The organism is Pseudomonas sp. A25(2017) (assembly GCF_002001065.1).
Taxonomy (GTDB): Bacteria; Pseudomonadota; Gammaproteobacteria; order Pseudomonadales; family Pseudomonadaceae; genus Aquipseudomonas; species Aquipseudomonas kilonensis.
Map to the genome: position 1 here is coordinate 1 of NZ_MUOA01000028.1, position 52,196 is coordinate 52,196.

A 52,196-nucleotide genomic window follows, 5' to 3' on the forward strand; every position below is an offset into this window, starting at 1 on the left:
CGGCGGCCCACGGAGCAATGCCGGAGTGAGGGCACACCGAGCCTAAGCGAGGTGCCGAGTGGTGGGGCATATAGCGTTTTGCTTACTTTTGCGCTTCTCAAAAGTGAGCCGCTGTAAGAGCGGAACCCTAAGCCGCCGTTACCGCAGCAACGGATATACACACCCCCCCATCCCAAAAAACCCCAAAAAAAACGGCGCTTCCAATTTCTGAAGAAGCACCGTTTTTGAGTGACCAACACTACCCACAAGGCGGGTCTCTTTCATTCCCGCAAGAATCAGAACTCCGGGGTGTACTTCACCGAGAACATCAAGTTCCGCGGATCACCGAAGTTATTGTTGCCATCGAGCTGGTTGTAAGCGGACGTTATGTACGTCTTGTCAAACAGGTTGTTGGCATTGAGCGCCAAAGCGATTTCCGGCGTCAGCTGGTAGCCGATACGGGCATTCCACACGGTATAACCCGGTATGTCGGTCTTTTCTTGGTAAACCAGTGTGTGGCTTTGGGTGGTAAAGCCCAGGCCAGCGCTGACGCGACTCCAATCGCCGGTCAGTTGATAGTTACCCCACACCCGCAGCATGTGTTTCGGCGTCCAGCTACTGAAGACAACACCTTCCTTCCCCGGCTCCTCCAGGTACTTGGTGGTGTTGTAGGTGTAGCCCGCGAACAACTGCAGATTGTCTACCACTTCACCACTGATTTCGGCATCGAAACCCTGGCTGCGCACTTTCCCCGAGGCAGCCGAGCAATACCCGCCCTCACATACCATCCCTCCGGCGGTGTCTTCGATAGCACGGTTCTCGTGATCGTAACGGAAGATGGCCAGGGAGGTATTGACCCGACCGTCCATCAGCTCACCCTTGAGGCCGACTTCGTAGTTGGTGCCAACGATGGGCTTGAGCACCGAACCGCTGGTATCGACCTCGGTCTGGGGCTGGAACACATCAGTGTAGCTGGCGTACACCGCCCACTCACGGCTCAGGTCATAGATGATACCGCCGTAGGGCGTGACCACTCCGGTTTCAGTTCCGGTGCTTGCCGTGTATGGGGTAATACCGGCTGAGTCCTCGGTTCTCGATTTGTAGCTGAAGTCATACCAGCTGACCCGGGAACCCAGCACCAGCGTCAGATCATCGATAGGCTTCACGCGCCAGGTGCCGTAGACACCCTTCTGGCGGATATCGTACTTACTGAGGACGCCCCGCCCGAGCGGGGCGTTGATCAGGCTCTCGTAGCTGATGTCCGGACGATCATTGTTCAGATCGAAGATGAAGTCGCTGGTATTGTTGAATGTTCGGGCGTAGCGATCATCCGTCTCCAACTGCGAGAAGTTGCCGCCGAGCATGACTTCCTGTTCCATCGACAAGGCTTCGAACTTGCCGGTCAGGTTCATGTCCAGACCAGACTTCGTGGACTGGAAATCAGTCACGAAGTCGGCATATTGCACGCCACTGCCATCAGGGTTGAGACCGCCAAGCCTTTGCACTCGCTGGTTTTTCGCCCGGTTATCTTCGGTCATGTACACGGCACCCACCTTGAACGCCCAGTCCTCGTTGAACCGATGCTCCAGGTCGGTGTAGTAGGTGGTGACATCGATTTCCGAACGGTTCCAACGCGCACCCGTGTAGGTCGAACGCGACACGTCCGGCATCGAACCGTTGGCGTAGCGTGGCAGGCCACGGATGTTGCCGCGCGATTCGCCATTCGATTGGCTGACCGCGAAGCCCAGGGTGGTGTCTTCGCTCAGGTCGACGTCCAACGCACCGTACAGCGAGTGGGTCTTGTTCCACGCATAGTCGACAAACGAGTTGCTCTGGTCTTCATCGATGACGACGCGGCCGCGGATGTTGCCGGCCTGGTTCAGCGGGCCGCCAGCGTCCAATTGCAGACCGTAGTGATCCCAGGAACCGGCCTTGCCGGTCAGGGTAACGGTCGGTGCATGCTGGCCACGCTTGCGCACCAGGTTGACGGCGCCACCGAGGCTGCCAGTGCCTTGCAGCAGGCCGGCCGCGCCGCGCATGATTTCCAGGCGGTCGAAGAAGATCAGGTCCTGTGTCGCCCAGTTGCCCAGCGAATAATTGTTACGCAGGATCGGCACACCATCGTATTGCCAATCGTCGATCTGGAAACCGCGTGACGACAGGATCATGCCTTGGCCGACGCCCTGCAGGCCGACGATGCCGGTGGTCTGGTTGACGGCGTCCTTGAGGCTGACCAGGTTCTGGTCATCCATCTGCTTGCGCGTCATCACGGTGATCGACTGGGGAATTTCCTTGAGGGTGTGGGTGCCCTTGCCGAGGGTCACGGCCTTGCTGGTGTAGGAATGACTGCCTTCGGTTGTCGCGTCCAACGCTTGTGCACTGATGGTGGTCGCACCCAGCTCAAGGCCTCCCGTGGCAGGGCTGCGCATCAGCATCAGGGTATTGCCCTCGAGGCTGTAGCCCACGCCTGTGCCCTTGAGCAATTCGGCGATGGCCGCCTGCGGGCTCATTGTGCCGCTGACGCGGGTGCTTTTCAGCCCGGCCATGTCGCCAGCGTTGTAGATCACTTGCTGGTTGGTCTGCTGACCGAACGCTTGCAGTGCCTGCGGCAGCGGTTGCGCAGGAATGTTGATGCTGACGTCTTCTGCCATCACCTGAGCGCTGAGGGGCAGTACGCAGACCAACCCCAGACCGGCCAACACCCGCCGCGAGCGCAGGCCGCGGGACATGACGAGTGCCCTGAACAGAGGTTTCAACTCATGAATGGATGACATCGTGCTCTCTATTATTGGTCGAAGTAAAAGTCCATGGGCCTAAGGGCCCGCCGCTCGCCAGCACCTGTGAACCCGAACGGTCGATTGCCTCAGGGCAATGTGTCAGTGCGTGGCCGACCCGATTTGCCCACATACCTAAGTAGGACGCAGCATCTGCCAAAACCGGAATGACTTTACTTATCATTCGCGAAAAAGATAAAAAAGGCCGGCTCTGTTAGGCGCCGGCCTTTTTAATCCTGGATTCCATGTACACAGCCAATACCAGGGTTGCGAACACAACTGTGGCGAGGGAGCTTGCTCCCGCTGGGCCGGTCCGACGCTTCGGGCGAAGCGGCCCCAAGATTTTGCGGTCGCTGCGCAACCGAGCGGGAGCAAGCTCCCTCGCCACAATAATGTGTGTCAGGCAGCTCCTCGCTAAATCCTCTTCCCATCCAATCGTTCTACAGGTGGGCGCGCTCCAACCCGGCGTGCCGCCGTCCCCAGCCCATGCGGTGAATGCCCCGCGATGGCGTTCGCCCTTTCATCTAGCAGGAAACCTCCATGAGCCAACCAAAACGCGGGGTGATCAATGAATTATTCACCCTGCTCAAACCCTTCCGGCTGATTGTCATCGGCGCCATCCTGCTGGGCATGGTCGGTGGCCTCAGCGTGACCGTGCTGCTGGCGACCATCAACAAGGTGCTGCATGCCGAAAGCGGGCTGAGCCACACCGTGGTGGGGGTGTTCGCCGGGTTGTGCCTGCTGGCCCTGATCAGTTCCATCTGTTCCGACATCGGCACCAACTACGTCGGCCAGAAGATCATCGCCAAGCTGCGCAAGGAACTGGGGGAAAAAGTCCTGTCGGCGCCCATCCAGCAGATCGAACGCTACCGCAGCCATCGCCTGATCCCGGTGCTGACCCACGACGTCGACACCATCAGCGACTTCGCCTTCGCCTTCGCCCCGCTCGCCATTTCCCTGACCGTCACCCTCGGTTGCATGGGTTACCTGGCGATGCTGTCGTGGCCGATGTTCCTGATGATGGTCGTGGCAATCATCATCGGCACCGTGGTGCAGTACATCGCCCGCGGTCGTGGGATCAAGGGCTTCATGGAGGCTCGCGATTCCGAGGACGAATTGCAGAAGCACTACAACGCCATCGCCGAAGGCGCCAAGGAGCTGCGCATCCATCGCCCCCGTCGGCACCGCATGTTCGTCTCGGGCATCGAGCACACCGCCAACAAGATCTGCGACACGCAGATCCGCTCGGTGAACATTTTCGTGATCGCCAAGACCTTCGGCTCGATGCTGTTCTTCGTGGTGATCGGCCTGGCCCTGGCCCTGCAGTCGCTGTGGCCGAGCGCCGACAAAGCGGTGATGAGCGGTTTCGTGCTGGTGTTGCTGTACATGAAAGGCCCGCTGGAACACCTGATCGGCACCCTGCCCATCGTCAGTCGTGCGCAGATCGCCTTCCGCCGCATCGCCGAATTGTCGGAACAGTTTTCATCCCCGGAACCGCACTTGCTACTCAACGACCAGGGCCAGCCGAAAACGCCGGTGCAGACGCTGGAACTGAGCAATGTGGCCTACAGCTTCCCGGCGGTGGAAGGCGCCACGCCGTTCCGCCTGGGGCCGGTGAACCTGAAGATCAACCAGGGCGACATCGTCTTCATCGTCGGTGAAAACGGCTGTGGCAAGACCACGCTGATCAAGCTGCTGTTGGGCCTCTACGCGCCGCAGCAAGGGGAAATCCGTCTCAACGACCACGCCGTGACGGCCGTGACCCGCGATGACTATCGCCAGTTGTTCACGACGATTTTTGCCGACTACTACCTGTTCGACGACATCGTCCAGGGCGACACCCATATCCCGGACGACGCCAACCAATACCTGCAACGCCTGGAGATCGCCCACAAGGTCAGCGTGCGCGACGGCGCCTTCACCACCACCGACCTGTCCACCGGCCAGCGCAAGCGCCTGGCGCTGGTCAATGCATGGCTGGAAGAGCGTCCGGTGCTGGTCTTCGACGAATGGGCCGCCGACCAGGACCCGACCTTCCGGCGGATTTTCTACACGGAGTTGCTGCCGGATCTCAAGCGCCTGGGCAAGACCATCATCGTGATTTCCCACGACGATCGTTACTTCGACGTGGCCGACCAATTGGTGCGCATGGAAGCCGGCCGCGTCATCACCGAACTGCAACCCGCGTAAATAATCACGATTCTCATTCTGGTTTTTCTGGGGTGGTGCGTCCTAATTAAGAATTGATCACAACTACACCCTATTAAAACTAAAACCTGCAAGAGTGAAACACATGCCAGCAACTCCGGGGATTCCACGTTTTACCAAGGCACTGATCATGCGCCGCCTGTTGCAACCAGGCTTCAGCGCCACCGCGTTCAGCCTGGCACTGGCCATGCCGTTCAGCGCGCAGGTCCAGGCACAGGAAGTCGATCTGAACATTGCGGCGCAGTCGCTGGCGAGTGCCCTGCAGGCGTTGAGCAATCAAACGAACATGCAAGTGCTCTACAGCGCCGATGATGTCCAGGGCCTGCGCAGCCAGCCGGTCAGTGGCCGGTTGTCGCCGGCGCAAGCGTTGTCGCAGATGCTGGTGGGGACCGGCGTCATGTTCACTATCCAGGGCAACACGGCCAGCGTGCGCGCCAGGACGGCGGGGGATTCGCTGGAACTGGGCGCCACCACCATCACCGGTAAATCTGCGGAATCGGCCTACGGCCCGGTGGACGGCTACGTCGCCACCCGCAGCGCCACCGGCACCAAGACCGACACACCGATCCTGGAGATCCCGCAGACCATCAACGTGGTCACCGCCGACCAGATCGCCGTCCAGGGCGCACGCAACCTGACCCAGGCCTTGCGCTACACGCCGGGCCTGGACACCAGCGGCTTCACCGACCGCAACACCATCGCCGATGAAATCACCAGCCGCGGGTTCGCGCCGACACAGCTGTACCTCGACGGTGCCTACCTGCCCTATGCCGGCAGCCTGGGCGGCGCGCCGCAAATCGATCCGTATACCCTGGAGCGCATCGAAGTGCTCAAAGGCCCCTCATCGGTGCTGTACGGACAGAACCAGCCCGGCGGCTTGATCAACATGGTCTCCAAGCGACCGACCACTGAACAGCGCAGCCAGATCAAACTGGGCGCGGGCAGCTACGACCGGGTCAACGGCGCGTTCGACACCAGCGGCCCAATCGACGATCAAAAGGAATTCAGCTACCGCGTCATCGGCGTGGCGAAAAAAGGCAACCAACAAGTCGATCACACCCACAGCGAACGCATGCTGCTGGCGCCAAGCCTGACCTGGGCACCCAACGAAGACACTTCGTTGACGGTGCTGGCGCAGATCCAGCGCGACGACGGCCTGGAGGACTATCAAGCCCTGCCGATGATCGGCTCCCTGAAGCGCGGCCCCAACGGCCAGCGGATCGACCGGGACTTTTTTTCCGGCGACACGCGGTGGAACGACTACAAGCGTGAGCAGTTCGTTCTCGGCTACGACTTCAGCCACAACCTCACCGATGACCTGACGTTCCGCTCCACGGCTCGTTACACCGATGTGCGTGACCAGTATCGGGGCTTCTACCTGCGTGGTTTCGTTGGGAATGACCAGACCCAGGCCACTCGCAACAAACTCGACTGGCAGCAGCACAACACCGCCTACACCGTCGATAACAACCTGGAATACAAATTCAACACCGGCGCCCTCGAGCACACCACCCTGGCGGGCGTGGACTATCGCCATTTCAACCGTAAATACAAGGGTTACAACATCACAGGTGCGCCAATCGACCTGTACGGCAATAACAACAACTACGACACCAGCGACGTGACCCCGACGCTGGACACCCAATGGGACAACACCGTTCGCCAGACCGGCGTCTACCTGCAAGACCAGATCAAGCTGGACAAGTGGATCCTGACCGTGGGTGGCCGCCAGGACTGGGCCGAAGTGGACAACAAGGACCTGCTGGCAGGTACTGTTTCCTCACTGCGTGACAACAAGTTCACCGGCCGGATCGGCCTGACCTATGTCACCGATTTCGGCCTGGCGCCCTACATCAGCTACTCGGAATCCTTCCTGCCGACCACGGGCACGGACGCTAGCGGCAATGCCTTCAAGCCGACCGAGGGTGAACAATATGAAGTGGGTGTGAAGTACCAGCCGTTCGACAAAACGATGATTACCGCCTCGGTGTTCCAGATCAAACAGAAGAACCTGGTCACCGGCGACCCTGCCGATCCCCAGAATTCGATCCAGTCGGGCCAGGTACGTTCACGGGGTGTCGAGCTGGAAGTCAAATCCACCGTCGACAACATCGAAGTCATGGCCGCCGCCACTTACCTCGACTCGTTCTACACCAAGGACAACTACGGCAACGAGGACAACCGCAGCGAGCAACAGGCGCCGTTCTCCGCCACACTGTGGGCCAACTACCACTTCACCCAGGCCACCCTCAATGGCTTGACCTTCGGCGCAGGCGCCCGCCACACCGGCCGCAAGCCGGGCGACGCGGCCAACTCGTTCGACGTCCCAGCCTACACCGTGTTCGACACCACCATCAGCTATGACATGGGCAAGGCCACCTCGAGCCTGCGTGGCGTCACCACCAGCCTGAACGTGCAGAACGTCTTCGACCGCGAATACGTGTCCAACTGCAACTACTCGTTCGGCTGCTACTACGGCCAGGAACGCGTGGCCTCGCTGGACGTGACCTACGATTTCTAAGCAACACCGCACACAAAAAAACCGGGCCTGGCCCGGTTTTTTTGTGCCTACCAATACGGTACATGGGCAATACCCTGTGGGAGCGAGCCTGTTCGCGATGCGGTGTTTCAGTCACTTCAGATGCCGGCTGCCCCACCGCTTTCGCGAGCAGGCTCGCTCCCACAAGGGATTTGTGGCGTATGCAAATCCTCAGACCACCCAAACACAACTGTGGGAGGGCTGTGGCGTGTGCACATCCTGAGACCACCCCCACAGGGAATGGTGGGCCCTCAGGCGGTCAGTGCAATCCGCAGCACCTGGCTCAACTGCCCATACACCTCGTCAATCTCCGGCACCACGCTCTGCAAGCGCAGGTAGTCGTGGATCAGGCCGGTGTATTCGATCAGTTCCACGCTCACCCCCTGCGCCTGCAAACGCCGGGCGTAGGCGCGGCCTTCGTCGAGCAGCGGGTCATGGCCGGCCAGGGCGATCAGGGCCGGAGCCAGGCCTGGGTAACCGGGCGCCAGCAGGGGCGAGAAACGCCAGTCCAGGCGATCGGTGGGCTCATTGGCGTAGTGCCGGTAGAACCACTCGAGGGTTTCGCTCTCCAGCAGATAACCTTCGCCGAACAACTCGGTGGACGGGCTGCTGGTGGACGCATCGGTCACCGGGTAGCAGAGCAATTGAAAGCACGGCTTGACCGCCAGCAAGGCGGGTTCCAAGGCCGATTGCAGCGCCAGCACCGTCGCCAGGGTCGCGCCGACGCTGTCGCCGCCGAACGCCACGCGGCTCAGGTCCAGGCCTTCGGCGCCTGCCTTTCGGGCCAGCCAGTCGAGGGCGTCGGCGCCGTCGTTCAGCGGGGTCGGGAAGGTGTGTTCCGGGGCCAGGCGATAGCCCACCGACAACACCGCGCAGGGTGTCCGGGCACAGAATTCGCGGCAGACGCCGTCGTGGGAGTCCAGGCTGCCGACCACATAACCACCGCCGTGAAAGTACACCAGCACCGGCAGCGCCTGGGTCGAAGCCGTGGCGGGACGGTACAGCCGCAGCGCCAGCGTCGCGCCGTCACGGGTCGTGAATGAGTGCGCGGCGCACTGCACATCCGCCGGAGCGTTCCAGCGCAATTGTACCGTGGTGCGCTCGAACGCCTCACGGGCCTGGGCCGGCGTCGACAGGTAAAACGGCCCGGGACCCTCGGCCTGGCTTTCTTCGGCCAGGTCGAGGAAGGCATTGAGTTCCGGATGCAGAGACATCGCAGGGGTTCCTTATGAAAAAAAAAACAGTACCGGGCAGCCCGATGACGCCCTGTAGGAGCTGCCGAAGGCTGCGATCTTTTGACTTTTGCTTGGGACTCAAGCGCCAGCGGAAAGATCGCAGCCTCGTTGCACTCGTCAGCTCCTACGCCGCCTGCGCCACGCAGTGCTCGATCAACGCTTCCAGTTCCTCCTGGTACGCACGCATCAAGCCCTCGACAGTCTCGGCACGGTAGCGGCGGGTGCTGAAGATGCAACGCAGCGCCAGGCGCCCGTCGTACACCTGCCCCACCACTTCCAGCCAGTTGCCCAGCGCGGCATGGGGGCTGTAGCAACTGCCGTAGCTTTCCGCCGCCGGCACCAGCAATGCCTTGTCGTCGAAGCTCTGGTCGAACTGCCCCAGGTAGTTGAACGTCACCCGTGCCTGAGGCGCACGCCCCAAGGTGGCGGCCATTGGCTCGCCGCTCATGTAGCGCAACACGCCGTAACCCAAGCCCTTGTTCGGCACCGCGGCCAATTGCCGTTGCACCGCCCGCACCGACGTGCCGATATCCGCTTCAGGGTTCGGGGCCAGGCGCACCGGGAACATGCTGGTGAACCAGCCCAGGCTGCGGCTCAGGTCGATGTCCTTGACCAGGTCCTCGCGACCATGCCCCTCCAACTGGATCAGCACCGAAGGCTGCTGGCTCCAACGGCACAACACCCGACTCAGCGCCGCCAGCAACACGTCATTGATCTGCGTCTGGTAGACCGCCGGCACTTGTTTAAGCAACTGCTGGGTGTGCTGTTCCGACAGGCTCATGTGCGCGACCGACTGGTACTGCACCTGGTTCTTGCCCCGCAAGTTGTCACACGGCAACTCGCTGCCCGGTTGGTCGATCTGTTCCAGCCACCAGGCTTTTTCCTGCGCCGGATAATCCAGCGCATAGGCTTGCAGGCCCTCGGCCCAGGCCCGGTAGCTGCTGGTGCGAATCGGCAGGTTCGGCGCCTGGCCTTCACTGTAGGCCGTATAAGCCGTCTGCAAATCCTGCAGCAGCAAACGCCACGACACCGTGTCGATGACCAGGTGATGAATGACCATCAGCACGCGAACTTCACCGTTGCCCAAGGTCACCTGTGCCGTACGCCACACCGGGCCGTTGTGCAGATCGAGGCTGCGTTGCACCTGTTCGGCGTACAACTCCAGCTCGGCTTCATCGGCCACGCTGTGCTGCCACAACAAGGGTTCGTTGGCCCACTGCGCCTGCATTTCTGCCAACGCCTGGTAATGCTGCAGATGACGCCCGCCAACTTCGCTGAAGCGCAGGCGCAAGGCGTCGTGCTGCTGCATCATGCCGCGCAATGCCAATTCCAGTGCCGTCAGGTTCAACCCCTGGCGGGCCCGCAGCATCAGTGCCTGGTTGTAGTGATGGGGTTCGTTCATGCGCTGGTCGAACCACCACTGCTGGATCGGAATCAGGTTGAACTGCCCTTCGGCGGCCACCTGGGTCACATCCTCGGCCGTCACGGCGAGCGTATTCGAACGCTGGTCGAAAATCGCCTCGATGGTCTGGCCGCGCATCAGGTCCCGCAGCTTGAGCTCCATCTTCAGCTCGCCATGGTTGCGCACCCGCGAGACCACTTGCAGGCTGAGGATCGAGTCACCGCCCAACTCGAAGAAATTGTCGGTGATGCCCACCCGCTCGACTTGCAACACATCAGCCCAGACCTCGGCCAACAGTTGCTCATCGCGGTTGCGCCCCGGCACATACTCGGCGCCCTTGAACTCCGGCTCCGGCAGGGCCTGGCGATCGAGCTTACCGTTTGGCGTGACCGGCAACGCCTCCAGGCAGATAACCTGGGCCGGCACCATGTAGTCCGGCAATTGCACCCGCAGTTCAGCCTTGAGCCGATCGCCGATGGCCACACCGTCGGGGGTGACCACGTAGCCGATCAGTTGCTTGCCCGAGGCGCTGTCGCGGGCGATCACCAACGCATCGCTGACATCGTCCAGTTGCCGCAGGCTGGCCTCGACTTCCCCCAGTTCGATGCGGAAGCCCCGCACCTTGATCTGGTGGTCGATACGCCCGACGTAATCGAGCACGCCGTCGGCGCGCTGGCGCACCAGGTCGCCGCTGCGGTACAGGCGATCGCCCGGCTGGCCGAATGGGTCCGGCACGAAGCGCTCGGCACTCAGGTCCGGGCGACGATGATAACCACGGGCGATGCCCGCGCCACCGATGTACAACTCGCCGGCGATGCCCGGTGGCAATGGGTTGAGGTGGTCGTCGAGCACATACAAGGCGCGCTCGCCCACCGCACGCCCGATCGGCGCGTAGGCGGCCTCGCAACGTTCGCTGGCCGGCACCTTCCACAGCATGGGGGTGACCACGGTTTCCGTCGGGCCGTAGCCGTTGGTGAAGAATTGCGGACGCAGCGCTGCCTTCACCTGCTCGAAGGTCTGGTCCGGCACCGCATCGCCACCGAAGCAGTACACCCGCACTGGCGGTGGCGCCAGTGGGCTGTTGGCGGCGTATTCGGCCAGTTGCTTGAGGTAGGCCGGCGGGAAGCAGGCGATGGTAATGCCATGGCGGTGCAAGGCGTCGAAGGTCTGCTCCGGTGTCCACAGCGCGCCGTCGCGAATCACCAGGGTGCCGCCGCGCAGCAACGTGCTCAACCAGCGTTCATGGGCGCCGTCGAAGGCGAACGACATGAAATGCAGCTCACGAGTGCGCTCGTCCATGTCATACAGCCCGGCGATGGCCTGGCAGTGCATGCTCATCGGCCCGTGCGCCACGGCGACGCCTTTGGGTCGACCGGTGGAACCCGAGGTGTAGATCAGGTAGGCCAGGTTGCCGCCGAGCAAACCGCTACGCGGCGGCTCATCGCTGTAGCCACGGCTGTCGAAACCGTCGATGGCCAGGCGCGCCAAACCGTCGAGATCCGGCAAGCGCCCCTGTACCCGGCTGTGGGTCAGCAACAGCGCCATGGCCGAATCTTCGATCATGAACGCCAGGCGCTCGGGTGGGTAATCGATGTCCAGCGGCACATACGCCGAGCCGCTTTTCATCACTGCCAGCAGCGCCACGACCATGTCCACCGAACGCTCCAGGGCCACGCCGACCACCACTTCCGGGCCGGCGCCGAGTTCGATCAAGCGGTGGGCCAGGCGGTTGGCCCGGCGCTCCAGTTCGCCATAGTCCAGCGCGTCGTCGCCACACACCAGCGCCGTGGCCTGCGGACGCGACTGGGCATGGCGGCCAATCAGTTCCGGCAACAGCTGCGGCTGATAGTCGCCGTTTGGCGCCGCGCTCCATTGTTCGAAGGCCTGCCACTCTTGCACCGACAAACGTTGCAGATTGCCCAGGCGCGCGTGGGGTGCATGGATCATCGCTTCCAGGGTGTCTTCCATGGTCCGGCGGATGCGTTCCACCGCTTCGACGCTGAAGGCGTTGCGCAGGAACAGGTACTCAATGGACAGCGTTTCGCCCAGGTTGACCGCCAGGTCCATCGGGAAGTTGGTCACGTCATGATTGCGCGACTCGCCAAAGCTCAGGCCGGTGTCCTGCTGGTCGCCCAGGCGTTCGTCGATGGGGTAGTTCTCGAATACGATGATGCTGTCGAACAAGCCCTGCCCGCCCAGACCCGACCAGCGCTGGAGGTCCGCCAGCGGCGCATGGGAATGCTCACGAAGGTCGAGGTTGTAGGCCTGCAACTGTTGCAGCCATTGATCCAGTGGCTGCTCGGGGTCCAGGGTCTGGATCACCGGCAAGGTGTTGATGAACAGGCCGAGAATGTTGTCGGCGTTGACCAGCCCCGCCGGACGCCCGGCGACGGTGGCGCCGAAGACCACGGTGTCCTGCCCGGTAAAGCGTTGCAGCAACAGCAACCACGCCCCTTGGATCAAGGTATTCGGGGTGATCTGCAAGGCGCGGCAAGCCTGTTGCAGGCGAGCGGTCTGCGTCGCGTCCCAGCGCGAATACAGCGCCTCGTGCCCCGGCAATGCCTCGACATGTCGTGGGAACATCGCCTGGTTGAGGGAGGTTGCCTGCTCCAGGGCGTCGAGGCGGCTGCGCCAGAAGCGTTCCAGCGCACCCTGGTCCTGGCGTTGCAGCCATTCGATGAACTCGCGGTAGCGACCGTTGCGGCTGGGCACCTGCCCGTGGGCGTAGAACTGCAACACTTCACCGAACAACCGCGAACTGCTCCAGCCGTCCATGAGGATGTGGTGGCAGGTCCAGATCATCTGGTAGCGATCATCTTCCAGGCGCAGCAACAGCACCCGTTGCAGGGGCGCGCGGCTCAAGTCGAAACCGGCCAGGTAATCGGCAGTCGCCCGGGCGCTGATCGCCTGCTCGCTGATGTCCTGTCCACGCCAGTCTTCGACCTGCAACGGCAACTCAACCTGGCGATGGACGATTTGCACCGGCACGCTCAAGCCATCCTGCCAGTGGAAACTGGTGCGCAGGATGTCCTCGCGCTCGATCACCGAAGTCCAGGCCCGGGCGAAACGCTGCGTGTCCAGGCCAAGCACCGGCAGGCAGATCTGGTTGATGTACAAGCCGGTGCTGTCATCGGCCAGGGTATGGAACAGCATGCCGTCCTGCATCGGCGACAGCGGATAGATGTCCTCCACCTGCGCCACCGGCACCGGCAGGCCGTTGAGTTGCGCCTGGCTCAGGCGCGCCAGCGGGAAGTCGGAAGGTGTCAGGCCCAAGTGCCCGTCGGTGCAGCAATGGTCGATCAGTTGCTGCAACGCCACCGCGTAGGCATCGGCCAACTGCTGCAGCGTGGCCTCGTCGAAGACATCGCCACTGAAGGTCCAATCGAGGGACAACTGGCCATTGAAGATCCGACCATCGATGGTCAGCCAGTTGCCCAGCGCCACATCATCGCCATGCCCTGCGCCACTGCCCTCCTCACTCGGCACGAACAGCGCCTGCTCATCGAAGCTCTGGTCGAATTGCCCCAGGTAGTTGAAGGTGATGCGCGCTGGCGGCAGTTTTGCCAACCGCTGTTGGACCGCTTCGGCACCGAGGTAACGCAGCACGCCATAGCCCAAGCCCTTGTTCGGCACTGCGCGCAGTTGTTCCTTGACCCGCTTGATCGACTCGGCAGGATCGCTCGCCGGCGTCAGCAACACCGGGAACAGGCTGGTGAACCAACCGACGGTGCGGCTCAGGTCGATGCCCTCGAACAGTTCTTCGCGGCCATGGCCTTCGAGTTGCACCAGGCAGGCCGGTTGCCCGGTCCATTGGCAGACCACTTGCGCCAGTGCGCTGAGCAGCAAATCGTTGACCTGGGTGCGATAGGCCGTCGGCGCTTGCTTGAGCAAACGCTGGGTCTGGTTGGCATCCAGGCGCGTGCTCACCGAACGACCATGGGCCGCGGCCTGGCTGCCCTCGGGACGGGCCCGTGGCAACGGCGGCAAGGGCTGGTCCAGTTGCCCGACCCAGTAATCCAGTTCCTTGTTCAGGGTTTCGCTGTGGGCGTAGTCCTGCAACCGGGCGGCCCAGGCCTTGAACGCCGTGGACTTGCCCGGCAAGGCCGGCGCCTGGTTCGCCCGCAGTTGGCGATAGACGTTTTGCAGGTCTTCCAGCAGCACCCGCCACGACACGCCGTCCATGACCAGGTGATGAATCGCCAGGTGCAGGCGCGAACTGCCGTCCTGCACCGCGATCAGGCTGCAACGCAGCAACGGGCCGTGTTGCAGGTCGAGACTGCGTTGCGCCTGGTCGGCGATGGCAATGATCCCGGCGGCGTCCTGCGCGGTGCGCTGCCAAATCTCCAGGGGCTGCTCATCCATGGCCTGATGGCTGGCGTGCCAACGGCCATCGTCGGCCTGGGTGAACCGCAGGCGCAGGGCATCGTGATGGGCCACCACGTGAGCGAGGGCCTGTTGCAGGTGCGCGATGTCCAGCGGTTCGCGCGGGGTCAGCAGGACCGATTGGTTCCAGTGGTCGCGGTGCGGGATATCGCTGGCGAAGAACCCGTGCTGCATCGGCACCAGCGGGCTGTCGCCGGTGACCGGCTCCTGGTCGATCAGCGCTCCATCGGCCGCCGTGGCGACCCGCGCCAGGGCCTGGATGTTCTGGTGCAGGAACAGGTCCTTGGGGGTCAGGCCGATGCCTTGGGCACGTGCCCGGCTGACCACTTGGATCGAGTTGATCGAGTCGCCGCCCAGGGCGAAGAAGTTGTCGGCGGTGCCCACCCGCTCGACGCCGAGCACCCCTTGCCAGATCTGCACCAGCGTCCGCTCGATGGCGTTGACCGGTGCGGTGAACGCCTCCTGGCGCTCGGCCAGGTCCGGCGCCGGCAGCGCCTTGCGGTCGAGCTTGCCGTTCGGGCTCAGTGGCATGTGTTCCAGGCGGGTCAGGTGCGTCGGCACCATGTGTTCCGGCAGGCTCAGGCGCAAATGGGCCAGGAGCGCTTCACGCAATTGCGTCCAATCGCCGATTGCCTCGGCCTGGGCGACCACGTAGCCGCTCAGCACCTTGCCACTGCGGCTGTCCTGGGCCACCACCACCGCTTCGCGCACCGCCCCGTGTTCGAGCAAGCGTGCTTCGATTTCCCCCAACTCGATACGGAACCCGCGGACCTTCACCTGATGGTCGATCCGACCGATGTAGTCGATCACCCCGTCCGGGCGATAGCGCGCCAGGTCGCCGGTGCGGTACAGCCGCTCGCCGGCCACGAACGGGCTGGCGACGAAACGCTCGGCCGTCAGTTCGGGACGACGGTGATATCCGCGGGCCAGGCCCTGGCCGCTGAGGTACAGCTCGCCGTTGACGCCGCTCGGTACCGGGTTCAGCTCATCGTCGAGGATGTAGGTCATCAGGTTGGCAATCGGCTCGCCAATCGGCACCGCATCGCGCCCTTCGTCACGGCAGGTCCAATGGGTCACGTCGATGGCCGCTTCGGTCGGACCGTAGAGGTTATACAACCGGGCATTGGGCAACTTGGCGAACACCTGTTGCTGGGCATCCACCGGCAGGGCTTCGCCGCTGCAGACGATGCGAGTCAGGCTGGTGCAACGGCTGACGTTGGCGTCGAGCACGAACGCTTGCAACATCGACGGCACGAAATGCAGGGTGGTGATGGTTTCCCGTTCGATCAGGCTGACCAGTTTTTGCGGGTCACGATGATCGCCCGGTGCCGCGACGACCAGGCGCACGCCGGTCATCAACGGCCAGAAGAACTCCCAGACCGACACGTCGAAACTGAACGGCGTCTTCTGCAGGACGCTGTCACCGGCCCCCAGGCCATAGGCCTGTTGCATCCAGCACAAGCGGTTGGTCAGCGCGCCATGGCTGTTGCCAGCGCCCTTGGGCTTGCCGGTGGAACCGGAGGTGTAGATCACGTAAGCGAGGTGTTCCGCATCCAACCGCGTCACGGGCGTCTCGCAGCTATAGCCGTCGAGCCAGTCGCCCTCCTGGTCCAATACCAGCGTGTTAACGCAAATTCCTGTGGGGTCGAGCCTGTGGGAGCAAAGCTTGCTCGCGATAGCATCGGCACACCCACCATCACAATTGACTGAACTACCGCCATCGCGAGCAAGCTTTGCTCCCACAGGCTCGCTCCCACAGGGTGCCGAGAATTGATTGAGCAATGAGCTCTGGGTCAGCAGCAGCTCGATGCCGCTGTCCTCGATCATGTAGGCCAGGCGTTCTGGCGGGTAGTCCGGGTCCAGCGGCACGTAGGCGCCACCGGCCTTGAGGATCGCCAGCAGGCCAACGACCATTTCCACGCTGCGCTGCACCGAGATGCCCACCAGCACATCCGGGCCGACGCCGCGGGCGATCAAGGCGTGGGCCAACGGGTTGGCGCGGGCGTTGAGCTGGGCATAGCTCAGCGACTGCCCTTCGAATACCAGCGCCTCGGCGTGGGGGTCACGCTCGACCTGGGCTTCGATCAACTGATGCACCGGGAGATGGTTCGGGTAATCGGCGTAGGTACGGTTCCAGTCCTCGACGATCAAGCGCCGCTGCGCCCCGTCCAGCATCGGCAGTTCGGCGATGCGCTGCGTCGGGTTGGCGACGATGGCGCGCAACAGGTTCAGCCAGTGCTCGCCGAGGCGGGCGATGGTGCTCGGTTCGAACAAGTCGCTGGCATAGGTCAGCGCGGCGCTGAGGCCATCGGCGTATTCAAAAGTGTCCAGGGTCAGGTCGAATTGCGCAGTGCCTGAGTCCCAGGTCAGTGGCTCCAGGCTCAGGCCCGGCAACGCCGACAGGTCCCGGCGGGCATCGCTGGCATGGTTGAACATCACCTGGAATAACGGCGTGTGGCTCAGGTTGCGCGCTGGCTCGAGCCGTTCCACCAATTGTTCGAACGGCAGGTCCTGGTGGGCCTGGGCGCCGAGGGCGCGTTGCTTGACCTGATCGAGCAACTGGTCGAACCGCAGGTTGCCGTCGATGTCGGCCTTGAGCACCTGGGTGTTGACGAAGAAGCCCAGCAGGCGCTCGGTTTCCACCCGGTTGCGGTTGGCGATCGGCACGCCGACGCGGATGTCGTCCTGGCCGCTGTAGCGGTGCAGCAAGGTCTGGAAGCCGGCGAGCAAGAGCATGAACAGCGTGCTGTTGTGCTGCTGGGCCAGGCGCTTGAGGCCGTCGGCCAGGGCCGGTTCGAGGGCGATGGGCAGCCGGGCGCCACGGTAGCTTTGCTGGGCCGGGCGCGGATGGTCGGTCGGCAGTTCGAGAATCGGTTGCTCGCCGCCCAACTGCGCGATCCAGTAGTCGAGTTGACGCTGCTGCTCCCCCGCCGCCAGCCAATGCCGCTGCCAGTGGCCGTAGTCGGCGTACTGGATCGGCAGCGGCGCCAGTTCCACCGCCTGGCCCTGGCTGAAACCTGCGTACAACTGCAGCAGGTCGTCGACCATGATCTGCATCGACCAGGCATCGGAGACAATGTGGTGCTGGGTCAGGATCAGTACATGGTCATCAGCCCCCAATTGCAGCCACTTGACCCGCAGCAACGGACCGCGCTGCAAATCGAACAGTTGCCGGGTTTCGGCTTCGATCAGGCTACGCAAGGCCTGTTCATCGATCCCGGCCTCGACCGATTCGATCGCCAGGGCCAGCGGTGCCGGTTCGTCGATCACTTGCAGGGGGCGCTCGTTATCGAGCACGAAGCGGGTCCGCAGGCTCTCGTGACGTGCCACCAGTGCATCGAAGCTCCGTTGCAACGCGCCACGGTCGAGGGCTCCGCGCAAACGCAGCGCTGCGGGAATGTGATAGGCGCTGCTGGTGGGTTCCAGTTGCCAGAGGAACCACTGCCGTTGCTGGGCGAACGAGAGCGCCAGCGGCTGGTCGCGAGCAATGCGTGGGATGCTCACTTCATCGTGCGCCGATGCCGTGCCCATGGCCTCGACAAACGCCCGCAGGCTGTGATGGGCGAACAACAGGCGCAACGGCACTTGGATACTCAGTTGTTGGCGGATCCGTGAGATCACCTGGGTCGCCAGCAAGGAGTGGCCACCCAGTTCGAAGAAATTGTCGTCCAGGCCGACCCGCTGGACCTTGAGGATATCGGCCCAGATCGTCGCCACCGCCTGCTGCGTGGGCGTCTGCGGCGCGACATAGGTTTTCTGCCACTGGCTGGCATCGGGCTTGGGCAACTGCTTGCGATCCAGCTTGCCGTTGGGCGTCAGCGGGAAGCGCGGCAACAGCACCACGTGGGACGGCACCATGTAGTCGGGCAGGTTGACCTTGAGCCGTGCGCTGAGGCTGTCGCGCAGGCCGCTCTGGGCGGCGGCGTCCAGGTCATTCAGTTCGGCGACTGGAACGATGTACGCCACCAACGCCTGGCCGCCTGGCGCGTCCTGGGCCAGCACCGCCGCTTCGCGCACGCTGTCCTGTTCCAGCAGGCGCGCCTCGATCTCTCCCAACTCGATGCGAAAACCGCGGATCTTCACTTGATGGTCGATGCGCCCGAGGTATTCGAGGAGGCCGTCGGCACGCTGGCGCGCCAGGTCACCGGTGCGATACAGACGCTCGCCGGCGACAAACGGATGGGGCACGAAACGTTCGGCGGTCAGCGCCGGGCGCTGGAAATAACCACGGGCCAAGCCTTCGCCGCCGATCAGCAATTCCCCGGCCACGCCATAAGGCACCGGCATCAGGTCGGCACCGACAATGTACAGCGTGGTGTTGTCGATGGGCCCGCCGAGCCACGGTTGCGCGGCCTGGGTTTGCAACGGGTGCAAGGCCGACCAGATGGTGGTTTCCGTCGGGCCATAGAGGTTCCACACTTCACCGCCGAGGGCGAGCATGCGCACGGCCAGTTCCCGGGGCAACGCCTCGCCACCGCACAGGCATTTGCAGCCACGCAGACCCTGGGCGTTTTCATTGTCCAGCAACATGCGCCAGGTCGACGGCGTAGCTTGCAGCACATTGACCTGCTCGGCCGCGATCAATGCCAACACCGCGTACGGGTCCTGGGCGACGTGCTGGCCGGTCAGCACGATGCAGGCGCCGACCATCAGCGGCACGTAGATCTCCAGGCCGAAAATATCGAACGAGAACGTGGTCAGCGACAACGCCCGGTCCTGGGCCGTCATGCCCGGTGCCTTGGCCATGCTCGCGACGAAGTTGGTCAGCGCGCCGTGGCGCACCATTACGCCCTTGGGCTTGCCGGTGGAGCCGGAGGTGTAGATCGCGTAGGCCAGGTGCTCCGCATCCAGGCGCGTCGCCGGCGCCTCGCAGCTATAGCCGTCGAGCCAGTCACCCTCCTGGTCCAACACCAATGTCTTAACGCCAACCCCGGCCCCTGTGGGAGCGAGCCCGTGGGAGCAAAGCTTGCTCGCGATAGCGTCGGCACACCCACCATCACCATTGACTGAACTACCGCCATCGCGAGCAAGCTTTGCTCCCACAGGCTCGCTCCCACAGGACAGTGGTAGCTGGTTGAGCAACGAGCTTTGGGTCAGCAGCAGTTCGATGCCGCTGTCTTCGATCATGTACGCCAGGCGGTCCTGGGGGAACGCCGGGTCCAGCGGCAGGTAGGCGCCGCCGGCCTTGAGAATCGCCAGCAGGCCCACCAGCATGTGCGCGCTGCGCTCCACGGCAATGCCCACCAGGACATCGGAGGTCACACCAAGGCTCTGCAGTTTACCCGCCAGTTGATTGGCCCGGGCATTGAGTTGGCCGTAGCTCCAGCGCTCGCCGTCGATCACCAGCGCCGGGGCGTCCGGGGTCCGCGCCGCTTGCCTTTCGAACAGTTGATGGACAAAACCCGCCTCGGGCGCTGGCGCCACGGTGCGCTGGCTGTCGTCGAGCAGGGCCAGGCGCTCGGCCGCGTCGAGCAGCGGCAATTCACCGATACGCTGCGCCGGGTCGGCCACGATGGCCCGCAACAGGTTCTGCCAATGCCCGGCCATGCGCGCCATCGTCTCGGCGCCAAACAGGTCGGTGGCATAGATCAGTGCAGCCGAAAGGCCTTCGCCATGCTCGACGGTTTCGAGGGTGAGGTCGAATTGTGCCGTGCGAGAATCCCAGCTCAGCCCCTCGACTTTCAAGGCACCGACCGGCCCCTCGCCCGCCGGGCCTTGGGTCCGGTGGTTGAACATCACTTGGAACAGCGGGCTGTGGCTCAGGTTGCGCTCAGGCTGCAACGCTTCGACCAGTTGCTCGAACGGCAGCTCTTGATGGGCCTGGGCGCCCAGGGCTGTCTGTTTCACTTGTTGCAGCAAGGCGCCAAACGCATCCTCGCTCCGCACATCGCTGCCCTGTACCTGGGTGTTGACGAAAAAGCCAATCAGGCGCTCGGTCTCGACCCGATTGCGGTTGGCCGTCGGCACGCCGACGCGGATATCGTTCTGGCCGCTGTAGCGATGCAGCAGCGCCTGGAACGACGCCAGCAAAATCATGAACAGGCTGACGCCCTCGCGCTGGGCCATGTGCTTGAGGTCGCCGGCCAGTACCGCGTCGATGGCGAGCTCCAGCCGCGCGCCGCGATAGCTCATCACCGCCGGACGGGGGAAGTCGGTCGGCAATTCCAGCACCGGTTGCTGGCCACCCAAGCGTGCGGTCCAGTATTCCAACTGGCGCTCGCGCTCACCCGCTTCCATCCAGTGCCGCTGCCAGATGGCGTAGTCGGCGTACTGGATCGGCAGCGCCGGCAGTTCCGGTGCGTGGCCCTGGCTGAAGGCGGCGTAGCCATTGACCAGTTCCTCGACCATCACCTGCATCGACCAGCCATCGGCAACGATGTGGTGCAAGGTCACGATCAGCACGTGATCATCCGCCGCCAATCGCAGCAGGCGCGTGCGCAGCAGCGGCCCCTGTTGCAGGTCGAAGAGCTGGTGGGTTTCTGCCTCGATCAACTGGCGCAGCTGCGTCTCGTCCGGCAATTGTTCCAGGGTGTCTGCCTGCAAATGCACTGGCGTCGCCGCGTGCACTTGCTGCACGACCTGCTCGCCATGGATCTGGAAGGTGGTGCGCAAACTCTCGTGACGCGCCACCAACGCCGTGAAACTCTGCTCCAGCGCAGCGATGTCCAGCGGCCCGCGCAAGCGCAGGGCCGTGGGCATGTGATAGGCCGCGCTGTCGGGGTCCAACTGCCAGAGGAACCATTGGCGTTCCTGGGCAAACGACAGCGACAACGTGTCGAACTCGGCACTGACAGGCGCAATGGGCAGGTTCGCCGGGGAAACGTTCTCTTCGAGCATTTTCTGCAAGTACAAGCGACGTTTTTCCAGCGGCAGCGTTATGAAGCGCCTGGCAATACGTTGTGCGACAGCGGTGTCCATCAAACCTCCTCAAATTCATCGAGCAGCGCTTCAAGCTTGCTCAATTTCGACGTACTCATGGGTTCGCCGGCAGGCTCGAGTTGCGCCACGAACGCGCCGAGCACCGGGAATTGGAAAATCAGTTGCGGGGTCAAGGTCAGGCCCAGTTCCAGTTGCAGGCGCGAGACCGCGCTCACCACCAGCAGCGAATGCCCGCCCAGTTCGAAGAAGTCGTCACCCAGCCCGACCTGCTCGACCTTGAGCACGTCCTGCCAGATCGCCGCGACCCGGCATTCCAGATCGCTCTGCGGCGCCAGGTAAGCCGATTGCAGGGCACGGGTGTCCGGTGCCGGCAAGGCCTTGCGATCGAGCTTGCCGTTAGGGGTCAGCGGCAAGCGATCGAGGAAGACCCAGTGGGTCGGCACCATGAAGTCCGGCACCTGGGCCGCCAGTCGCGCCTTGAGTCGGTCGCCCAGGCTGGCCGAGTCCAGGGAGCTGTCCTGGCCGACCAGGTAGGCCACCAGGTTCGGCCCGCTCACGTCGTCCCGCGCCAGCACCACTGCATCGCGCACATCGGCATCGGCTTGCAGGCGCGCTTCGATTTCCCCCAGCTCGATGCGCAAGCCACGGATCTTCACTTGGTGGTCGATCCGGCCGAGGTACTCGATCACACCGTCCGCGCCATAACGCGCCAGGTCACCGGTGCGATACAGGCGACCGCCCGCAACGGGGGCGAACGGATCGGGAATGAAGCGCTCGGCGGACAGTGCCGGTCGTTGGTGGTAACCACGGGCCAGGGAATCACCGGCGATGTGCAACTCGCCGACGGCGCCCACGGCGCAAGGCTGCAACGCCGCATCCAGCACGTAGGTGCGCACGTTATCGATGGGACGGCCGATGGCGATGATTCGCTCGGCGTCGTCTTCGCTGTCGCGCACCACGGCATGGCTGCTGGTGTCGATGGTCGCTTCGGTCGGGCCATACAGGTTGCGCAGTTCGCCATCGAACAGCGCCATGACCTGGCGCGACAGGTGCGCGCTGAGGGCTTCGCCACCGCACAGCAGCAGGCGCAGGGAGACCAGTTGTTCGCGGGTCGCCAGTGGCAGCAAGGCCTGCAACAGCGACGGCGCCATTTGCAGCACGCTGATGCGCCACCGCGCCACGTCGGCCCAAAGGGTGGTCAGGTCGAGGTTCAGGTGCGGGCTGGCGAGCACCAGCTGCGCACCGCTCATCAACGGCAGCCAGAACTCCCACACCGAGGCATCGAAACTGATCGCGGTTTTTTGCAGGACGCGGTCGGCGGCCGTCAGTTTCAGACAACCTTGCATCCACGCCATGTGGTTGCTCAGGGCGGCATGGCGCAAGGTCACGCCCTTGGGCTTGCCGGTGGAGCCGGAGGTGTAGATCACGTAGGCGAGGTTCTCGCCGTCGATGTCCACGCCAGGGTCGCGCTCGCTGCAGCTGGCCAGCCATTGCCCGGGTTGATCCAACAGCAGCGCGGCCACGGCAGCGTCGCCGAACAGCGGCAGCACAGCGGTTTCAGTGAGCAGCAAGGCGATGCCGCTGTCCTCGACCATGTACGCCAGTCGATCCCGCGGATAGGCCGGGTCCAGCGGCACGTAGGCACCACCGGCCTTGAGCACCGCCAGCAAGCCGACGACCATCTGCACGCTGCGCGACAACGCCAGGCCCACCAATACATCGGGGCCAATGCCGCGTTCGATCAAGCCATGGGCCAGGCGATTGGCCCGGGCATTGAGCTCGGCGTAAGTGAGCGTTTCCTGTTCGCTGACCAGGGCGACCGCGTCGGGGCAGCTTTGGGCCTGGGCTTCGATCCATTGATGCACCAGGCGCCGAGGCGGCTCCACCACCGAAGTGGCGTTCCAGTCGCCCAGCAGCCTGTCGCGGGTCAGCGCATCCAGCAGTTGGATGTCGCCCACGCAACCGCCGGCCGGCAGGCTCACCATTTGCGCGAGCACGTGTGCCACCTGCTCAGCCAGGCGCTCGACGGTGTGTGTAGGGAAAGCAGCATGGGCATAGGTGAAGTGCAGGCTCAGGATGTCAGTTAGATTGACGGCCAGGGTCAACGGGAAATTAGTCTGTTCCTGGCTGGCCACGCTGCCGAAGCTCAAGCCCGAGGGTGCCTGCTCTTGCAGGGCCTGGGACACGGGGTAGTTTTCGAACACCAGCAAGGTGTCGAACAAACCGTCGCCGCCCTGCCCGGCCCAGCGCTGGATCTCGAACAGCGGCGTATGCTCGTGCTCGCGCAAGGCCACGTTCTGGCCCTGGACCTGTTGCAGCAGTTCGCTCAGCGCTTGCTCCGGACGCGGGCTGGCGATGACCGGCAAGGTGTTGATGAACAGGCCGATCTGCTGTTCGACACCCTTGAGCTCACTCGGACGTCCCGACACGGTGGCGCCGAAGGCCACGGCGGCGTGTCCGGTGTAGTGCTGCAGCAGCAACAGCCAGGTCGCCTGGACGACGGTGTTGAGGGTGACTTTCTGCTGGCGGGCGAACTCGCTCAGGCGTTGGGTCTGCTCGGGCGTCAGGTCGTGATAGTGGCTGGCGTGGCCGCTTTCCAACGTCGATTGCAGCGGCGCGAAACGGGTCTCGGCCAGACGCGTCGGCGCCTCCAGCGGTTGCAGTTGCGCCAGCCAGAAGGTTTCGCTGGCCTGGGCGTCGCGGCCTTGCAGCCAGGCAATGTAGTCCCGATAGCGCCCGGCCGGGCGCGGCAGGGCCTGGCCGTCATAACGTTGCAGCACCTCGCCGAGCAACTGCGAGTTGCTCCAGCCATCCATCAGGATGTGGTGATGGGTGTAGATCAGGTGATAACGCTGCTCACCCGTGTGCACCAGCACCAGGCGCAGTAACGGAGCGCAGGCCAGGTCGAAGCCCTGCTCGCGTTCGGCATCCGCCCGCACGTCCAGGGCCTGGCGGGCATCGGTGCGGGCGCTCCAGTCCAGCGAAGCGAACGGCACACGCACCTGCTTGTGCACCACCTGCACCGGACGCTCGCTGCCCTGCCAGATAAAACTGCTGCGCAGAATGTCATGGGCATCGACCGCCGCTTGCCAGGCTGCCTCGAACCGCCGTGGGTCGAGACCTTCGATGTCCAGGCGCATCTGGTTGATGTACTGGCCGCTGCCCGCCTCGTAGAGGCTGTGGAACAACATGCCCTGCTGCATCGGCGCCAGCGGGTAAAGGTCTTCCACCCCGCGCGCCGACAGCGCCAGGCCATCGAGTTGCGCCTGGGTCAGGCCGGCCAGGGGGAAATCCGTTGGCGTCATGCCCTGGCTCGTCGGCTCGCAGCAATGGGCGATCAATAGCGCAAGCTCGCTGGCGTAGTCATCGGCCAATTGCTGGATGGTCGCCGGCTCGAACTGTTGCGCACTGAACGTCCAGCCCAACCGCAGTGCGCCCTCGAACACCTGGCCGTTGAGCGTCAGCCAGTTGCCCAGGGTGGTCAGCGGGCTTTGCTCGTCACCGGCGCTTTCACTGGCCGGGCTGAACAGCGCGCCTTGGTCCTGATCGAAACTGCCGTCGAACTGACCGAGGTAGTTGAACGTGATGCGCGGCACCGGCAGTGCTTCCAGGGCTGCCCGGCTGGCGTCGTCACCCAAGTAACGCAGCGCACCGAAACCCACGCCTTTGTCGGGAATCGTCCGCAGCCCTTGCTTGATCGACTTGATCGAGTCCGCCAGTTCGACGGCCGGCGACAACCGCACCGGGAACAGGCTGGTGAACCACCCCACCGTACGGGTCAGGTCGACATTGGCGAACAGCTCTTCGCGGCCATGGCCTTCGAGCTGCAGCAACAGGCTGTCGTGACCAGTCCAGCGGCAGATCACCCGGGCCAGGGCCGTGAGCAACAGGTCGTTGACCTGGGTACGATAGGCCGCCGGCGCCTCTTGCAGCAACTGCCGGGTCACGTGCGCGTCGAGCCGTGTATGAACGGTGACGGCCTCACGGTTTTGCGCGATCGCTTCGGGGTCGAGGCACGGCAGGTCGGTCGGTGCGTCATGCAGTTGCCCTTGCCAGTAGGCCAATTGCTGCTGCAGTTCCGCGCTGCGGGCGTGGGCTTGCAACTGCTCGGCAAAGGCCTTGATCGAACTGGTCTTGGCCGGCAATTGCAGCGCTTGGCCGGCGAGCAACTGCTGGTAGGCGGTTTGCAGGTCGTCGAACAGAATCCGCCACGACACACCGTCCACCGCCAAGTGATGAACCACCAGCAACAGGCGCTGGCTGCCATCGGCCAAGGTCGCCAGGACGCCGCGCAACAGCGGCCCGGCGTGCAGGTCGAGGCTGCGCTGGGCCTGATTGGCGAGGGTTTCCAGCGCGCTGGCATCGGCGACGTCACGCTGCCACAACAAACCGTTGCTTGCCCAAGCTCGCTGTTGCGCCGCCACCTCACGGTGCTCGGCGCGCCAACCTTCGGCGGTTTCACTGAAGGACAAACGCAAGGCGTCGTGGTGCAGCACCAATGCCTGTAAAGCCTGCTCCACCACGGGCGCTTGCAGCGCACTGGCCGGTTTCAGCAGCACCGACTGGTTGTAGTGATGACGCTGGGGAATCGCCTCGGCGAAAAACGCCTGTTGGATCGGCAGCAGCGGCGTCGATCCTTGGCTCGGTGTCTGATCGACTGCCGGCGCCTGCCCACCGCTCTGGGCGACGCTCGCCAGCGCCTGCACGGTCTGGTGCTGGAACAAGTCCTTGGGGGTAAAGCGGATGCCCACCTGACGGGCGCGGCTGACCACCTGGATGGAGACAATCGAGTCGCCGCCCAACTCGAAGAAGTTGTCGCTCAAGCCGACCCGCGCCACCTTGAGCACGTCCTGCCAGATCGCGGCGATCTGTTGCTCCAGCTCACTTCGCGGCGCCACGTAATCCTGCTGGACCTGGCTGGCGTCGGCGGTCGGCAGGGCCTTGCGGTCGAGCTTGCCGTTGGCGGTCAGCGGCCACAGCTCGAGGAACAGCAGGTGCGTCGGCACCATGTAGTCCGGCAGATCGGCCTTGAGCTGGGTCTTGATCTCATCACGCAGGCCGGCCGGGTCCTCTCCGATGTGCGCCGGAATGACATAAGCCACCAGTTGCTGGCCGCTCGGCCCTTCCTGGGCCAGCACCAACGCTTCGCGCACGGAATCCAGGGCGTTCAGGCGCGCTTCGATCTCGCCCAGTTCGATGCGGAAACCGCGGATCTTCACTTGATGGTCGATACGGCCGACGTACTCGATCACCCCATCGCTGCGGTACTGCGCAAGGTCGCCGGTGCGGTACAAGCGGGCACCGCTTTCGCCGAACGGATCAGGGATGAACCGCAATGCAGTAAGGTCGCCACGATTCAGGTAGCCCCGCGCCAGACCGGCACGACCGACGTACAGTTCACCGATGCAGCCTTTCGGCACTGGGTTGAGGTCGCCGTCCAGCAAGTACCACGACAGGTCGACAATCGGTTCGCCGATGGGGCTGCTGGCGTCCTGCTCCAGGTCAGCCACTGACAGCGGACGGTAGGTCACGTGCACGGTGGTTTCGGTGATGCCGTACATGTTGATCAACTGCGGCGCCGCATCGCCGAAGCGCTCGAACCACGGGCGCAAGGACTTGACGTCCAGCGCCTCGCCACCGAACACCACGTAGCGCAAGGCGTTGGCCCGGTCATCGGTGCAGGCTTCGTGCATCAGTTGCTTGAACGCCGACGGTGTCTGGTTGAGCACCGTCACCCCGGCGTCGCAGAGCAATTCGTGGAACTGCTGCGGTGAACGGCTGATGTCATACGGCACGATCAACAGCTCACCGCCATGCAGCAACGCGCCAAAGATTTCCCAGACCGAGAAGTCGAATGCGTAGGAATGGAACAGGCTCCAGACATCCTGCGCGCCAAAGTTGAACCAGGATTCGGTGGCCTCGAACAGGCGCAGCACGTTGTGGTGCGGCAGCAAGGTGCCTTTCGGATTACCGGTGGAGCCGGAGGTGTAGATCACGTAGGCGAGGTTCGCAGCGTCCATTGCTACGTGCGGATCGTTGTTGGTGAAAGCACTGACGTCGGCGTCCAACAGCAACGTTTGCACGCCGTCCGGCACCGGTAATTGTTCGATCAGGGCCGCTTGGGTCAGCAGCAGTTGAATGCCGCTGTCCTGCATCATGTAGGCCAGACGATCCTGGGGATACGTCGGGTCCAGCGGCACGTAGGCGCCGCCGGCCTTGAGGATCGCCAGTAGGCCGACCAGCATGTCGAAGCCCCGCTCGGCCGCCAATCCCACCAGCACATCCGGGCCGACGCCGTGGGCGATCAACTGATGGGCGCGGCGGTTGGCCTGGGCGTTGAGTTCGCCGTAGGTCAGGGTTTGGGCGTTGCAACGCAAAGCGATGGCGTCGGGACGCAAGCGCGCCTGTTCGGCAATCCGCTGATGCAGGCACGCCTCGCCCGGGAAGCTGCGCGGCGCCGGGTTCCATTGGATGATGTGTTGCTGTTGCTCGGTAGCCGTCAGCAACGGCAGTTCGCCGATGGATTGGCGGGGATTGGCAACGATGCCGTGCAGCAGGTTCAGCCAGTGTTCGGCCAGGCACTGCACGGTGCTGGCGTCGAACAAGTCAGTGGCATAAGTCAGCGCCGCACCGAGTTCACCCTCGGTTTCCAGGGTGTCGAGGGTCAGGTCGAACTGGGCGGTCTGGCTTTCCCATTCCTGGGCCTTGATCACCAGACCTGGCAACGCCGGCAGTGCCTGGCGAGCCACGCTCTGGTGGTTGTACAACACCTGGAACAACGGGCTGTGGCTCAGGTTGCGTTCAGGCCGCAGGGCTTCGACCAGTTGTTCGAACGGCAGGTCCTGATGGGCCTCGGCGCCGATGGCTGCCTGTTTGACCTGCGCCAGCAATTCACTGAAACGCTGCTGCGGATCGACCTCGGCCTTGAGCACTTGGGTGTTGACGAAGAAGCCGATCAAGCCTTCGGTTTCCACCCGGTTGCGGTTGGCGATGGGCACGCCGACACGAATGTCCGACTGGCCGCTGTAGCGGTGCAGCAAGGCGTGGAACGACGCCAGCAAGACCATGAACAGCGTGCTGCCTTCGCGCTGGGCCAACTGTCGCAGCTGTTGGCCCAAGGCCTGCGGTAAGTCGATCGCCAGGCGGGCGCCGGCAAAACTCTGCCGGGTCGGGCGCGGCCGGTCGGTGGGCAGTGCCAGCAACGGCTGCTCGCCCCCCAGCACCTCGGTCCAGTAGGCCAGTTGCCGTTCCCGCTCGCCGGCGTCCATCCATTGACGTTGCCATACCGCGTAATCGGCGTACTGGATCGGCAGCTCGGCCAATGCCAAGGACTCACCCTCGCGGCACGCGGCATAACCTTGCATCAGTTCCTGCACCAGCAATTGCATCGACCAGCCATCGGAGACGATGTGATGCTGGGTCAGCACCAGCACATGCTCGTCGGCCGCCACCCGCAACAGGCCGACCCGCAGCAGCGGGCCGTTTTGCAGGTCGAATGGCTGGGCGATCTGCTGGCGGACGAAGGCTTGGATCTGATCGTTGCCGCCGTCGAGCATCTGCGCAATTACGACCGGATTCATCTGTGGATGAATGACCTGGAACGCTTGCTCATCGACCTGGACGAAGGTGGTACGCAGGCTTTCGTGGCGCCGTACCAGGGCGGCGAAACTCTGTTGCAGGGCCTGCAAGTCCAGGTCGCCCTGAATCCGCAGCGCCGCCGGAATGTGGTACGCCGCGCTGTTGGGCTCCATCTGCCAGAGGAACCACTGGCGTTGCTGGGCGTAGGACAGCGGCAGTGGCGCCTCGTCCCGGACGATACGCGGGATGCTCGCCGGCCGTGCTTCTTCGCTGTCCACCAGCGCGGCCACACAGCCCTCAAGGCTGGCGTTTTCGAACAACTGGCGCAGTTGCAGGTTCAGGCCGAGGGCCTGGCGAATGCGCGACACCATCTGCGTCGCCAGCAGCGAGTGGCCGCCCAGTTCGAAGAAGTTATCGCTCAAGCCGACCCGCTCGACCTTGAGCACGTCTTGCCAGATCGCGGCGATCTGTTGCTCCAGTTCACTTCGCGGCGCCACGTAGTCCTGCTGGACCTGGCTGGCGTCGGCGGTCGGCAGGGCCTTGCGGTCGAGCTTGCCGTTGGCGGTCAGCGGCCATTGTTCGAGGAACAGCAGGTGCGTCGGCACCATGTAGTCCGGCAGATCGGCCTTGAGCTGGGTCTTGATCTCATCACGCAGGCCGGCCGGGTCCTCTCCGATGTGCGCCGGAATAACATAAGCCACCAGTTGCTGGCCGCTCGGCCCTTCCTGGGCCAGCACCAACGCTTCGCGCACAGAATCCAGGGCGTTCAGGCGCGCTTCGATCTCGCCCAGTTCGATGCGGAAACCGCGGATCTTCACTTGATGGTCGATACGGCCGACGTACTCGATCACCCCATCGCTGCGGTACTGCGCAAGGTCGCCGGTGCGGTACAAGCGGGCACCGCTTTCGCCGAACGGATCAGGGATGAACCGCAATGCGGTGAGGTCGCCGCGATTCAGATAACCACGGGCCAGGCCGGCGCGGCCGACGTACAGTTCACCGATGCAGCCTTTCGGCACTGGGTTGAGGTCGCCGTCCAGCAAGTACCACGACAGGTCGGCAATCGGTTCGCCGATGGGGCTGCTGGCGTCCTGTTCCAGGTCAGCCAACGACAGCGGACGGTAGGTGACGTGCACGGTGGTTTCGGTGATGCCGTACATGTTGATCAGTTGCGGCGCCGCGTCGCCAAAGCGCTCGAACCACGGGCGCAAGGACTTGACGTCCAGCGCCTCACCGCCGAACACCACGTAACGCAAGGCATTGCTTCGCGAGTCAGTGCAGGCTTCGTGCATCAGTTGCTTGAACGCCGACGGTGTCTGGTTGAGCACCGTCACCCCGGCATCGCAGAGCAATTCGTGGAACTGCTGCGGTGAGCGGCTGATGTCATACGGCACGATCAACAGCTCGCCACCGTGGAGCAGCGCGCCAAAGATTTCCCAGACCGAGAAGTCGAACGCGTAGGAATGGAACAGGCTCCAGACATCCTGCGCGCCGAAGCTGAACCAGGATTCGGTGGCCTCGAACAGGCGCAGCACGTTGTGGTGCGGCAGCAAGGTGCCTTTTGGATTGCCGGTGGAGCCGGAGGTGTAGATCACGTAGGCAAGGTTCGCAGCGTTCATCACTACGTGCGGTTCGCTGTCGGGGAAGTCACTGACGTCGGCGTCCAACAGCAGCGTCTGCACGCCATCCGGCACTGGCAACTGATCGACCAGGGCCGCTTGGGTCAGCAGCAGTTGAATGCCGCTGTCCTGCATCATGTAGGCCAGACGATCCTGGGGATACGTCGGGTCCAGCGGCACGTAGGCGCCGCCGGCCTTGAGGATCGCCAGCAGGCCGACCAGCATGTCGAAGCCCCGCTCGACCGCCAATCCCACCAACACATCCGGGCCGACGCCGTGGGCGATCAACTGATGGGCGCGGCGGTTGGCCTGGGCGTTGAGTTCGCCGTAGGTCAGGGTTTGGGCGTTGCAACGCAAAGCGATGGCGTCGGGACGCAAACGCGCCTGTTCGGCGATGCGCTGATGCAGGCATGCCTCGCCCGGGAAGCTGCGCGGCGCCGGGTTCCATTGGGTGATGTGTTGCTGTTGCTCGGTAGCCGTCAGCAACGGCAGTTCGCCGATGGATTGGCGGGGATTGGCAACGATGCCGTGCAGCAGGTTCCGCCAGTGCTCGGCCAGGCGCTGCACCGTGCCGGCGTCGAACAGGTCGGTGGCGTAGCTCAGGGATGCGGCCAGCTCACCGTGGGTCTCGTGGGTGTCGAGGGTCAAGTCGAACTGGGCGGTATGGGAGCTCCAGTCGAGGCTCTCGACCTGCAACCCAGGCAATTGCAGGGCTTGGGCCGTGCCGCTGCCCTGGTGGTTGAACATCACCTGGAACAGCGGGCTGTGGCTCGCCTGCCGCTGGGGTGCCAGTGCCTGCACCAACTGCTCGAACGGCAGGTCTTGATGGGCTTGCGCCCCCAGCGAAGCCTGTTTGACCTGCGCCAGCAATTGCTCGAAAGGCAGGTCGCCGCGCACCTGGGCATTCAGCACTTGGGTGTTGACGAAAAAGCCGATCAGGCCTTCGGTTTCCGGGCGATTACGGTTGGCCACCGGCACGCCGACGCGGATGTCCGACTGGCCGCTGTAGCGGTGCAACAAGGCCTGGAACGACGCCAGCAAGACCATGAACAGCGTCGAGGCTTCGCGCTGGGCCAGTTGCTTCAGGCCCTGGGTCAGCCCGGCGTCAACGGTCAGGTCCAGGCGGGCGCCGCGATGGCTCTGCACCGCCGGGCGCGGCCGGTCCGTTGGCAACGGCAGGACTTCGCCGCCATCGCCCAGCCGTTCGGTCCAATAGGCCAGTTGCCGCTCCAGCTCGCCGGCTTCCATCCATTTGCGCTGCCAGATCGCATAGTCGGCGTATTGGATCGGCAAAGGCGCCAGGCTCGGCGCTTGGTCGCTGCGGTGGGCGGCGTAGAGCTGGACCAGGTCATTGACCATGATGTGCGCCGACGCACCGTCGCAGATGATGTGGTGCTGGGTCAGCACCAGCACATGGTCGTGCGCAGCGAGTTGCAGCAGCTTGACCCGCAGCAGCGGCCCCTGTTGCAGGTCGAACAATCCAGCGATTTCATCATCGATCAGGGCTTTGAGCGCAGCCTCATCCGCTGACCCAGACACCACCTGGGGCTCGATCGCCAGGCTCAAGTGGGCCTGCACCACTTGTTGGGGGCCTTGCTGGCTGTCGATGAATACCGTGCGCAGCACGTCATGACGGGCCAGCAAGGCGTCGAAGCTGCGTTGCAGCGCCGGCAGGTCGAGGGCGCCGCGCAAGCGCAGCGCCGTGGGCACGTGGTAGGCCGCGCTGTGGCGGTCCAGTTGCCAGAGGAACCACTGGCGTTCCTGGGCGTAGGACAGGTCGAGCATCGCGAACTCGTCACGCATCGCCGGGATCGGCAACGTCGCCAGGCTCATGTTCTTGCTGTGCAGCTTGTGCAGGAACGCTTGCCGTTGGGCGAGCGGTAAACGGATGAATCGCTGAACCAGAGACAGGTTATCGAGCTGAGTCATTCAAAGGGTCTCCAGGTCTGCCAGGAAATCATGCATCTCACTCAGGTCGTCGCTGGAGTGAGGGGTCAGGTGGACCGCCAGTTGGGCGGCGTAGTCGGCCAGGGACGTGGTGTTGAACAGCAAGTCCAGGGGCACCGCGGCGCCTTGCTGCATTTGCAGGCGCGCCGTCGCTTGCGTCGCCAGCAGGGAATGCCCACCCAGTTCAAAGAAGTTGTCGTCGCGCCCGACTCGCTCGAGCTTGAGCACGTCTTGCCAGATGGCGGCGATGCCCTGCTCCAGCGCGCCCTCGGGCGCCACGTAGGCACGCAGCAGTTGCTGGGCGTCCGGCAACGGCAAGGCCTTGCGGTCGAGCTTGCCGTTGGGGGTCAGCGGGAAGCGTTCGAGCAACAGCCAGTGCGCCGGCATCATGTAGTCGGGCAGCAACGGCGCGAGCTGGGCCTTGAGGGCTTCGCGCAGGGCCGCCGGTTCCGCTGTCTCTGGATGGGCAGCGATCAGGTACGCCACCAACTGCAGGCCGCCCGGCCCTGGCTGTGGCACCACCACCGCTTCGCGGATCGACGCCTGGGCCAGCAGGCAGGCTTCGATTTCCCCCAGCTCGATGCGGAAGCCGCGGATCTTCACCTGATGGTCGACCCGGCCGATGTACTCGATCACGCCGTCGCCACGCTGGCGCGCCAGGTCACCGGTGCGGTACACCCGTGCGCCGTTGCCGAACGGGTCCGGCAGGAATCGCTCGGCGGTAAGCGCCGCCCGCGCGTGGTAACCCCGGGCCAGGCCGTCGCCGCCAATCAGCAGTTCGCCGATCAACCCGACCGGGTTCGGCGCGAAGTGATCGCCGACGATGTACAGCGCGGTGTTGGCAATCGGTCGACCGAGGTACGGCAGGCGCTGCTCGGCGGTCAAGCGGTAGGCCGCCGACCAGATGGTGGTTTCGGTCGGGCCGTACAGGTTCCAGACTTCACCGGCGACAGCCAGCAGCCGCTCGGCCAGGTCCTCGGCCAACGCCTCGCCACCGCACAGGCATTTACGCCCGGCCAGCAAGGCGGACGCCGGATGGTCGAGCAACATGCGCCAGGTCGATGGCGTGGCTTGGACCACGCTGACCTGCTGCCTATCGATGGTCTTGAGCAGCGCTTCGGGGTCGTGGGCGCTCTGCTTGTCCACCAGCACCACGCAGGCACCACTCAACAGCGCGCCGTAGAGTTCCAGGCCGAAGATGTCGAACGAGAACGTCGTCAGCGAGAGCACTCGATCACTGGCCACGATGCCCGGTTCGCGGGCCATGCTGGCGACGAAATTCACCAGCGCCCCATGCCGCACCATCACGCCTTTGGGTTTGCCGGTGGAACCCGAGGTGTAGATGGCGTAGGCCAAGTGCTCCGCATCCAGGCGCGTCGCCGGCGCCTCGCAGGCATAACCGTCGAGCCAGTCACCCTCCTGTTCCAACACCAATGTCTCGACCCCAACCCCGGCCCCTGTGGGGGATAGCCTGTGGGAGCAAAGCTTGCTCGCGATAGCGTCGGCACACCCACCATCACCATTGACTGAACCACCGCCATCGCGAGCAAGCTTTGCTCCCACAGGCTCGCTCCCACAGGGTGCCGCGAATGGGTTGAGCTGCGAACGTTGGGTCAGCAGCAGTTCGATGCCGCTGTCTTCGATCATGTGCGCCAGCCGGTCGGCCGGGTATTGCGGGTCGAGCGGCACATAGGCGCCACCGGCCTTGAGGATGGCCAGCAAGGCGACAATCATCTCCACGCCACGCTCCAGCGCGACGCCGACCAATTGATCGGGCCCCACGCCTTGTTCAATCAAGCGATGGGCCAGGCGGTTGGCCCGAACGTCGAGTTCGGCGTAGCTCAGCGCCTGCTCGGCGAACACCAGCGCGGTGGCATCCGGCGTTTGGCGGGCCTGGGCCTCGAACAGCCGGTGCACGCAACGCTCGTCCGGATAGTCGGCCGCGGTGGCGTTCCAGCCTTGCACCTGCTGACGGGTTTCACCGCCGTCGAGCAAGCTCAGTTCCCCCAGGGGCCGTTGGGTACCGTCGGTCATTTGCAGGAGCAAGCGCTGCAAATGCACGCCGATCTGCTCGACCGAGGCCGGGGCGAAACTGGCGCACTGGTAGCTGAACTGCACCGCCAGCTCGGCACCGAGGCTGACCAGCAGGGTCAGCGGGTAGTGGGTCTGTTCCAGGTTATCCACGGTACCGAAACGCAAGCCTTCGGGCGCACCGTGCTCCAGGGCTTCGGAAATCGGGTAGTTCTCGAACACCAGGATGTTGTCGAACAACGCTTCGCCGCCCAGGCCGGCCCAGCGCTGGATGTCGAACAGCGCCGTGTGCTCGAACTCGCGCAAGGCCAGGTTCTGCGCCTGGACGCTGTGCAGCCAGTCGCCCAGCGCCTGTTCCGGACGCGGGCTGGCGATGACCGGCAAGGTGTTGATGAACAGGCCGATCTGGCCCTCGACACCCACCAGGTCCGCCGGCCGCCCCGCCACCGTCGCGCCGAACGCCACGCTGGCCTTACCGGTGTAGCGCTGCAACAGCAGCAGCCAGGCCGCTTGCACCAGGGTATTGACGGTCACTTTGGATTCGCGGGCGAACTCAGCCAGGCGTTGGGTCTGCTGCGCATCCAGTTGCACAAGATGATGACCGTACAGATTCGCCGAGACGTCCTGGGCCGGGCGCGCAAACACCTGGGCCAGGCGCACCGGCTCATCCAGCGTGCGCAATTGTTGCGTCCAGAACCTTTCGCCGAGGCTCGCGTCCTGGCGTTGCAGCCAGGCGATGTAGTCGCGATAACGTCCAGCCGGACGTGCTACCGCGTCGCCGTGGTAGTGCTGCAACACTTCGCCGAGCAACTGCGCACTGCTCCAGCCATCCATCAGGATGTGATGGTTGGTGTAGATCAGGTGATGCCGATCAGTCGCCGTGCGCACCAGCACCAGGCGCATCAGCGGTGCCTGGGTCAGGTCCACGCCTTGGGCCCGCTCTTCATCGGCGAGGGTTTGCAAGGCGCCATCGCTTTCCGTCCGCCCGCTCCAGTCGAGCACGCGGAACGGCACCTCGACCTGACGCTGGACAATTTGCACCGGCTGCTCCAGGTCGCCCTGCCAGAAGAAGCCGCTGCGCAGGATGTCATGGGCATCGACCACCGCTTGCCAGGCCGCGCGGAAACGCTGCGGATCGACGCCTTCGACGTCGAGGCGCATCTGGTTGATGTAGTCGCCGCCGCCCTGCCCGAGCAAGGAGTGAAACAGCATGCCCTGCTGCATCGGCGACAGCGGGTAGATGTCGTCGATGGCCTGTGGTGCTTGGACCAGGGTGTCCAGTTGCGCCTGGGTCAGCCGCGCCAGCGGGAAATCCGACGGCGTCACGCCACCACTGTGGCTGTCGCAGCAATGGCCGATGAGCGCAGTGAGCTCTTGCACGTAGTCATCGGCCAGGTGCTGGATGGTCGCGGTATTGAACAGCTCGCCGCTGAAGGTCCAGCTCAAGTCCAATTCACCGCCGAACACTTGGCCGTCAAGGGCCAGCGGGCTGCCCAGCGGACCTTGCAGGTTCACTTCCTCGCCACCGCGCTCTGTGGTCGGCACGAACAAGGCATCGGCGGCCGCATCGAAACTGCCGTCGAACTGACCAAGGTAATTGAAGGTCAGTTGCGGTTTCGCCAAGGCCTGCAGGGCTTCACGCGCAAGGTCATCGCCCAGGTGCGCCAAGGCCCCGAAACCGATGCCCTTATTGGGGATGGCGCGCAGTTGCTCCTTGATCTGCTTCAACGAAGCACCGAGGTCGGCGACCGGCGTCAGTCGGGCCGGGAACAGGCTGGTGAACCAGCCTACGGTACGGCTCAGGTCGACATGGGCGAACAGATCCTCACGGCCGTGGCCTTCGAGTTGCACCCACACACTGTCATCGCCGGTCCAGCGCACCATCACCCGCGCCAGCGCCGTCAGCAGCAGGTCGTTGACCTGGGTGCGATAGGCCGCCGGGGCTTGCTGCAGCAATTGCCGGGTGAGGTTTTTGTCCAGTGCCGTGCGAATCGTCACGGCTTGGCCCTGTTGCTGCCCGCCCTGGGGGTTGTCCCACGGCAAACCGGCCGGGGCGCCGTGCAACTGCTGCTGCCAGAAGCCCAGTTCGGCCTGCAAGGGTGCGCTGGCGGCATAGTCCTGCAACGCGGCGGTCCAGGCGTTGACCGCGCTGGTCTTGGCCGGCAGTTGCACCGCCGCGCCCGCGAGGGTCTGGCGATAAGCGCTTTGCAGGTCTTCGAACAGTATCCGCCAGGACACACCGTCCACCACCAGGTGATGGACAACCAGCAACAGCCGCTGCGTGCCATCGGCGAGGTTCGCCAGCAGCGCGCGGATCAGCGGCCCGCCCTCCAGTCGCAGGCTGCGCTGGGCCTGGTTGCCCAGCACTTGCAGTGCGGCGAGATCGTCGACGTCGGCTTGCCAGAGCAGCGTGTCGGCGGCCTGCGCCTCGACGTCACGGTAACGCGCGGTCCAGCGTTCGCCCTGCTCGATGAAGTCCAGGCGCAAGCTGTCGTGGTGCACGACCAGTGCGCCCAAGGCCTGTTCCAGCGCCTGCGCATCCAGCGCCTGGGTCGGCTTGAGCATCACCGACTGGTTCCAGTGATGGCGGTCGGGGATCGGCTGGGTGAAGAACCAATGATGAATCGGCAGCAGTGCGGTTTCGCCGGTCGCGGGTTGCTGGTCGATCAATTGCAGCGGCGCGCCCGTCTGTACCACGGCGGCCAGGGCCTCGATGGTCTGGTGCTGGAACAGGTCCTTCGGCGTGAAGTGCATACCGACCAACCGAGCACGACTGACCACCTGGATCGAGACGATGGAGTCGCCGCCCAGCTCGAAGAAGTTGTCCCGTAGGCCCACTTGCGCGAGCTTGAGCACGTCCTGCCAGATCGACACCAGTTGCTGTTCCAGCGTGCTGCGCGGGGCCACGTAGGTTTGCTGCAATTGGCTGACGTCGGGCTTGGGCAGGTTCTTGCGGTCGAGCTTGCCGTTGGGGGTCAACGGCAGGCGTTCGAGCAGCAGCAGATAAGCCGGGACCATGTGTGCCGGCAGGGTCGCCTTGAGCTGGTCACGCAAGTGCTCGGCGAAATCCTTTGGCACGGTTTCATTGGCCACCACATAGGCCACCAGGCGCTTGCCGCTGCCAGCAGCACCTTCCTGGGCTACGACAACCGCTTCGCGCACGCCTTCAAGGGCTTGCAGGCTGGCTTCGACTTCGCCCAGTTCGATGCGGAAGCCGCGGATTTTCACTTGATTGTCGATGCGGTCCAGGTAATCGAAAGTGCCATCGGCGCGTTGGCGCACCAGGTCGCCGGTGCGGTAGAGCAAACCGCCGCTGCTGAACGGGTCAGCGATAAATCGCTCGGCCGTCAGGCCCGGACGGTTCAGGTACCCCCGCGCCAGGCCGCTGCCGCCCAGGTACAGTTCGCCGGCCATGCCCTGGGGCAACAGGTTCAAATCAGCGTCGAGCACGTAGGCGCTGCGGTCGCCGATGCGGCTGCCGATGGGCGCATAGGCGGCGCCACACGCCACGTCGCGGCCAGCCTTCCAGATCAGCGGCGTGACCACGGTTTCGGTCGGGCCGTAGCCGTTGATGATGTAGTCCGGGTCGAGGGCGCGCTTGACCCGTTCGAAGCTGGCATTGGGCACCGCATCGCCGCCAAAGCAGTAGATGCGCACCTTCGGCGGGTTGCCCTCGCGCTCGGCGTGTTCGGCCAGTTGTTGCAGGTACACCGGCGGGAACGCCACCACCGTCACACCGTGTTCGCCCATGGCGTTGTAGGTCTGTTCCGGGGTCCACAGGCTGTCATCGCGAATCAGCAGCGAGGCACCGTGGGTCAGGCTGGTAAGCCAGCGTTCATGGGCACCGTCGAAGGCGAACGACATGAAATGGAATTCGCAATCGCTGTCGCGCATTTCATAGCGCTCACCGATGGCCTGGCAGTGCATCGCCAGCGGACCGTGGGCCACGCTCACGCCTTTCGGGTTGCCGGTGGAACCGGAGGTGTAGATGACGTAGGCGAGGTTCTGCGGATCGACGGTGATCGACGGTGCATCGGCCGATTGCAGGCTCAGGTCCAGGCGATCGAGCTCCAGCACCTGGTTGGCGCCTTCCAGCGGCAGTTGCGCCGACACCCGGGAGTCGGTGAGCAACAGCGCCAGCCCGGAATCCTCGATCAGGTAGGCCAGGCGTTCCCGTGGGTAGCTGGTGTCCAGCGGCACATAGGCCGCGCCGGCCTTGAGCACCGCCAGCAGTGCGACGATCACCCCTTCACTGCGCGGCAGGGCCACGCCAACGCGGGTTTCCGGGCCCACGCCACGGGCAATCAGGGCGTGCGCCAACTGGTTGGCCCGCCGGTCGATCTCGCCATAGCTGAAGCGCTGGCCGTCGAAGATCACCGCCGTCGCGTCGGGCTTGTGCGTCGCCAGATGGGCGATGCGTTGGTGTACGGCCATGTCGGTCGGGTAGGACTGCGGGTGGTTGGCAGCCTGTTGCGCCCTGTGCTCCTCGTCATCGGCCAGGGCAATCTCGCCGAGGCGACGCTCGGCGGATTCGGCAAACCGCTCCAGCAGGAGCAACAGTTGCGCACTCAAGCGCTCAATGGTTGCAACGCTGAAATGCGCCTGGTCGAAACTCATGTGCAGCGCCAGCGTCTCGCCCAAGGTCACGCCCAGGGTCAGCGGGTAGTGGGTCTGATCCTGGTTGGCGACTTCGCCGAACACCACGCCTTGGGCGGTGCCGTGTTGCAACGCCGCGGAAATCGGGAAGTTCTCGAACACCAGCAGACTGTCGAACAGCGCTCCCCCGCCCTGCCCAGCCCAGCGCTGGATGCTCGCCAGCGGCGTGTGCTCGAACTCGCGCAGGCTCAGGTTCTGCGCCTGTACGGCGGCCAGCCAGGCCGCGACGGTCTGGTCCGGACGCGAGCCGGCGATCACCGGCAAGGTGTTGATGAACAGGCCGACCTGTTGTTCGATGCCAACCAGCTCCGCCGGCCGCCCGGCCACGGTGGTGCCAAACGCCACGCAGTCGCTGCCAGTGTAGCGCTGCAACAGCAGCAGCCACGCCGCTTGCACCAGGGTGTTGACGGTGACTTTCTGCTGGCGGGCGAACGCGTTGAGACGGCCAGTGCCCGGCGCATCCAGGTGGTAATGCCTGAGCGCATGAGCGCTTTCGCTGCGCATTTCGCCACTCGCCGCAGCGGCGTTCGCCAGTACCGTCGGCTCCTGGAGATCGGCCAGTTGCTCCCGCCAGAACGCTTCGCTGAGCGCGGCGTCCTGGCGCTGCAACCATTGGATGTAATCGGCATAGCGGCTGACCGGGCGCGGCGGCTGTTGACCGGCATAACGCTGCAGCACTTCACCGAGCATCTGCGCGCTGCTCCAGCCATCCATCAGGATATGGTGGTTGGTAAAGATCAGGTGATGACGCTCATCGCTCAGTTGAATCAGCGTGACCCGCAGCAGCCCGGCCTGGGTCAGGTCAAACCCCATGGCCAGGTCAGCGGCAATGAAATCCTTGAGGGCCAGGGCAACGTCATGGCGTTCGCGCCAATCGAGCACGGTGTAGGGCAGCGCCAGACGGCGGTGGATGATCTGCAACTGTTGCTGCAACTCGCCCTGCCAGATGAAGCCGCTGCGCAGGATCTCATGGGCGTCCAGGGTCGCCTGCCACGCCGCGCGGAAACGCTCGGGGTCCAGGCCATCGACATCCACGCACAATTGGTTGATGTAGGCACCGGTACCCTGCTCGTACAGGGTATGAAACAGCATGCCTTGCTGCATCGGCGACAGTGGATAAATGTCTTCGATGGCGGCAGCGGGCACCGGGATCGCGTCCAACTGCGCCTGGGTGATGCGCGCCAGCGGGAAGTCCGACGGCGTGGTACCCATGGAATGGGCCTGGCAACAATGGCCGATCAGCGCTTCCAGTTCGCGGGCATAGTCATCGGCCAGACGGGCGATGGTCGCCTCGTTGAATTGCTCAAGGCTGAACGTCCAACGCAAGTCGAGCTCGCCGTCGTAGACCTGGCCTTCGACACTCAGCCAGTTATCCAGTGGCGCATCAAGGCTCTGCTCGCGCCCGGCGCTTTCCCCCGCCGGGCTGAACAGCGCACCCTCCCGGGCATCGAAACTGCCGTCGAACTGGCCGAGGTAATTGAAGGTGATGCCCGGCAATGGCAAGGCCTTGAGACAGGCTTGCGCCGCATCGTCGCCGAGGTAGCGCAGCACACCGAAACCGATGCCCTTGTTCGGGATCGCCCGCAGTTGCTCCTTGATCTGCTTGATCGCGGCACCCACGCCATCGGCCGGGGTCAGCCGCACCGGGAACAGGCTGGTGAACCAGCCGACCGTGCGGGTCAGATCGACGCCTTTGAACAACTCTTCGCGGCCATGGCCTTCGAGCTGGATCAAGGTGTCGGCGTGGCCGGTCCAGCGACAGATCACCCGCGCCAGGGCGGTCAGCAGCAGGTCGTTGACCTGGGTGCGATACGCCGCGGGAGCCTGTTGCAGCAGCTGTTGAGTGAGGGTTTTGTCGAGACGGCTGTGCAGCACTTTGGCGTAACGGCTTTGCCGGCTGCCTTGGGGGTTATCCCACGGCAGATCCACTCCCGCGCCTTGCAGTTGTTGCTGCCAGAACGTCAGTTCGGCCTGAACGTTTTCCGTGCTGGCGTAGGCCTGCAGATGTTCACCCCAGGCCTTGTAGGCGCTGGTCTTGGCCGGCAGCTTGATGGCGGTGCCGGCGCTGGCCTGTTGATAAGCCCGTTGCAGATCTTCCAGCAGGATGCGCCACGACACACCGTCCACGGCCAGGTGGTGCACGGCCAATAACAGACGCTGGCTGCCATCGGCCATGCTCGCCAGCACCGCACGCAGCAGCGGGCCATTGTGCAGGTCGAGGCTGCACTGAGCCTTGGCACACAGGTCTTGCAGCTCAGCAGCGCTCAGGTTGTCCGCTGTCCACAACAACTCAGGGTCGACCACCATCGGCGCGACCTCAGCCCGCCAACCTGCCGGGGTTTCGACGAAGCGCGAACGCAACGCATCGTGATGCGCCAACACGGCGTTGAGGGCCTGCAGCAGCGCCGGGGCCTGCAACGGTAGATGGCTGCGCAACAAGACGGTCTGGTTCCAGTGGTGACGCTGGGCAATGGCGTCCTCGAAAAATACCTGCTGGATGGGCAGCAACGGCTGTTCGCCGCTGACCGGCCCCTGATCGATCTGCAGCCCGCTGCCACCCTGTTGCGCGACGCTCGCCAGGCCTTGCACGGTTTGATGCTGGAACAGGTCACGGGGGGTGAAATGGATCCCGGCCTGCCGCGAGCGGCTGACCACCTGGATCGAGATGATCGAGTCGCCACCCAGCTCGAAAAAGTTGTCGGTCAAACCGACCTGTTCAAGCTTGAGCACGTCCCGCCAGATGGCCGCGATGCCTCGCTCCAGTTCGCTGCGGGGGGCGATAAAGGCCTGCTGCAGTTGACTGGCATCCGCTGACGGCAAGGCCTTGCGGTCGAGCTTACCGTTGGGGCTCAGCGGCAATTGCGCAAGGAACACCAGCTGGGTTGGCACCATGTAATCCGGCAGATGCTCCTTGAGTTGCGCCTTGAGGGTTTCCCGCGCAGCGCCCTGCTCATCCGCCGAGGCCGACACCAGCGATGCATCCTTGGGCACCACGTAACCCACCAGTTGCAAGCTGCTGCCACCCTGCACCGCCAGTACGACGGCTTCACTGACCGCCGCCAGTTCCAACAGGCGTGCTTCGACCTCGCCCAGCTCGATGCGCAAGCCGCGGATCTTCACTTGATGGTCAACGCGGCCCACGTATTCGATTTCGCCCAAGGCATTGAAGCGCGCCAAGTCGCCGGTGCGATACAGGCGCGCACCGCGGGTGGAGAACGGATCGGGGATGAAACGTTCGGCGGTCAAGGCCGGGCGTTGAAAGTAACCACGCGCCAGCAGCTCGCCGCCAATCAGCAACTCCCCGGTCACCCCCACCGGCGTGGGCGCCAGGTGCGCATCCAGTAGATAGGTATGCCGACCTGGAAGCGGTTGACCAATGGGCAAGGTCAGCGGCAGCGGCCGGCGATTGAAGACGTAATCGCTGCAATCAAGGGTGGTGGCCGTGACCGTGGCTTCGGTCGGGCCGTAGGTGTTGAGCAGCTTGACCTGCTCCAGCCCGGCCCGGCGCCAGGCCTGCACGCCTTCGGGCGGCATGGCTTCACCCCCGCTGTGCACCTGGCGCAGCGCCGCATAGTCACGCGGCCCGACAGCGGCGAACTCCTTGGCGATCATGTTCCAGTAGGCGGTGGTCAAGTCCATGACCGTGATGCCCTGCTCGACGATCTGGCGGTACAGGGTTTCGCTGTCCCAGACCTCGTTGCCGCGCAGCACCACCGAGGCGCCGCAGGTCAGCGGGCCGAACAGTTGCTCGCCAAAGGCATCGAAGTTGAACGTCGCGAATTGCAGCACGCAGTCGGTGCTGTTCAAGCCGTAATAGTACTGCGAGGCAAACGCATGCTTGCTCAACGCGCCATGACTGATACCGACGCCTTTCGGCCGCCCGGTCGAGCCGGAGGTGAACATGACGTAGGCCAGGCTGTCGGCCCACACCTTGCGTTGCAGGTTACCTGGCTCGGCGCTTTCCCAGGACTCGGCCTGATCCAGGCACAGGCAACGCACGCCGTCGGGCACAGGCAGTCGTTCAAGCAAATGGCTTTGGCTCAGGAGCAAACGGCTGGCGCTGTCTTCGATCATGAATCGAAGGCGATCCACCGGGTACTGGGGGTCCAGCGGCACGTAGGCACCGCCGGCCTTGAGCACGGCAAGAATGGCCACCACCAGGTCCAGGCTCCGGTCGACAGCGATGCCCACCAGCACGTCAGGACCGCCCCCCGCCGCCACCAATGTGCGCGCCAGGCGGTTGGATCGGGCATTGAGCTGGCCATAGCTCAATCGTTGTCCATCGCAGATCAAGGCGACGGCGTCCGGGCTACGTTGAGCTTGGGCCTCGAACAGTTCATGCACCGGGCGCTCACTCGGCCAGCTCGTGTCGTGGCGCGCCCACTCTGTCACCACCTGCCGATAGTCGGCCGGCGCCAACAACGCCAGCTCGCCGACGCGCTGCTGCGGGTCGTTGACGATGTTGCGCAACAGCAACGTCCAGTGCCGAGCCATGCGCTCGATGGTGTCGTGGCTGAACAAGTCACTGGCGTAGGTGAACGCCGCATGCAAGTGCCCGCCCTTTTCGTAGGTGTCCAGGCTCAAGTCGAACTGGGTGCTGCGGGTTTCCCACTCGATGACGCCCAACTCCAGACCGCTGCCGACTTTCAGCGTGGTGACGTCGGCCACTTCCGGCTGGTGGTTGTACATCACCTGGAACAATGGATTGTAGCTCAGGCTGCGCTCAAGCTTCAGCGCCTCGACCAACCGTTCGAAGGGCAGGTCCTGGTGGGCCTGGGCGCCGAGGGCGGTTTCCTTGATGTCACGCAACAGGTCGCCGAGGCGAGTCTGGCCGTCCAGTTGCACCCGCAATACCTGGGTGTTGACGAAGAAACCGATCAGCCCTTCGATTTCCCGGCGGTTGCGATTGGCGATCGGGACGCCGACCCGCAAGTCATCTTGCCCGGTATAGCGGTACAGCAGGATATTGAAAGTCCCCAGCAACAGCATGAACAACGTGACCCCATGCTGGCGGGCAACGCCGCGCAGTTGCTCGACCAGCGCGGCGTCCACCACCTGCTCCAGGCGGCGACCGCGATAGCTCGGCAGCACCGGGCGCGGATAGTCGATGGGCAGCTCCAGCACCGGATGCTCATCGCCCAGCTGCGCTTGCCAGTAATCGAGTTGACGCTGCAGCTCGCCCGCTTCCAGCCAGCGCCGCTGCCACAGGGCGTAGTCGCTGTACTGGATCGGCAAGTCGGCCAACTGAGGTTCCACGCCCGCTTCATGGGCGTCGTAGCAGCGAATGAACTCGTCGATCAATACGTTCATCGACCAACCGTCGGAGACGATGTGGTGCAAGGTCAGCAGCAGCACGTGCTCCTGATCATCGAGCTTGAGCAGTTCGACCCGCAGCAAAGGGCCGCTGGACAGGTCGAAGGGCCGCAGTGATTGTTCCTCGGCGGCCCGACGCACCGCTTGCTCGCGCTCGGCTGCCGGCATGGCGCTGAAGTCCCTGTGCTCGATCACCAGCGGCGCGTCGGTCGGCACTTGCAGGAGGCTGTCGTCGGCCTGGCGCTGGAACACCGTGCGCAGGGTTTCGTGACGGGCCACCAGGCTGGCGAAAGCTTGCTCCAGCGCTGGCAGGCTCAGCGCGCCCTTGAGCCGCACCGCTCCCGGCAGGTTGTAGGCACCGCTGTCCGGCTCCAGCTGCCAGAGAAACCACATGCGCTGCTGGGCATAGGACAACACCTGGCGATCCTCGGCCTCGACGCCCCGGGGGATGGGAAAACCGCTGAACTCCACGCCCTCCTTGTCCAGCGCGGCCAGGAACATCCGGCGCTTTTCCAGGGGCAACCCGATAAACCGGCGAGCAAGTTTCAAGGCGTCTTCAGCATTCATTTCTGGGGTATCCGGAATCAGTGGGCACAAGGCACAAAGGCAAGTCGTCCCTATGAAACGAATGCAAACCGGAAAAATTAGCGTTTGAGAATTTGTGTCAGGAAGAGCTTCCCGACAGGAAAGGACAGTCCGCATTGTGGCGAGGGGATTTAGCGAAGCGTCGCACCGCCCCGCTGGGCTGCGAAGCAGCCCCAAAAACCGAGGAGATGTTGCGTCAGGTAGTTTGAATGGGGCCGCTTCGCGCCCCAGCGGGGATAAATCCCCTCGCCACAGGGGTCAACCCATGCCGCCGATGATGCACGCTCAACTGATCCTTGATCAGCCGCAGCACCTTGGCCTCGTGCTCATGAATGAAGAAGTGCCCGCCCGCCAGCATGTCCACCGAAAAGCTGCCCGTGGTTTCCTGGCGCCAGCCCATCAGTTGCTCCGTGGTGGCCTTGTCGGCCGTGCCGCCGAACACGTGCACCGGACAGTTGAGCAGCGGCCGCTGCCGCGGCTGGAAATGTCCGCACAGCAAAAAATCGGCGCGCAGGACCGGCAAGGTCAAGGCCATCAGCTCTTCATTGGCCAGGATCTCCTCGCTCGTACCGTTGAGGGTGCGCAGTTGCTCGATCAGTTCAGCGTCGGTTTTCGGCTTGGCGAAACCGCGGTCGTAGTCGGCGCGCATCGTCGGCGCCGCGGTGCCGGATGCAAACAACGCCACCGGTTCCGGGCAGCCAAGTTCACGCAGGGCATGGGCGATTTCACAGGCCAGCAGCGCGCCCAGGCTGTGGCCAAACAAGGCGTAAGGGGCCTGGAGCGACGGACGCAGCTCCCGCGCCAGCTGCATCGCCAACGGGCCCATGTCGGTATGCAGCGGCTCGTCGAAGCGCGCTCCGCGCCCCGGCAGTTCCACCGGTTGCACGTGCAGCCATTGCGGCAACGTGCGCCGCCAGCGGCTGTACACCATCGCGCTGGCGCCGGAATAAGGCAGGCACAGCAGGGTCAGTTGGGTCACTGCGGTTTTCTCCGATCGGTCGTGTAGGGAAGATAACGAAATCGTAACCCATGGAATTAGTCAAAACCGTGACGTTCGCCACGAGATGCCTGCCCCTTGTGGGAGCAAGGCTTGTGGGAGCAAGGCTTGCCCGCGATGAACGATAACGCGGTTCATCCTCCCACACGACCTTATACTGGCGGCACCTCGACTCACCGCACTGCACAGGAGAACGCCATGGGCTGGTCCGCCAAGCAATACGTCACCTTCGAACAGGAACGCACCCGTCCGTCCCGGGACCTGCTCGCCGCCATCCCCCCGACACAGGCCCGCTCGGTGATCGACCTGGGGTGCGGCCCGGGCAATTCCACCGAGCTGCTGGTGGAACATTTCAACAGCGCCACGGTGCGCGGCCTGGACAGTTCCAGCGACATGGTCGACGCCGCACGCAAACGCCTGCCCGCCGTGGCGTTCGACACTGCCGACATCGGCCAATGGGATGAGCCCGGGCCGTTCGACGTGATTTTCGCCAACGCCGTGCTGCAATGGCTGCCTGACCACGCCAGCCTGCTGCCCGCGCTGGTGGGCAAGCTCGCTCCCGGTGGCAGCCTGGCAATCCAGATGCCCGACAACCTGCACCAGCCCTCCCACCGCTTGATGCGGGAAATCGCCGCCAACGGGCCTTGGGCCAGCCAACTGGCCGCGGCGGCTGATTCGCGTACCGAGATGGCGGATGCCAGCGCCTACTACTCGATCCTCAAGCCCCACTGCAGCCGCGTCGATGTGTGGCGCACCACCTACCATCACCCCTTGGCCGGCGGTGCTGCAGGCGTGGTGGAATGGTTCAAGGGCAGCGCCTTGCGGCCGTTTCTCGAGCCGCTGGACGAGGCGCAACGCGAGCAGTACCTGGCCCGCTACCTCAAGGCGATCGAACAGGCTTATCCCGCCCAGGACGATGGGACGGTGCTGCTGCCGTTTCCCCGGTTGTTCATGGTTGCGACGCGCTAGGGCGACGGTCGATGACGCAGCGACGGGGCCTAAATTTCTGATCCGGGCCCTCGTTACCTGCTAAGACCAAAAACCCGCAAGAGTGACCGCCGTGGACCTGCACACCATCCTGGGCAAGCTGTTCGCCAATGCCGGCGCCGTTGGTATCGAAGGCGTCTTCCAATTCGTGTTCGGCCCGCACCAGGCGTACTGGTCCGAGGTCAAGGCCAGCAGCCGCACCGAAGCTGGCCGCCACAGCAGCCCTGACGTGACCATCGAGGTGGCGGAAAAGGACTTCCTCGGGATCATGGCCGGCATGGCCAATGTCGAGGAACTGTTCGCCAGCGGGCGCCTGAAGATCGGTGGCAACATGGGCCTGGCGACGTTGCTGCCGCAGATCATCGACCATGCCCGGCATGGCGGTGGCGTGGTGGAAAAGGTCGACATGAACAAGCGCTACCCCACCCCGTCGCGCTTCAGCGAAAAACTCACCGCGAGCCTGCCGCCCCAACGCAGCGTGGAACGGCGGCCTCGCAGCGAGCTGTCGGTGCAGGAGTTTCAAGCGCGCTATTTACCCCACGGCATTCCGCTGGTCATCAGCGATGCCTTGCAGGACTGGCCGTTGTTCAAACTCAGCCGCGAAGAATCCCTGGTGCATTTTGCCGAGCTGCAAGGCATCACCCGCCACGGCGACTACGTGAAGAAGACCTTCTCCACCGAGCGGGATTTCCGCTCCACGTCCATGGCCGACTTCATCGCCTCCCTCGACAGCCCGGCGACCAAGGGCGCCGACGGCGAACCACCGGCCTACATGGGCAACAACATCCTGCCGGCGCAACTGATGGAGCAGATCAAGTACCCGCCCTACTTCGCCCCCTCGCTGTTCATCCCGCCGCGCATCTGGATCGGCCCCAAGGGCACCCTGACGCCGCTGCACCGCGACGACACCGACAACCTGTTCGCCCAGGTCTGGGGCCAGAAAACCTTCACCCTCGCCGCGCCTCACCACCGCGAAGCCCTGGGCACCTGGTCCACGGCGCCCCAAGGCGGGCTGGACGGTTGTGATTTCAACCCGGACGCGCCGGACTACCAACGCTTCCCCCACGCCCGCGACGTGACCTTCATGCGCGTGACATTGGAGGCAGGGGATTTGCTGTTTTTGCCTGAGGGTTGGTTCCATCAGGTGGAGTCGGTGTCTACGTCGTTGTCGGTGAATTTCTGGGTGAATTCGGGGCGGGGTTGGTAACAGCCGACCTGAAGCAAAATTCTTTGTGGCTGGAGGATTGTGGGAGCAAGGCTTGCCCGCGATGAAGGCAATGCGGTCTTTCAGAAATCGAGTCGCCTGTTTCGCGAGCAAGCTATGCTCCCACGGTCCCCTTGCCACAGGTTTGTGTTTGGACCTGGAATATGAAGACAGCTTCACCCAACTGAACTCTGCACGCCTCACGCCAGTCAGCAGGTAAGGCCCTCCATTCAAGGTGCTAGACCATGCAGATATCCCTCGCCCGACAGGTTGCCCTGGTCACCGGCGCCAGCTCCGGCATTGGCGCAGGCGCGGCCAGGGCGTTGGCGCACGCCGGTGCCGCAGTGGTGCTCAACTACCACTCCAGCGCCGGCCCGACCGAAGCGCTGGCCCGTGAAATCAACGCCACCGGCGGCCGCGCCATCGCTGTCGGGGCCGATGTGTCGAAGGAGCCGGACGTCGAGCGGCTGTTCGCCCAGACCCTCGAAGCCTTTGACGCGCTGGACATCCTGGTCGCCAACTCCGGCCTGCAAAAAGATGCCGCCACCGTCGACATGCGCCTGGAAGACTGGAACACCGTGATCGGCACCAACCTCACCGGCCAGTTCCTCTGCGCTCGCGCCGCCCTGCGGATTTTCACCCGCCAGGGTATTCGCCACGGCGTGTCCCGGGCCGCTGGCAAGATCATCCACATGAGTTCGGTGCACCAGCGCATTCCCTGGGCCGGCCACGCCAATTACGCCGCGTCCAAGGGCGGGGTCGATCTGCTGATGCAGAGCCTGGCCCAGGAAACCAGCCACCAGCGCATCCGCATCAACAGCATCGCCCCCGGCGCCATCCGCACGGCCATCAACCAGGACGCCACCGAGGGCGAGCAGGAACAGAAACTGCTGGAGCTGATTCCTTACGGTCGCGTCGGCGCTGTGGAGGACGTCGCCAACGCGGTGGTCTGGCTGGCCTCGGACTTGTCCGATTATGTGGTGGGCACCACGTTGTTCATCGATGGTGGGATGAGCCTTTATCCGGGGTTTCGCGGCAATGGCTGATCATGACGAACCGCAAAGCCCCATCGAGAACCACGGCATCATCGGCGACATGCGCAGCGCCGCGCTGGTCAATGACCAAGGCAGCATAGATTTTTTCTGCTGGCCGGAATTCGACAGCCCATCGATCTTCTGTTCGCTGCTGGATACGCCCGAAGCAGGCATTTTCCAACTGGCCCCGGACCTGCCGAACGCCCGCCGCCAGCAGATCTACCTGCCCGACACCAACGTGCTGCAAACCCGCTGGCTGAGCGACGGCGCCGTGGTGGAAGTCACCGACCTGCTGCCCATCGGCGACAGCGAGGATGATTTACCGGTGCTGATGCGCAAAGTGCACATGACCGTCGGCAGCGCGACGTTTCGCATGCGCTGCGCCGTGCGGCATGACTACGCCCGGGCCGCCACCACGGCGCGCCAGGACGCTGCCCACATCTGTTTCGAGGCGCCGGGGCAACCGAGCCTGCGCCTATGCTCCGACCAGCCCATGACGCTGGACGGCAATGCGGCGGTGGCCGAGTTCACCCTGGCGCAGGGCCAGAGCGCCGAATTCCTGCTGGGTGGCATCGACGACCCGCGCCTTCAGGACGATGTCAGCGCGATTTGCCTGGAACGCACCCTGGCGTTCTGGCGCGGCTGGATCGGCCAGTCCACCTACCGGGGACGCTGGCGGGAAGTGGTCAACCGCTCGGCCCTGGCGCTGAAGCTGCTGACCTCGCGCAAACACGGCGCCATCCTCGCCGCCGCCACCTTCGGCCTGCCGGAAACCCGCGGCGGCGAACGCAACTGGGATTATCGCTACACCTGGATCCGCGACTCTTCCTTTACCGTCTATGCGTTCATGCGCCTGGGCTTCGTCGAAGAAGCCAACGCCTACATGCGCTGGCTGCGCGGCCGGGTCAGTGACTGCTGTGATCAACCGATCAAACTCAATATTCTCTACGGTCTGGACGGCAGGCAGGAGCTACCGGAAACCGAGTTGCCACACCTGAGCGGCTTCGGCAACGCCCGACCGGTACGCATTGGCAACCTGGCCTACAAACAGGTGCAGTTGGACATTTTCGGCGAGCTGATGGACGCGGTGTACCTGGTCAACAAATACGGCGAAGCGATCTCTCATCAAGGCTGGAAACACACCGTCGAGGTGGTCGACCAAGTGTGCAAGGTCTGGCAGGACAAGGATGTGGGTATCTGGGAAATGCGCGGCGACAAACAGCATTTCCTGCATTCGCGGCTGATGTGCTGGGTCGCGGTGGATCGCGCCATCCGCCTGGCCGAAAAACGCTCCCTGCCCGCCCCGTTCGCCCGCTGGGACGAGACGCGCCAGGCCATCTACCAGGACATCTGGACGAACTTCTGGAACGACGAACACCAGCACTTCATCCAGCGCCTGGGCAGTACCGCCCTGGACGGCTCGATGCTGTTGATGCCGCTGGTGCGCTTCGTCAGCGCCCGCGACCCGCGCTGGCTCTCGACACTCGACGCCATCGAAAAAAACCTGGTGCGCGACGGCATGGTCTATCGCTACCGCAACGACGACAGCCCCATCGACGGCCTCAGCGGCATCGAAGGCTCATTCGCGGCCTGCTCGTTCTGGTACGTCGAATGCCTGGCCCGCGCCGGCCGCGTGGAAAAAGCCCAGCTGGAGTTCGAACAACTGCTGCGCTACGCCAACCCGCTGGGGCTGTACGCCGAAGAATTCGACAGCCACGGCTACCACCTGGGCAACACTCCCCAAGCCCTGACCCACCTGGCGTTGATCAGCGCGGCGAGCTTCCTGGACCGCAAGTTGAGCGGGGAGAAAACTCATTGGCAGCCGTGAACTAGGCTTTTGTGGGAGCAAGGCTTGCCCTCGATGAAGGTGACGCGTTCATTGTGATCGTTCCTCACGCTCCGCGTGGGAACGCCGCCAGGGACGCTCCGCGTTCCGCTTCTGGAGGGTGACGCAGAGCGTCACGGGCTGCATTCCCACGCGGAGCGTGGGAACGATCATGGTGTGCCGGCTACCGCGCTGAGTCGGCCAGCTCGAGGTCATCCAACGCACGGTTAGCCAGCAACCTGGCCAGTTCGATCAACTGCTGAATCCCCAGCGCAACATGCCGCCGAGAACCCTCCAACTCGAACCCCAGGTCACTGACCAGCGCATCGGCCGAGGCCAGGGTTTCGTTGAGGGTGGTCAGCACCGATTCGGTGTTGAGGCCGGGGACCACGGTGAAAACCTGGCCGTCCTGGGTGTCGGGTTTAGGCGGCGTGGGCGACAAATGGATATTCAGCGCCCGGTCGGCGGCTTCGCGGAGTTTTTTTTGTATCGAAGGTGGTGTAGGCAGAGAGGTCTTCGGGGCGTGGTGGGTTGGGGGTGATCTTGACCATGATGTGAATCTCCATTCAAAAGTGGAGTTCGCCATTTCCGCGACCAAGCAGAGGGGTGGCGAACTGTACGCAGGTTGGTCGACCAGGGAATGGATACCCGGCAGGGCCCGAAGCCCTCCCACGCACAGTCAGCCATAAAGCAGACAGCCGCTCGCGCGGCATCGTGCGCCATTCTAAACCCGGGCGACCAAACCCGGTCGCTGATTTTTCAGCGACGAGCAAAGCCTATCCCCGCTATTTCCTAACCGGCAACCGCCGCGACTCGTCAGAAAATTCCGGTTCACCTATTTTTTTGTAGGAACACCGCACCACTGTGGCGAGGGGATTTATCCCCGCTGGGCTGCGCAGCAGCCCCTGTAATCAGCGCCTCGGTGCATCAGGCAGATTGAGTTGGCTGTTTAGGGGGCTGCTTCGCAGCCCAACGGGGATAAATCCCCTCGCCACAAAAACTAGTGACGTCCCGTTTCGAG

The 52,196-nt window shown here is 64.0% G+C and carries 13 protein-coding genes; 6 read left to right on the forward strand and 7 right to left on the reverse strand.

Annotated elements, in window-relative coordinates; translation table 11 throughout:
- Positions 1-275: 275 nt before the first annotated feature.
- Positions 276-2,753: a TonB-dependent receptor gene (locus B0E42_RS01265; protein WP_077505342.1), complete on the reverse strand. Its 2,478-nt coding sequence runs from the start codon at positions 2,751-2,753 to the stop codon at positions 276-278.
- 540 nt (positions 2,754-3,293) lie between these two features.
- Here B0E42_RS01265 and B0E42_RS01270 point away from each other — a divergent pair.
- Both B0E42_RS01270 and B0E42_RS01275 read left to right on the forward strand, forming a co-directional pair.
- Complete coding sequence (locus B0E42_RS01270) at positions 3,294-4,943, forward strand: cyclic peptide export ABC transporter (RefSeq protein ID WP_077505344.1); 1,650 nt, start codon at positions 3,294-3,296, stop codon at positions 4,941-4,943.
- A gap of 103 nt (positions 4,944-5,046) precedes the next feature.
- On the forward strand, positions 5,047-7,482 hold the full coding sequence (locus B0E42_RS01275; RefSeq protein ID WP_077505346.1) for a TonB-dependent siderophore receptor: 2,436 nt from the start codon (positions 5,047-5,049) through the stop codon (positions 7,480-7,482).
- 269 nt (positions 7,483-7,751) lie between these two features.
- Here the strand turns inward: B0E42_RS01275 and B0E42_RS01280 are convergent, their stop codons facing one another.
- The 5 genes from B0E42_RS01280 to B0E42_RS01300 all read right to left on the reverse strand — a co-directional run bounded on the left by B0E42_RS01280 (position 7,752) and on the right by B0E42_RS01300 (position 46,107).
- Positions 7,752-8,714, reverse strand: coding sequence for an alpha/beta hydrolase (locus tag B0E42_RS01280; RefSeq protein WP_077505348.1), 963 nt, complete (start codon positions 8,712-8,714; stop codon positions 7,752-7,754).
- 145 nt (positions 8,715-8,859) lie between these two features.
- The gene (locus tag B0E42_RS01285; protein WP_256578257.1) at positions 8,860-21,438 is read right to left on the reverse strand and encodes a non-ribosomal peptide synthase/polyketide synthase; all 12,579 of its coding nucleotides are present in this window, start codon (positions 21,436-21,438) and stop codon (positions 8,860-8,862) included.
- Positions 21,438-32,525, reverse strand: a complete 11,088-nt coding sequence (locus tag B0E42_RS01290; RefSeq protein ID WP_077505350.1) for a non-ribosomal peptide synthetase — start codon at positions 32,523-32,525, stop codon at positions 21,438-21,440. The genes B0E42_RS01285 and B0E42_RS01290 overlap by 1 nt, the downstream gene beginning before the upstream one ends.
- A complete protein-coding gene (locus tag B0E42_RS01295; protein WP_077505352.1) occupies positions 32,526-45,110 on the reverse strand; it encodes a non-ribosomal peptide synthetase in 12,585 nt (4,194 codons plus the stop codon).
- A 214-nt stretch (positions 45,111-45,324) separates the two neighbouring features.
- Complete coding sequence (locus B0E42_RS01300; RefSeq protein WP_077505353.1) at positions 45,325-46,107, reverse strand: thioesterase II family protein; 783 nt, start codon at positions 46,105-46,107, stop codon at positions 45,325-45,327.
- A 216-nt stretch (positions 46,108-46,323) separates the two neighbouring features.
- Between B0E42_RS01300 and tam the strand changes: the two genes are divergently transcribed.
- The 4 genes from tam (at position 46,324) to B0E42_RS01320 (ending at position 51,178) form a co-directional block, all read left to right on the forward strand.
- Entirely contained in the window at positions 46,324-47,094 is a 771-nt protein-coding gene (gene tam, locus B0E42_RS01305; protein WP_077505355.1) for a trans-aconitate 2-methyltransferase, read from the forward strand.
- Positions 47,095-47,185: 91 nt separating this feature from the next.
- Complete coding sequence (locus B0E42_RS01310; protein ID WP_018609406.1) at positions 47,186-48,319, forward strand: cupin-like domain-containing protein; 1,134 nt, start codon at positions 47,186-47,188, stop codon at positions 48,317-48,319.
- Between the two features lie 242 nt (positions 48,320-48,561).
- A complete protein-coding gene (locus B0E42_RS01315; RefSeq protein WP_077505357.1) occupies positions 48,562-49,362 on the forward strand; it encodes an SDR family oxidoreductase in 801 nt (266 codons plus the stop codon).
- Positions 49,355-51,178 (forward strand): glycoside hydrolase family 15 protein, encoded by a 1,824-nt coding sequence (locus tag B0E42_RS01320; RefSeq protein WP_077505358.1) that lies wholly within the window; start codon positions 49,355-49,357, stop codon positions 51,176-51,178. The genes B0E42_RS01315 and B0E42_RS01320 overlap by 8 nt, the downstream gene beginning before the upstream one ends.
- A gap of 181 nt (positions 51,179-51,359) precedes the next feature.
- Here the strand turns inward: B0E42_RS01320 and B0E42_RS01325 are convergent, their stop codons facing one another.
- Complete coding sequence (locus tag B0E42_RS01325; RefSeq protein ID WP_371915886.1) at positions 51,360-51,617, reverse strand: DUF6124 family protein; 258 nt, start codon at positions 51,615-51,617, stop codon at positions 51,360-51,362.
- Positions 51,618-52,196 lie beyond the last annotated feature (579 nt).

What these genes read in the sequence shown, in the direction of transcription:
- B0E42_RS01265 (WP_077505342.1), bottom strand. Translation starts at nt 2,753, where the DNA reads ATGTCATCCATTCATGAGTTGAAACCTCTGTTCAGGGCACTCGTCATG.
- B0E42_RS01270 (WP_077505344.1), top strand. Translation starts at nt 3,294, where the DNA reads ATGAGCCAACCAAAACGCGGGGTGATCAATGAATTATTCACCCTGCTC.
- B0E42_RS01275 (WP_077505346.1), top strand. Translation starts at nt 5,047, where the DNA reads ATGCCAGCAACTCCGGGGATTCCACGTTTTACCAAGGCACTGATCATG.
- B0E42_RS01280 (WP_077505348.1), bottom strand. Translation starts at nt 8,714, where the DNA reads ATGTCTCTGCATCCGGAACTCAATGCCTTCCTCGACCTGGCCGAAGAA.
- B0E42_RS01285 (WP_256578257.1), bottom strand. Translation starts at nt 21,438, where the DNA reads ATGGACACCGCTGTCGCACAACGTATTGCCAGGCGCTTCATAACGCTG.
- B0E42_RS01290 (WP_077505350.1), bottom strand. Translation starts at nt 32,525, where the DNA reads ATGACTCAGCTCGATAACCTGTCTCTGGTTCAGCGATTCATCCGTTTA.
- B0E42_RS01295 (WP_077505352.1), bottom strand. Translation starts at nt 45,110, where the DNA reads ATGAATGCTGAAGACGCCTTGAAACTTGCTCGCCGGTTTATCGGGTTG.
- tam (WP_077505355.1), top strand. Translation starts at nt 46,324, where the DNA reads ATGGGCTGGTCCGCCAAGCAATACGTCACCTTCGAACAGGAACGCACC.
- B0E42_RS01315 (WP_077505357.1), top strand. Translation starts at nt 48,562, where the DNA reads ATGCAGATATCCCTCGCCCGACAGGTTGCCCTGGTCACCGGCGCCAGC.
- B0E42_RS01320 (WP_077505358.1), top strand. Translation starts at nt 49,355, where the DNA reads ATGGCTGATCATGACGAACCGCAAAGCCCCATCGAGAACCACGGCATC.